Raw genomic sequence first — 52,895 nt, 5'->3', positions numbered from 1 at the left:
GAGAGCAAGCTATAAGATTGCAAAAGGCAATGCGACCCGAAGGGGAGCGAGCCGTAAGGTCACTTAAGGGAGTTTTGCGTCAGCAAAACAAACCGCGACACTGGAGAACTGATCGCGCCAGCGATCAGGATCGACACTAAGCACCGAAGGTGCACGTCACTCTCGCAGTTTGGAAAGTACAACAGGAAGTAACCGCTCCACAAAACCTGCATACGCCTTCTCCGAAGGATGCAGCTGATCATCCGCTACCAGCTCAGGGTCATTAAGGCCTTTCCTTGTGATATCCGTTATATCGACAAAGCTAACTCCGGATTCGGTTGCCACTTTTTTTGCATATGTATTATAACGATCGAGTTCTTCAGAAATATTCTCGGGCTCGGGCAGTGCCTGACCGAAAGGCGTATATGCGTAATCCGGAATAGAAACTACCACCACTCTATCTTTATCATTTCCGGCAAAGGCAATGGCTTTTTCAAACAAGGTAACGAATTCTTCTTCGTACTTACTGAAGTCTTTGTGTTGATATTGATTATTTACACCGATCAACAAGGTAACCAGATCACGAGCTCCTGCGGGAGCTTTTTCTTCGATTCCGTTCAGCAAGTCTTCGGTCGTCCACCCTGTAACAGCAATGATCTGCAGGTCAACCTCATCGAAATTATGGGTGAGTAATTGTCGTTTTAATTGTTCCGGAAAATTACAAGTGTCACAAACACTATGACCGATTGTATAACTATCTCCCAATGCGAGATAATTCACAGTTCTTTTATCCGGGTTTGGCATCGATTCATTCATTTCTTTATCCGCTCTTTTTTCACTGGCATTTTGAACGCCGCAGGCTGTAAATATAAAAGAAATCAAAATCAGACCAAGGAGATATGACGGATAAAAAATTGTGGTGATTTTAGTTAAAGTATACATCTTCATAGGCAAAGTATTAGTGATAATCAGCGATCTTCTGCGGACCTTCGAGTACGGTTCTTACGATTTGCAAATACCCTTCATCCGTAGTATCGATATACCATTTGATCAAGGATATTTCTCCATTCACGAATTCGATCCCTGTGATACTTCTCGGATGTACACAACAACCGTCATTGAATAGTGGAAGATCGCCGGGTTCGGGGAATCTTGGCCGGTGCGTATGTCCTACGATCGTGAACAGATTTTTCCTGAAGGTAATCCACCTTTTGGTTCTTTTTTCAATCTTAAAGGATTCCAGATTATTCCTCGCAGGACTTGTAGGATCCGAAATTCCAACGACTTGCAGGGGTCGCCAGAGCACCCGTACCATCAAACGGGCAAACCTCCAAAAGGTATAATTCCAGGTATCGGCCTGATGTCCGTGTACCAAAAAGATTTCCTGTCCGGTTTGGGTATGCTTAAGACGTATCGCCTCATGGATTAGTAATCCCGGCATGAAGGAGACCTCCTCACCGAGATTCGGATCATACCAGGTGTCATAATGCCTTTTTACATATCGGCTATCTTTATGTACCATATCATGATTACCATACAGCATATATAACCGTTTGTTATCATGAAAATCCTTTAATAAGGCATAAACATTCTTATGCGCCTCCAATATGGTATGAAACCGGTGATTCTCCCAGAGTTCATCCCCATCTCCGAGTTCTATATAGGTGAAGTTCTCCTGAAAATAATATTTCAGGGCATGGAAGTAAATATTGCGGTTATTGGCGAATTCATCTGCAAAACTGTTATCACCCCGGTGACAATCACTAAAAAATACGAATTTAGATCCATCATCAAAATTGATAATGGGCGCTTTGGCGAATGCCTTTTCGAAACGACGATGACTGGCAGAGAACATATTTTAATCAATAACCGGCATTCCCGTTGGTTTTCCATCCAGGCTTACCAGGTTCTTATCCTTCTGGTACTGATGAATTCCAGCAACACCTTTGTCTTCAGCCCAATCAGCGAGCTCGGTTCGTTCACTTTTAAAATCCATGAAAGGAACTGCCATGCCACAAGAGGTTTGTACCAGGTCGACATTCATTTCAAAGATCTGTCGGGTACCGGCAATCTTAGGAAATTCAGATACATAGCGTTCGAATTCCGGATCGCCTTCATGCCATGCCTTTGCATGTCCATATAAGCGCAGTATCATTGGCGGGCCATCGAAAGCACAGAACATCACGGTCATCCGATCGTTGAACTGAATATGGGTCGCGGTCTCATTACCGGAACCGGTAAGGTTCAGCCAGAGTACTTTATTGGAAGAAACCACACGAAAACTGTCCATCCCTTTTGGAGACACATTCACCCGTCCATCAGCCATCGCAGTACCTACGAAAAATATTTTCTGTTCAGCGATAAACCGCTCGATCCTCGATGTGATCTTATCATACTTTTTGCCCATGATTGCCTGTCTTTTACACAAAGTTAGCAAATTAATTTAGTGACATTGGTGATACCGGTGATACTGGTGACATTAACGACACTAGTGTTACTAGTGTGGCTAGTGTGGCTAGTGTTACTAATTATAAATTTCTTTTCTGCTGTTTATAAAAGGAATCTGCTTGTAGCTGCATGATATCTCTCGCCACCTTGCGTTTATAATTGTAGAGTTCCTCTTCTTCTGAGAGATCTTCGTAGACTCTGTCATTGATTGCCGCATCGGTTTTAAGCTGTTGCTTACGTTGATTGGCTTTTTGATCGGCCCAGGTTTTAATGGTCTGTTCTGCATCTTCCAGCTTTATATCATATTCTCCCTGTGGCGCCATAAGTTTTGAGATGATCGGTGCGGTCTCAATGGCAAGGAACAAAAGAAAAATAAAGAAGGATGGGAGCCACGGCAATTTATCAAGAGCATTTACCCGTGCCATGAGCCCGTCGAAACCCTCGATTACCGGCTGTGTTTCCACGATCTTATCGGCAAGTCCCTTTTCCAGGGTAGCGATCTGTTCCTCATTGGCGATGATCTTCGTATTATTTAACTCACGTAAGGCATGCAGTTCTGCCAAAGCAGTGTCATGTTTTGCTCTTTTTTCGGCGTAGACCGGCCCCTTGCCGATCTTCAGGGTACCTTCCCTACCTTCAGCCTCGGCAATAAACGTATCGTAGAGTGAATTTACCTCCGCTTCCTTATTGACAACTTCATTCTTTAAGCCATCGTTCTCGGTTTTAAGTGCAGTGATCTCCGGACTGAATTGCTGGGTTAATTGAGATTTATTATCCAGGGTCATCTGATTTTTCTCTTCCAGTAATACCCGGTCAATCTCCTTTTCGAAAATCTTTAGTTCAAGTGGTTTTGCGATCACTACGGCAATGATCACCGCCAGAATGATCCGCGGCACCGCTTGTAAAAGCTCAGCTGTAAAATCATTTCGTTTTTTGATCGTAGAAACAATGAACCGGTCCAGATTAAAGATCAAAAGTCCCCAGACAAACCCGAAGAAAACGGATGTATAGATATTATCAAATACGGTATATAACGCGTAGGAAGCTGCAATAAAAGCCATGAGAGCGGTGAAGAAAACGGTCCCTCCGATCCCGGCCTGTTTTATCTGTTCCGATCTTGAACAATCCTTAAGAAGTTCGTCATCGGCTCCGGAACACATCCAGAAAAACTCTTTGATCATAAGCTGCGATTTTGATTGATGTCATGTTATATAACGCAGTTTTCACCAAAATGTTACAAATAATGCGCTTAGAAATTGAATGTTGCAGACAGAAAAGGGAGAATAGCGATTTTTAGATGATCGTACGCTTCATCCAGAAAGCTCCATTACTTCCTGCCCCTTTAGAAAATAAAGGGGCACTGCAGACGTATGAAAAAATGTTTCGTTAAAAGTGATACTGGTGATTCAAGCAACACAATTGACACTAATGTTTCTTTTGTCACTGGTGTCAATTGCGTAGTATAACAATCTAATTCTTCACCTGGGGAGGCAAAGGAGGAAATGGTTTCGGCACCACTTTCTGCATGTCCACATCCAGCTTGATAAATTCTGATATCATTTTCTTCAATAAAACACCCACCTCACGATGCTCTTCTTCGGTTAGATTTTTAACTCCCTCAGGATACCCACCTTTAGAGCTCATATATTGCTCCACCGCATTTCTGGCATCCAGGTAAGGTTTGGTCTGCTCATTATAGGGAAAACCGACAACCTCCACTACCTCGATCACTTCCTGATCCTCCACTACTTCGATTACTTCCTGTTTCTTACCCTGATCCTCCACTACTTCGATGATCTGTGGTTTTATATTTTGAACCTCCAATAATGATTTATCGGCGTCAGTCAGATCTTCTTCACTTTTGTAATAAACATTATTGTCATCCACCAGCTTAAAATAACCTTCATTAGGCAATTCGGGTGCTACAATACCTTTCTCTCCTTTTTTAAGGAGATAGGAATACATCTGTTGCAGATCCGCATAAAGATTGATAAGCTCCTGCTGTTCCCCTCTGCTTCGATTGATAAAGGTTTTCCCATCTTTAAGAATTGTATTATAAGCGTTTAATTTCTTAAGATACTGATCCTTTACAGATTGGAGGGAATACTCAGAAGCCGATTCGACAATAACCCCTGAGGATTCCTGCTTTTGAAAGATCACGTTACGGTCGCTAAAACCATAAACAACAAAGGAAACCAATAAAACACATCCGATATACCGGATCTTCTTTCCAAATTTTGAAGTTTTAATGTTCATAACTTTAAATCGTTTTTGAATGAATGAATAATTGAATGAATGTACAAGATCAGAAGCATTTCCCGACCTCAGATAACTGAAGATCAATTGCTGATATTCGGCAAGAGGAATGCCTCTTTTTAATACTTCCTGATCTGCCAGAAACTCATGATTGAGTTTGATATATTTCGTGTATTGAAAGATCACCGGATTAAACCACAACAAGACCGTCATGATCTCAGAGAACATCAGATCCCAGGAATGTCCCTGACTAACATGGGCTGTTTCGTGTTCAATTACAGCATCCGGCAGGTTATGACCCTTGTAATCCTTTTTGTTGAGGAAGATAAAATTGAAGAAAGATTGCGGAGCATGCTCATCGTCCAGTAATATAAGGGTATAATGATCTTTTCTGACCTTCTCTCCCTGCCTTATATACTTTCTGATCTTCAGGATTCTCATCACAAACCGAGTCAGAAATAAGAACATACCCACCATATAGACCGAAAGGATCAGTATCTCCCAATTAAACGCTACCCCATAAGCCGCGGTATCCACAATAACCTCGGGCATCTTCCCGGTTTGCTGTGCTACATGTTCCGGGAGGTTACTATATACCGGGATAATTATAAAAGGGACCAGGATACTTAAAACTAATCCCATCAAAAGAAAAATTCTTTTGAATTTGTGCAATGAGGTCTTTTCAAGTAAAGCACGGTAGCTAACCAGCATCAACAGTGCAATTACGGTCGATTTCCAGATAATTGGCCACATCATTTTTTCGATTTTAATTGTTCATCGATCATTTTCTTTAACTCCTGCAACTCGGCCTCAGTCAAATCTGTACTCTCCGTAAAGAACGAGGCGAATTGCGTCGGAGAGTTATTGAAGAAATGCCTGATCATACCCTTAAGTTGTCCGGAGAAATACTGACTCTTTTTCACTAACGGATAGTATTCTCGATGCTTTCCATGTTCAGTATAATCAACATATCCCTTTTCACGCATCCGTTTCAACAGGGTAGCCAGTGTCGTAGTTGCCGGCTTTGGTTCATCATAGGCATCTAAAAGATCTCTCAGATATGCCTTCTTCAGCTCCCACAATTTTACCATTAAAGCTTCTTCTGTTCTTGATAATTTATTTTCCATATCTCATTTAGTGTTCTACAAATGTAGAAATAATTTTTAATTCTACAAACGTAGAGCACAAAACAATCACCTGTAAATAAGTCATTTATACAGAAACTCTCTCAAACCCCCTATAAATTCAGGCTCTGATGATGAAAAAAAGATTAAAAAAAAGCTGCCAAAAGGCAGCTTTCATATTATTCATCCAGTGAGAAATCCTTGGGTGGATCCTGACCTTTCAAATGTTTTACAAAATAATCCCATCGTTTGACGGTCATATAATTGGTCATATTTCCATAACCATGACGCTGGTTTGGAAAGATGATCATATCGAAATCCTTATTCGCTTTGATAAGGGCTTCTACTACCAACATCGTATTAGATGGAGGCACATTATCATCTAGTTGACCGTGAGTAATCAAAAGATGCCCTTTGAGATTCTCAGCCATCAGTTGGTTCGCCTGATCACTGTAATTATTGATTCCCTCAGCATTTTGCTTCAGCAGTCCCTGCCATTTTTCACCCCAATCATCTTCATAGTTACGGTTATCGTGATTACCTGAACCGGAAACCGCTACATCATAGAAATCAGGATATCGCAATATCGCATCCGTAGAAGCAAATCCTCCCCCTGAATGTCCCCAGATACCTACCCGGGTGGTATCTATCGCCGGATATCTCCCGGCAAGCTGTCTGATGGTAGCGATATTATCCGGCAATCCATTATCTCCCATATTCCCGTAATAGGCATCATGGAAAGATTTTGATCTGCCGGGTGTTCCCATCGCATCCACGCCAAACACTATAAACCCAAGTTCAGCAACCGCTTGAAAATCACGACGTGATTCTCTGAACGAATAATCTCCGATACTTCCCGATTGTGGACCCGGATATATATAGTTCAATATTGGATATGATTTGCTTTCGTCATAATTACTCGGAAGACACATGATCCCATAGAGATCGGTTTCTCCATCACGTGCTTTCACTGTAAACTCTATCGGCGCCAGCCATCCGGCTGCTTTCAGTTCAGAAATATCTGCCTTCTCGAGCTCCGCAACTACCTTTCCGTTCAGATCACTCAATACACTCACCGGTGGGTTCGCAGTTGTCGAATAGGTATCTACCAGAAATTGGTAATCGGGCGAGAAGGTAACATTATGGTCTCCTTTTTCAGGGGTGAGACAAACCAGATTCTCTCCATCAAAATCAACCTTATACATATATTGATAATATGGATTCCCTTCTTCTTTGCCTCCCGCAGTAAAATAGATCACCCTGGCATCTTCATCGATGTGAACCACTTGTTGTACTTGCCATTCACCTTTAGTGATCTGATGTTTCAAAGCTCCGGTATTCAAATCATACATATAGAGATGCCCCCAGTTATCTCTTTCCGAGTACCAGATCACCTCATCAGATTTATGCAAAACGAACCAGTTTTCAGATCTTACTCCAGATTCATAATAGGTAGGTGTGGTTTCTTTTAAAACCGATCTTACCGCTCCGGTTTGCGCATCAGCGATCTTTAGCTCAGCGGTCTTATGATCTCTGGAAGATGAAACAAATGCAAATTTGGATTCATCCGGACTCCATTCTGCATCCAGCAAGACCCCTCCTCTTCCGGCAATATGGTCGGTGGTGGTGGATCTTTGAAAATCAGGATCCATTTGAAGACGGATCAGTTTAGGAGTTGCGGGTTTCAGATCGACGATCAATCGTTCGATCATAAATACTGCACTGTCTCCCGGTAATGGATATTTCCATTGTTGCAGGTCCGGATGCCCCACTTTGGTATTCACCAGATACATTTCTCCTACACCGCGTCCATCCTGACGGAAAGTAGCAATCTTATCGGAATTCGGAGACCAAAGCAGTACCGGGCCGTCACTATGTGTCCAGCCAGCATTGTTGGTGGCATAACCATAATCCTCTTTTCCGTCAAAGGTAAGTTGTGTCAACTTTCCGGTTGACACCTCCTTGACCCAAAGGTTATGATCCTTTATAAAAGCAGCCTTCTTCCCATCAGGTGAGAGGATTTCATTTCTGTTGAATCTTCTACCATTATCTGTTACTTCAGATTCACTCAGCTCTCCGGTTTCCGGTGAAAAGCTATATTGCTTCCCAAAAGTGCTGAATTCGATATTTCCACTTTCACTTACAGTAAATGATCGGAATGGAAGGCTGTCAACCTTGACTTCATGTCCGGCTGACTTTGTGAGTGCCAGTGCGAGTTGTCTGTGATTAAAAGCGGGTGTTTTCTCCTGAGTTCTAGCGTTCACACTTATAAACTCCCTGCCTTCAGGTGTATTTTTCATGTAACTGAAGATGCTGTCATTGGTCCATTGTCCGTCTTCAACGGTATTTCTGACCAAGTTTGACATATTCGGATACATGTACCCTGCGGCTCGTTGGTAGTCATCCAGCGTAACCTGTTCTTCCGGAGCTTTCTCCGTACATCCCGTGATCAGCCATAGCATAACTAATCCTGAGAGCGTTTTGAATTTTGAATTCATAGTAATAGGTTGGTTGGTAATTGATTAATTTTTATGATTCACTATTTGATAATTCCGTAAAGTACCTATAAAAATATGGAATTGTTTCAATTCCTTTCAGATAATTCCAAAGTCCGAAATGCTCATTCGGGGAATGGATCGCATCACTGTCGAGTCCGAAGCCCATCAGAATCGTCTTACTTTTAAGTTCTTTTTCAAAAAGGGACACAATAGGAATACTTCCTCCACTTCGCTGAGGAATCGGTGTCTTTCCAAAAGTAGCCTCATAAGCCTTACTTGCAGCAGCATACCCAAGACTGTCCATAGGAGTAACATAGGGAAATCCTCCATGATGTGGTTTTACCGTGACACGGGTTCCTTTGGGAGCAATGGATTCAAAATGTGCTTTAAATAATTGTGTGATCTCCTTCCAGTCCTGATCCGGCACCAGACGCATCGAGATCTTTGCGTAAGCTTTACTTGCGATCACTGTTTTGGCGCCTTCACCTGTATAACCGCCCCAGATTCCATTCACATCAAGTGTCGGACGAATAGAGTTACGTTCATTGGTAGAATAGCCTTTCTCTCCATAAACATCCTCGATATCGAGCGCCTTTTTATAGTTTTCAAGGTTAAAAGGAGCTTTGGCCATTTCAGCTCTTTCCTCAACACTAAGCTCAATCACCTTATCATAGAATCCCGGAACGGTAATATGATTATTTTCATCATGTAGGGAGGCGATCAATTTCGTCATAATATTGATCGGATTCGCTACCGCCCCACCATAGAGTCCGCTATGCAGATCCCGGTTCGGGCCAACCACTTCCACTTCTACATAACTCAGCCCACGCAATCCCGTTGTGATCGACGGAATATCCTTTGCGATCATTCCCGTATCGGAAATCAGAATGACATCATTTGCGAGCTTTTCCCGGTTATGTTCCACGAACCAACCCAGACTTTCAGAACCTACTTCTTCCTCACCTTCGATCATGAATTTAACATTACACGGGAGTTCATTATTCTTTACCATAAATTCCAGAGCTTTCACATGCATATACATTTGCCCCTTGTCATCACAGGCACCACGTGCGAATATGGCTCCTTCCGGATGCAGATCGGTGGCTTTGATCACCGGTTCGAAAGGTGGAGAATTCCAAAGATCAACCGGATCCGGTGGTTGTACATCATAATGCCCGTACACCAATACCGTAGGTAGTTTTGGGTCGATGATCTTTTCTCCGTAAACGATCGGGTATCCCGGTGTTTCACAGATCTCCGTAACCTCACATCCGGCAGCGTCTAATGCGCTCTTTACAGCTTCAGCGGTATTGAGAACATCCTGAGCAAAAGCAGGGTCGGCACTGATGGATGGAATTTTTAAGAGTTCAACGAGTTCTTGTATGAATCGATCTTTGTGTGTCGTGATATACGACGCTATATTTTCCATGAAGTTTTAATTGAATTGCTCAAAAATACAAAAAATGAAATTTTTAAAGAATAGGCATTGTAATTTCATTTTTTCATTTATATTTGCACCCACAATTCGCGGGTGTGGTGGAATTGGTAGACACGCTAGACTTAGGATCTAGTGCCGCAAGGTGTGAAGGTTCGAGTCCTTTCACCCGCACAAAAGCTCTTCAAACGAAGGGCTTTTTTCATTTTATTACTTGCTCAATTAATTGTAAATTATAATCTACAATCTTAACATTTATCATTTAGAACCTACCCCTAACATCTTTCTCATTCATATCACTTTAACCTCAAATAAAATCAAGAAAAGTTTCCTGATGGCCAACTATCCTATTCCCGCCCTTTAGGGCCGGGGTCAGGGAATAGGAAGCGAATGAACGATCGTCCATTCGATGTTGCATTGAAGATTAAAACCTTCCCTGTGCAGTCCATAAAGATCCTCCTGCTATCGCTTGATCAGTTTTAAATTCTTAACCGTATTATCATATTGTAACCGGAGGATATAGAGACCGGAAGGTAAATTACTGATATCGATACGTTGCAGATCCGTATTTACGGGTTGACTGAATTCCGTTTGCCGAAATTGATCGATGATGGCGAACGATCGCACATTTTGCAGATCTGAGATTTCGATATATTCAGACGCAGGATTAGGATATACTTTGGCAAGTGAAGTCGATGAAACACCATCGATCACTGAAAAAGGTAAATTCGTATTTCCATAGAAACTGAATCCTCCACTACCATTAACCCCGGAAACGATACGCGCCGCAAGATTATAATTTCCGGGAACTAAAGGAAAGTTGTAATAATGACCCGGGGGAGCATCTCCTCCCAACGCATAGGGCGCAATATTTTCAGCCCTTACAAACGCTCCGTTCAATTCGAACAACACACTACCTCCATAGATAACCGGTATTGCCGGATTTGCCCGTATATTCAACTGACCGCCTGTTTCCGAAAGATCGATAGTTCCACCATAAGGAATAGGGTCATAACCCGGAACCGGAAGATTCGTCTCCGTGTTGATCAGGGTAAAGGACTCGATATTCGGATGCAGTATAAAAAAATCGATAGGCGCATTTGAAGATAGCCCATCACTGTTTGTAGCCGTGATCAATGCATCAAACCCGGTGGAACTACCATAGGTATTCACCAGATCCAACACCCCACTTATGAGTCCGCTAGAGGGATCTATCTCCAGGGAAGGCGGCAATCCTTCTGCACTAAAAGTTACAGATTTCCCTTGTGGGTCAGTTGCCAGCACCTGAATAGCGATCATCTCACCCCAAAAATTGAGATCCTCATGATCCGGAACCCCGATCACCGGAGCGGCATCACTCTTTATAAAGGTCAACTCCACACAGCGTTCCGTTCCCTGTACTCCGGAAGCATTGCTGCCTGAATAGGGTATTGCACACACAGTAAAAGTTCCGACGGAAGCCGGATAAGCCGCATAAGTACCAGGCGGAAAATCTCCTCCCAGAGCATAGGGAGCTATGTTCTCTGTTCTGTAACTCTTTCCATTGATCCTGAAAACCACGCTACCCACCAGATCCGGATCAGTAATTGCACGGATATTGATCTTTGGAATTTCCGTGAGGTCGATCACCGCTCCGCTTGTGAGTGTCCTGACCTCCGTATTATTATCTGCATTAATGAGCACCAGATCCGTCACACTAGTCTGTGCACTCAAGAGTGCTACTGATAAAACCTGTAGCACGATTACCATAAAACACAACCTTCTCATAACCGTAATTTATACTCTTAAATTTACAAAAAATGCATGTAAAACAGCACCTTAATTGCTGTTTTACAGTGAATTAACTTTAATTTTTTATGTCTTCACAACTTTAAAAACATTACCCTGTAGTCAACTCAGGAAAACATTATGCTTCAAGTCGCTATAAATGGCAACAGAAATGAAATCTTGATCGCGAAAACGACATCTGAGATTACGGATGCGGCATACAACGCAGTGAAGGCAGGCGCTAAATCAATTCATTTTCACACCAGGAATCAGAAAGGTCAGGAGACACTTACCTTGGCATATGTCAAAAACAGATACTTAGTATCTGAAAAAGATGTGGAAATATTCCTGTAGGAATTAGGACAAGTTCCTGGAAGGAACATGACTAGGAAGCCCTGCGAAGTCAAATGAAATACCGATCGATACTGTCATAAAGTACAGAAAATAACCTAAAAAACAGGCTTGCCTATTTTTTCATAAACTTAACTGTTATACGTTTTCAAATTCCTATTGTATTGTAGCTCTAAGGTCTTTTTAATTACTGTTATTCGATTTATTTTAAGAAATTTATTACTTTTAAAACACGTCGAAGGCCCGGGGATGCTTTGTATGATGCTTCAACCTTTATATATTTGATTATGAAACATAATATGATGATTGTAGTCGCACTACTATTCTTTATTATCCATGTAAATTCACAGAATAATGAATCGGAGCTAAAGTTTACTACAAAATATTATGAAGCCGTTGACAAGTGGGTCGCCCTGCCACCAGGTGATACCGATTCCACCTACCATTACGGATTCATTTATATTGATGACGAAGCGGGCTTTACCTATCATATTGGAAGTGAATTTTATATCGATGATTCGAATCACTATGTTTCTCAGGAAGCAGATACAACCTTCCATGCTAAATACAGGATCGATCCGAATTGGACTCTGGTCACTATCATACCTGATGACATACGATCTGAACTAAATCTTCCGGAAGAACCTGAATGGTTGAAATATTACAAAGAAGAAAGTGAAAGTACATCCTATTTAAAGAATATTGGATATCATTATAACCATGCCGGTGCCAGCGCATTAGCGCTTTCTCCTTTATTGAAGGCCTATGCACAGGAACCGCACTTTAAAGGTCTCGAATTTGAATTGTCGTATGCGTATAACGCGCTGGGAGATTATGAGAATGCCATTAAAGTTCTCGAAATGGCTATAGAAAATGACCCTGCCAACTTCTTTTTTTATCGTGAGTTAGGGTTCGCCTTTAAAAATATGAACCAGATCGATATGGCGGAAAGCACCTATAAAAAAGGAATAGAGCTTTCAGACAATGACTTTGAAAAAAGTGAAATGGCAGTCAATATGGCCCAATCCTATTATCAAGTAAGAAATAAAGAGAAATTTGATGAATGGGCAGCGCTTACGAGATTGTACGCGGAAGACGGTTCGAGATATGAACAATTTATCGATCTTTTTGAAGAGAAGTGGGATGAAAATTAATTTAACAACTGCAGCCGAAAATATCGGTTTGCTGAACCACCTTTTACGCGCTAGCGACCTCACTGAAATTCCGAGCAAAGTCGATGAATAAAAAAACCTGTTAAGCGAATCCATTGAGAATATGGAAGCGCTATAAAGAAATCAGTAAAGCACAAGAAAAATAAAATATCAATTCTAATACGTATGAAAATGCAAAAAATCCTAACCTCAATTTTAATCCTACTCACCACTATTGGTTATTCTCAAAAACTTTACAAAGCTGTTGAAGATGGAGATTTGAAAAAAGTAACCACCCTCATCAAAAAAGGGAATAATGTAAACGAATTTCATGAAAATGGACTGTTTCCCTTATGGAGATCAACGGCAGATAATAATTATGAAATATCAGAATTACTGATCAGGTCAGGCGCAGATGTCAATCAAATCAACAAAGTTCAACCTGTAGGTTCAACTGCTCTTGAATATCCTTGTCAGGAAGGTTACTATGATATTGTCAAACTATTAATTGATCATGGTGCCGATCCTAATCGCAAAGGATATCGGGATTTTACACCAATCCGGGTTGCGGCAAGAAACGGTCATATTGAAATTGTAAAATATTTAGCTCAAAATGGCGCTGAAGTTGACCCAAAGGCTTTAGATGGTGCTACACCTTTGGAACATGCTGCCTCAAAAGGTCACTTTGAAGTTGTCAAATTTTTAATCGAGAAAGGAGCAAATGTCAACAATAAGGATATAGAAGGTGATTTTGCGTTAGGAGAAGCTGCTAAAAGTGGCTATTTAGATGTTATTGAATTGTTGATGGCCAACGGCGCCGACCTGACACTCCAAAACAATGACAAGAAAAATGCATATGATCTGGCTAAAGAAAGAGGACAAAAAAAGGCGGCTCAGTTGCTTGAAAGTTATTTATCAAAATAACATCTTACCACTATGACCGCTAAAGAAATAAAATCTGAGATCATAAAAGATCTCAGATTAGGTGTCGCCTCCAAATCTGAATTGTACAACCGTTATAAGGACAAGATCGAGGACGTAACACTTAGAAAAATCCTTGCACACTTACCGTCCAGAGAATCAAAATTAAAATTTAATAACGTTCATATTGCGATATCGATCATATGGGGTCTCTTTTTGCTGTTCGAATTGACTACCCTATTAGATCTGATCGAAAGGTTTGATTTTCTGTCATTTGCCTTCCTTATCATTACGATCTATATCACGATTAATATTTGGCAATTTAACGGCCGTTTTCTCCTTCCAGGAATATTTTGGTTTTCCGTATCCATAGTCAATTTCGCCCTTGAATTCTTCAGACAAATAGAAAATGACGGTGATATTTTGATACTGATGGCACTGACTGTATTTTATCCCCTGATTCTTTCTTCAGGGATCTATCTTATGTTTTATTTGAGAAAAAATGCTTTTGGTTATCTTAAATGGTCACCCTTACAGTTAAATGAAAATGAGCATTTACAATTTGAGGATTAGGCTGTCTCAAAAACTTCCTTTACCAAGTCAAACGATTTATACTTGGCATCCATATCATAGATCGGACTCGTAATCATAAGTTCGTCGACCCCGGTAGCCTCGACAAACACTTCGAACTTTTCCTTCAGACTTTCCTTGTTTCCGGTGAAGGTATAGAGCGTCATATTTCTAACCATCTGCTGAATTTCCGGATGATAGAACATTTCCGGTAGCGGTGCAGGCGGACTCAGGGGACTGCGATTATTCGTAATGATCCCCATGAACATTCTATAGAGACTAGTCACCAAATGTTCAGCTTCCTCATCGGTATCGGCTCCAATGGCATTAACGCAGGCCATAACATAAGGCTTCTCGAGTTGTGCGGAAGGCTTAAAGTTGTTTCTGTAAATTTCGATGGCATCCATCAGTTTCGCCGGTGCAAAATGAGAGGCGAAGGCGTAAGGGAGTCCGTAATTCGCAGCGAGATAAGCACTATCGGTACTTGAACCGAGAATCCATAAAGGGATATCGAGTCCTTCTCCGGGAAAGGCTCTCACTTTTGCACCATGGTTGTCAGTACTCAGATATTGTTGTAATTCCTTAACGTCTTCCGGAAAACGATCTGCAGCAGTCATATTATTCCTTCGCAATGCATAGGCGGTGAGCTGATCAGTCCCAGGCGCTCTTCCCAATCCGAGATCGATACGCCCCGGATAGATCGATTCCAGCGTTCCGAATTGTTCGGCGATCACCAAAGGCGAATGATTGGGTAGCATAATTCCTCCGGAACCTATTCGCATATGTTTCGTTTGCCCCGCCACATGTCCGATCAATACCGAAGTTGCAGAACTGGCTACATGTTCCATATTATGGTGCTCGGCGAGCCAAAGTCGATTATAACCTAGATTTTCTACCTGCTGTGCCAGTGTAACTGTTCTGCGGATCGCATCTGCAGGATCGCCACCCTGAACCACGATCGCAAGGTCCAGTACGGATAAGGGTATATTTTTCATCGGGGGAAAATTTGCTTTTTATTGAACACAACTAAAAGACAAATTTAAGGACAAAATTCGAGGGATAATAATCTGATCAATTGACGATCTCGATTTCCTCCCCTTTCACCCATTGCTTTAGCTCATCGGCATAATAGACATAGACCGAACTTGCAGGGGCTCTGTAATTACCTCCGATCTCAGCTTTAAGATCAAGATTTACCTGTTTTACCTCACCAGGTCCAAATTCCTTCCAGTATAACACCAAATAATTATCCATGATCTCAATATAATCAGCAACACGCTTATCCAGCAATTCCTTTATTTGCCAGGTTTGTAAAGTGGTACCCGACGGAATCCCAATGACAGCAGTGGACATCGGTAAGGGGTTCTCTTTGACATTTCTTACATTAACATTCATTCTGACTGAATTCCCCACGGTATATATGGAATCAGCTAGGGTAGTAATCAGTTCCAATTCTGTACCTGTATCAGAATCCGGGATCTTACTATCCCAGAAGACATCCATTGAATAAGGAAAAGTGTTTTCCGGATTTGAAAACGCAATGTTTACGGACTGCCTCCCTGCTATTATATATTTTTCCAATCCAGGAATTTCGACCTTCCCTGTTTTATTTGATTTCAATTCACTTAAGACCTTTTGCCCATTGATCTCAATGGTCAGGAAATTACCGGAATCGATCAATTTCTGCTTCAGATCTCTATTATAAGTGATCAGAGCCTTTAAGGCCATAGAAGTAGCCTGTGTAGAACCAAACCGACCGTTCTTGCGGTTTGAAAGTATATATTCAACGCCCTTACTGATCAATTGTTCATCTGTTGTTTCCCCGGATCTCGATAGGGCCAGCACATTCATGGCAGCGTTTTCGATCTTCTCAGAATTGTTATAGGAACGGGTAATGGTACTTTTTACGGGTAATTCAGCAAACCCATATTCATTAATATTATTCCGCAAACGATCGAACAATATATCAGCCTCGTCAGAACGCCCTATATTTATACTTGCCATAGCCATCATAGCCATTTTATAAGAATCATTACTTTTCAACGCATCATCATAGGCATGTTGATATTCAGGATCCAATGAAACATTATGTCCCGACTCTGTAATCGCATATACGATATAAGCATTATTCACATCTTCCGGAGCACCGGAAAATCCATACTTTCCATTATGCTGCTTAAAACCTCCTTTGCCATCTCTGCGACTCATTAAAAAATTGATCGTTCTTTTCAACATCGCATCACTTACTCCCGCATAAACCTCCTTCATCTCCGAAAATTCCATCAACCCGTAGGCAGACAAGGCTTCATGAGGAGGACTATGACCATACCACTCAAAACCTGCTTCAGCGGTTTCATAGGCTGCTAATTTCTGATAGCCTTTTTTGATGTAATTCATGGCCTTATTCTCGATTTCAGTATTCAGTTTCCCGCTTTCTTTGAGATACTTAAGAATCATTACATTCGGATAAGTACTGGACGAAACCTGCTCAAAACAACCAGAAGGCATTCGCAAAATCGATTCTACTCCATCCATGACATCCCCAATCAGATCGATATAAACATTTAAATCAGCTCGAATACTTCCGGCTATTGCATTATTCACCTCAAATTCATAGTTGCCATTTCTAACTCCTGAAATCACAGCACTAGTGGGAAAATAAGGGCTAATGACATCGTACGTTCTAATGACCACATCATTATATCCTTCTCCACTCACTTTTACAATAAAGTCATCATCCACAACGGTTTCAACAGGCACTACGGTCAATTCCTCAACAACACTGGAATTCGCTGGGATTTTCAGCTTTGAACTTTCGAAACCTTTCACAAATTTCAAGGCAGCTGGCAACTCAGTATCGAGTCTGACTGAAAGCATTTTTTTGGTTTCATTATTAATGCGAACTGGAATTCTTAAGGTATCACCTAGAACCATGAATTCAGGGAATTTAAAATCCATATTCAGCGGTCTTCCGGTCGCGTATTCTGTTTCATTTCTACCAACGGCTCCATTATATCCAATCCCTTCCGTTGTTATCAAAAAGGAAGTGATCTCATCCGAATTGTAATATTCAAGATTCACTTCTCCATTCATATCTGTTTGTACCACCGGATTCCAATAGATCGTACTTCTGAAATCTGAGCGCTCTTCGGATATTATATCACTATCATAAACGGGAGCATAGAAGAGTTTACTCTCACTCATGGACATTCTCCCATATTGTCTAAATCGCTTAAAAGCATAATTAAAAAATCGGTCTCTTTTGAATTCCTTTGCCATGTATAATGTGTTATTGTAGCCATTTTTGGTTTTAACCACAATTACCCCATTACTTCCTCTGCTCCCATACAAGGCCGCAGCCATTGCACCTTTTATCACTCCTACTGATTCGATTTCCGAAGCTTCAAGAGAAGTCATTATCCGTGTATAATTAACTCCATCGACGGGCACGCCATCGATGATCAGTAAAGGCTGAGAATCACCATAAATTGTAGAACTCCCTCTAACACGTATATTACTGGTACTTCCCGGATTTCCGGATGATTCGATTATTTGGACACCCGATACCCTACCACCCAAAAGATCAGAGATATTCTGACCATTTTCGAACAATTCATTTTGATCAATGGTAACTACTGATCCTCCAATGGTTTTGCTCTTTAAAATCGCGCCATACCCAACGACCACCACCTCATCTAATGCAGCAGCATCTGAATCCATCATCATTCTTAAATAACCAGTATTTTCAACTTCCTGCTGAATACCTCTAATTTGTGGACTTCTAAAATAGCTTTCTTTAAATAAAGTATCTTTACCCATCAATTCGCTCTCTACGGAGCCTCCGGAACTTCCTTCTCCTTTATTTTGAGTAAGCCCCTCTGAAATAATCTGCAAATCTTTTCCGTCGTCAGTATATGCGATCAAAACCATTTCTGAGTTATTATCGACAGTGAATTTGAAATTTCCGTTACTATCGGTTTCAAAAGGGTAAGCTTTCTGCGAAAGAATCTCAAACAACACCAGGTGAGCCTGTACACGTTTACCCGTCTTATCAATAACATATCCGATCTGTCTAAGTAGGTTCTCAGGCAGATAAATCGCATCCTCCATTTTATCTTCATTACTGATAAACTTTCTCCATCCGTGTGTCAGCATTACCATATCGAGTGCCTTTCTAGCTTTTGGTTCTTCAGCATCAAAATAAAAGGATGGCTCATGGATTCTACCTTTTAATTCGGAACTCATCAACAGATATGTCAAGATATTATCCTGCCTATCATCAGCATAAGAAATAAGTTTATTATTTACCACCCCTACCGACAAATTCGCAGAAACCGGATTATTATTAGCATCTGTTGTTTTAATATGTACCTTAACCTTATCTCTGGTTTGATATAACTCCTTATCCAGATCCACAGCTATTTTGAGAAATCCTGAATTATCACAGAACAGAAGCCTCTCCGCAAGTCCAGTTCCTTGACTGCTTAACAAGGTTATTTTTTGTATGCCATGATGAAGCTGTTCCCTGGGTAAGACAAGTTTTGCACGACCATTCGAAAGACTCACCGGTATGGTTTTATAAATTCCGCTTGCATCCGATACTTTCAGGATCTTTTCATCCGTATCGGTTGAAAAGATATCAATATCATAGACCGAACCAGATTGCATCACCGAGAATTTTGTACCATAAGGCAAACTCTTCGGCAAGGCAATCAATGAATCCGAAATAAATGGAGTTAGAATCCTGGCATAATAATGTTGCGTATCGGGGGTCATTTCAAATTGCCCCATTCCATCATGGAAACTTTGAAAGGCGACAATTTTTTCACCGGTTTCATCCACAATTTCTCCCGAGACATCGGCGGGCTTACCAAATTCATTAACCGCCTTAAACGCAATACGGTTATTTACCCCTTGAATTGTACTTCCGCTTTCCGGAAAAAACTGAAGGTCTATCTTATCCAGTGAAACGGGAATACTTCTTGCGATAGATTCATTGAGTCCTTTATAAGGAACCATTACATTCAACACTACATCCGTTGTATTGAGATCGACGGGGAGATCAAAATCAACCTTAATTTTGCCATCATCCAAAGTTCTTAAACTTCCTGTCTTGTATAAGGCACCGGAGACCAAAATCTGAAAATCGATCACGAAATTACCCAGGGGACTATTTTTCAGATCTTTAATTTCTAAATTGGCTATAACATGTCCACCCTTGCCATAGGCCTTTTCGTTAAAATCAAGGGACATTAACAGATTTGGACTGACAATCTTTTGGATGATCAGTTCTTTTTCAAAGAATTCTCCTTCCTTCAGGTTTTTCATCCAGTTGGTATACATCCTTAATGTATATTTTCCACCGGCCCATTCTTCAGAAATATCAAAATCACCATAGGCATACCCATTTTTAATACGAAGGCTTCTAGTCGCTATAACACCTCCTCTGGGGGATATAAGTTCAGCATGCAACACTTCACTAATAATAGAGATCCGATTTTCTGCATTGGTAATATAACTTTTGAACCAGATGGTTTCTCCGGGCAAATACAAAGGCTTATCGGTTTGGGTGTATACTTTTTCAATAGAGGTATTCCTTTCCGGAAGGGCAAATCCAATGACGAGAAGCGCGATTAATGCCGATGATACTATATTTATAACTGTTCTCATGGATTAAATTTTTATATCGATTTTTATACCTGCCTCCTTTTGTAATGGTATATTAAATAAATCAAGCCCATTCCCGGAGGTAAATCCAAATAGAGAGTTGTAGGGAGATATGCCTTTAGATCGGGTTATACAATAAAGGTTGGTAGCATAAAGACTTATCCTGAATTCGCGGAATAAAGTACTTTTTTCAGAAGCAACTACATCATAACCCAGACTTACTGATTTGATATTAAAATAAGTAGCATCTACGATGGCATCTTCATCCACTCCGTCAAAACCATACCTAACCCATCGGTTTTCAGTCACATTCTGATCCGGATTGGCAAAATCTACCGGGATCATATTTGGCTGACCTGAACGGTCTACGCCTTGAAAAATATATCCGGTCGTGTTGCGTAGATCACCAGATTCTTTTGACCTGCCCAAATAATTCAAAATATTCTTCGTGCCATTCCATACATCTCCTCCACTTTGAAAATCCAATAAAAATTTTAGATTAAATCTCCACAGATCGATCTCATTCATCATACTCAGATTGAAATCGGGCGTCACATTCCCTATGACCATTTGATTTTCTGCTACGATCGGATACCCTGAATCATCAATAATTTTGTTACCCTGCTGATCCCTGAGATAACCAGAGCCGATCAGAGTTCCTGTTTGTTCTCCCTGGATAAGACTGTTTGATATATTCGCAAAACCTGCAATCGGCACCTTTTCAGTTTCACCGTTTAAATCCAGTACTTTCCCTTTAAAGGTTGAAAACTGAAAACTTGAACTCAAATCGAAGTTATGACCATAGCCCGGAAGATTAAAAACGAGAGAGGCATCGACCCCCCTATTCCTGATTTTCGCGATATTCTGAAGTTCAAAACCGTTATTCCGAAGAATAGGAAAAATTGAATTTTTGGACGTTGATTGGAAGTATGCGAATTCAATCCCGATCATGTAGTTAAATAAATCAATACTCATACCTAAATCTAGATTCTCAACACTCTCGAAGTCCAGAAAATCTGACACAAAAAGATCATTATTAGTCTTGAGTCCGGCAAGTTCTTCCGGCAGTATTCCCAAGCTGTTGTGACTTTGATTATTATAATACAGAGGCATCAATTTCACATCTTTACCCCATCCGACAGATAGGTTCAATCGATTTATCCAATCGATATAAAAAAGTTCTTGAAAACCGTAGTTAATCAATACGGTAGGAAGGAAAAGTTTCGTACCCTGATATTTGGATATCACACCATTATTGGTGAGACTGAGAAAGGCATCTGCAAAGTAAAGATCAAAATCAATTTTTCCGGAATATCTGAAAACATTATCGGTTAGTTTCAAATCCTTTTGAGAGATCTCAGAAGCCTCCTGAAAGTCAAAACCAGAAAACCCCGATTGCTCCAACAGTTTAAAATCCAAGGTAGTATTATCGTACTCCAATTTAACGAAACCTGCCAACGAAGTAATATTATCGATATAAGCATTGAAACCCAACTTGCTCAAAGCATGAAAAGCCCCTTGATCAATTTGTTTACGACTGGAATACCCGGATTCAAAACCAACCGAATTCATCGGAAGCCTAAAATTTTGATCATTGCCGGTCAAAACATAATCAGCCTCCAGATTCAACGTAACTTCTTCCCCCAACTCAACCTTCGAATTAACCGAAGAGGTTAAGGAGAATAATTCCACTTCATTACCACTCAATCCCAAAAGCCATTCAGGGTTATTAAAATTATCAGGACTAAAGCTGCGTTGTTGATCATTCCCCAAAAGAAACCCCTGTGAATTCTGAAAGGTTACCGGGGTGATCCATGCAGACATCAGGGCATGGTTCAGAATTCCATTGATGTTAGGCTGCTCATCTTTATAATCTTCCAGATGGATATTGAAATCCAATAATTGTTTATACTTATAATCAAAATTTAATTGAGAGGAACTTATTCTTTCCAGATTAAAAATATCCTTTTCAGATTCATAGCGCATTCCAAGCCTGAACAGATTAATTTCATTCGCAACCTTGACTGCCAGATTATACGAAGAAGTATACCTGGATCGCAACATTGAATTCTTATAAGGTAAAATAGTATTCCCTCCTGAACCGATAATAAGCCTGCCGTTGTCATCATACGCATAATCCGACCCATCAAACACCAAAGAATTGATATTAGGACCATAGGAGAAGATCTCCCCTGTTTCAGGCCCGAACCATTGCAGACTACCTTCCTGTGGCCTCCCCTGAGCGTACGCTCGTTGTAATCCAGGCAATCTGGATTTGTCGGCATACTTGAGCCCACTTCCAATATTAAGATCGATTTCATACCGATACACCGACTCAAACTGAGTTACCTTCAATACATTGGTTTCGAATTCTAATTTTTTGATCGACTCAGTGGGAAAAAAGTAACTTGACCCACTGAGCACATAGGGTAAGTGAAAATTGTTTTGCTGTTTGCTTATGGAATCAGGTATTTTGAAAGCTAGATTCTGATAATCCTGGCTCTCCTTTAACATCACCGGAGACTTCAAAACCGAATTTTCATCCATTACACCTCCCAACATTTGTGCAGTTACTACAACCTCCTTGGTACGCATTCCAATGTAGCTAAAAACCAACACATCACCCACGGAACAATGAATACTATAGTACCCATCAAAATCTGTCTGAGTGCCAAGATTCGTACCTTTAATCTTCACCATCACAGCTGGCATGGGTCCTGTTTCATCTTCCAGCACCCCTGAAACAATTCCCTCCTGGGCATAGATATTTGAAAACTGAAAAAAAAGTATAAAAATCAGTACAATGTAGTTTCGCATCTTACAGATTGAAATTCAAAAAATCGTCGTAATCAGGCAATCCCCTCTAACTCATTTTCAGATTCCATCTTTAACAATAAAACTGAATACGCAATACAATTACACAAAAAGACAATTTCATTTAGGTTAAAAAACTTTAGAAATCATCCTCAAAATAGAAAGAACTTTTCTCACAAACAAGAAAGTGCGTAAGAAAATCTAATCAAAAATAATAACCCCCTCAACGAAACATACATATAACTGTTAATAGTATGAAAATTCGTCAGGTATTGACAGTCTACGGTGGTATAAAATTATTCTTATTCCCCCTTCATCATTCTCAATGTAAAACCTCCGATTGTTAGTACGATCAATCCCATCACCAACCACAACCAGTATTTATGTTCGATAAGTGGTGAAATTACTTCAGGATCATCTTTTTTTATAATCTCCTCAAGACCCGGTATCACCACAGGCATGTTGTCAGGAATATTATCTTCGTAGAACCTAATATCATACTCAGGGCGCTGAACATGCTTTCCTCCATACACCAGATAATAATCAGCTGGTTCAGCAAATCTTGCCTCCAAAGCATATGGGTTACCTTCCACTTCCAGGGAACGTATGACCAGGGGTGCATTATCATTGTTCTGTATAGTGATCTTTAATTTCTTTACCACTTTATCATCAAACTCAAGATCATTCTTCCCCATTGAGCTCAGGGTACCGGAAGCGAGTTCCTTATACGTATACACCCAGCCGTTCTGCGTTCTGATACTATCGCTCAGTCCGCGCACGACCACCTGTCGGTAGTAATCGTTGGTATCTGCCACTGTGATCCGTACTCTGCTTACAGGTACCGGCTCTTTCAACGTTACATCGATATCTGTATGTTTCGACTTGCGATTCTCCCTGGTGACGGTATTCAACTTTTTATAGGTTTTAAACTCTCCGTTTACAACCTCTTTTCTGAACAGGGAAGCATGTAACAATCCGGGGTTCTTATCACTTTGAAAACTCAGTCGATAATACTTGTATCCGCAGTCAGGAAAGTTAAGAGTCGTGTAACGGTAATCGGCCTTGCTGTTTTTGATCGACAGCATTCGTTGGTCTTCCAAAATGGTATACCACTCCTTTTGATCATTACTTCCTTCCAGATCTGCGCTCCAGTCAAAGTTTCGGTTACTGAAGTTTAAATCCATGAAGTTTACCGCTTGATCCTCAGAAATTTCGAAGGTGAAATAATATTCATTCCCCTTACGAGACCGGTTCAGGATCTTGTATCCTATGGTATCCTCCGATATTCGTTCCTTTTTATTGACGATCCGGTAAGGCACTTCAAGGGTATCATTCCCTGAAAGACCATAGATCCTCAGGTCCGTCAAGTCCTCTGACAGCCTTCCATAGATCGCATCCGGCAACGCGATCTTCTGCCAAGATCCCGCCTTAACCTGCACTGATCTTTTATAACCAAATGCATCGAACTGGCCGTACGTGAACAGTCCTGTAAGCAAGAATAAAAACAGATATAGTTTACTCCCCTGTGTCATCGGAAACAATATTTTTATACTTCTGATACAGAAAGGAAATGATCAATAGCAATACTCCTAAAGAAACAAAGACCACAGTTTTTGCGATAGTATGTAAATGTGCGATGTCATAAAAGAACAATTTCACCAGTGTCAAACCGAATAAAATTATTGCCGCAATTCTCAGATGTTTCTTGTTTCTCCACAAACCAATTACAATAAGTACCAGCGAATATATCCCCCAGAAAATACTCAGTCCGAGTTTATACAAGGCAGAGGATCCTGCAATATCCATCCAGTGAATAAGTTCACTGCTTAGCAACCATAACACCCCACCTGCAAGCAGGAGTTCATAAGGTATTTTCAAGCCCGCACCCATAAATTCTGCTTTGGAATATTTTCGACAGATCAGATAAGCGAATGCCACAAAAATAAATGACACATACCGAATCAATATATGGAAGACCGAATATGAATAATATTCCGGATGCATCGGGTCGAGATAACTTTCGCGTAACTCACTGAGCACATACAGCCCTTCTCCCATAAAAACTAAAAGCGTAAATATCAGTAAAACCCCATTCAAAACCCCCCATTTTCGATTTTTGAGATATTTAAGATTTGCCACCCCTAACAAGGAAACGAACATCAATGAATAATTAATAATCCATATGATACGATAACCATTCAGATCATTATTCCAGAACGTGCTCCCAAAAGATTCTGAAGCATCTGTTGCTAGTTTTGATGATTGATATAATTGAGAGAAATAATAACTGATCTCATTTCGGCCGGCAAAATAGGCCACGATCAGCAGCAAATAAGGGATTGTCTTGGAGATCCATTTATAAATTCCTTTTTGAATCACCGCTGAATTATGCCCTTCCCGATAATTGAGATACATAATATAACCAAATCCCACGATAAAACATAAGGACGTAAAGAACATAAAGTTCAGGATCGGTAACATTGATGACCCCTCTCCTTCAAAATAATACGCGTCATAACCTATTGCCCAATCCTGTAACAAGCTGAAAAATGCCAGTATCATAATCGGGTAGGAAAGCTTTTCATAGATCGGTGCATCCTTTTTAATCCCTATGTAATATAACAATACGGCTTCTCCAATCCAGAACAGGGTAACCCAGTTTCCATCGAGTTGAACCGGAAATGTCAGTGTCACAAAAAGTAAGACCAGACCAGCAACAAGCTGGAATAATTTTCTGTCTGCAAGTTTATCGTTGTATATTTTCACACATACCACAAAATGCAGGATTGCATTGAACAAAGTAAACACCCCCTGTAATTGCTCACCGGTTTCATTTCTTCCCAGAATGGCATATCCAAGGCTGTAATAGATCACTGAATTCAATAAAAGGAAAACTACATCCTCCTTTGCATAAGATTCTTTACGAATAAATTTATAGGCCAGAAAGGTTCCGTAAAAAATCGCAAAGAATATAAACGCGAAGACAGAACCCAGGATCAAATGTTCACCCTGCCTGAAATCTGTAAAATACCAGAAAGAAAATATCATCCAGGTAAGTACAAAGGCCACCTTGAACAACGCATTCCAGTACTTCCGGAATCCGATGAACAAGATCCCTATATTGATGATCGCCATATAAGAAAAGAGGAATCCAACCTTTCCGGAGCCATCGCTTAAAAGAAATGGCAAGGCATAAGCACCTACGAGTCCGATATGAGCAATGACCTGCCTGTTATATCGTATGGCTGCAAAAACCGTAAATCCTGTAAACAGCAACATCAGTATAAAAGCCATGAATTGCGGAATCAAAGCGTACATACTATAGGCCAGATAGGAAACAAAATAGAGGATTGCCATCGCTCCGCTCAATAGTACGGCGCTGAAATTCTCATATTTACTTTTAAGCTTGTAGGCAGTACCCAACAATCCCAGACCAAAAACATACGCCAGTACGATTCTTGTGAGCGGACTTATCAATTGGTGATCGACGGCATATTTAGCTCCTATGGCCACACCGATAACGGTGATAACTATTCCGATCTTATTGATGAGATTCTCCCCGATGAACTTTTCAATATCCGTTTTGGGTTTAGCAACCGGTCTGGCACCATAAACAGTCTTTGCACCAACCTGAGCCTGTTCTTTGGATATATAAGAAACCTGTTGAACCTCCTTTTCTACCGCAGGAACTTCAGGTTTTTCATGCACCTGCTCAACATTCGGTTCGGTGACAATCACAGTCTCAGCTTCAGCCTTTTGAACTGATTCAGATGCCGCTGCTTTAATGCGATAAATCTCTGATTTCAATGCACTGATCTCAAGGGAAAATTCTTCCTGTCGCTTTTGCAGATTTTCCAACCGGATTAATAAGGCATTTAAATTCTGGTCTTCACTCATACAATTTAATTACATAGTTTAGGAAGCGGGACAAGATAATAACGAAAACTCTATGACTATATTTTACAGTTTTTCGGGTACAAACATATGAAAATAACTGATTTTCCTACGAATATTTGACTTTATACCGCAATGGAAAATCAGTTATTTTGTTTTTATACAGGCCCTTATTATTCTTCAAATCAGGTTCCTTGGATTAAAGACGCCCGACAATCAAATGCTCAAGGAAGCCCCTAACTTTTACTGATGCCCGAGATGACAACTACAACCTCCTCGCATAAAACTATTGGAAGATTCATGCCACTCAAAGGCATTGTTGTAGCCATTGACTTCAAAATATAAAGGTGGTCTCGGATTATCATAGTTCCCGATCTCATTCATGGTCTCTGTATCATAAAGTCTTCCGTTCACCATCACTTTTTCTATCGATTCCGTATTATGAATGTCATCCAGTGGATTCTCAGATAATACGATAAGGTCTGCAAGTTTACCTGCCTTTAGTGAACCGATATCATTTCCTGCACCGATGTAATTCGCACCATTGATGGTAGCTGCCTTCAATGCATTGTGATTACTCATTCCCCCTTGTACCAGCATCCAGGTTTCCCAGTGGGCCCCAATACCCTGTATCTGACCATGGGCTCCCATATTCACTTTTACACCTGCTTCGGCCAGTTTATTCACTTGTTCAGAAACCAGGATATGCCCATTCTTGTATTCTTCTTCAGGTACCATGATACGATGACGTGCGCGGCTATCGATAATTCCCCTTGGGGTAAATCTCAAAAGTTTTTCATTTTCCCAAACATTGTAATGCTGGTAGAAAAAATATTCACCACTCATTCCAGCGTAATTCACGATTAGCGTAGGGGTATAACCTGAACCACTGGCACTCCAAAGTTCGATTACATCCTTATACAGGGGAGCCACCGGTATATTATGTTCAATCCCGGAATGACCATCGATAACCTGAGTCATATTATGGAAAAAGGTTGAACCTCCTTCAGGGACTACATTGATTTGCATTTCCCGTGCTGCCTGGATCACCTGCTGCCGCTGATCTCTACGTGGCTGGTTATAGCTCTTTACACTTTTAGCTCCAAAGGCTTTGGTTCTGCGAATACTGCTTTCTGCATCTTCCAATCCATTGATCACTGCTTTAAAGTCTCCGTCTGCTCCATAAAGTATGAAACCGGTCGAATATAATCTCGGACCAACAAGCGCCCCACTTTTTTGCATTTCACTCAAGGTAAATACAGTCTCCGTATTTGCGGAAGGGTCATGAGCCGTAGTCACCCCAAAAGCAAGATTTGTAATGAAGGGCCAATACTCCGTGGTTGTAAGACCATAACGGAATGCTCCTATATGAGCATGAGCATCTACCATGCCGGGCATGATGGTTTTACCGGTAGCATCATAAACCTTAGCATTCGATGGAACCTTAACCTCAGCGGCCGGACCTACAGAAATGATCTCATCTCCGTTAACCACGATAGTACCATTCTCAATGACCTCATCTCCTTCCATAGTAATTATACGTGCATTGGTAAAAGCAACCACTCCTTCAGGCTTATCAACATCGGCCTCGAGTCTGATTGAAGTCTCTTTTGCTGGAAAATCTTCAACATCCTTTCCTCCGTTCAGATATTTAAACGTTTCAGACAGAGTTTGCGAATAATAAGTCGCCCCGAGGGTCCACATCACAGTCTTGCTGTCCGGTGACCAGTGCAGGTTGATTCCTGCATCTTTAGCGATCTGACGAACAGGAACAAAATCTGATTTATTATCCAGATCGATCGTATGACCATTCAACACCAACGGAGCCACATAGGCCTTATGCAATACCGAGTACGCGATAAACTTATTGTCGGGACTAGGCACCAGTCGGTTAGCGTATTTAGATTTAACATGGGTACGCTCATCCTCACCCTGAAGATTTACACTGATGAGTTCTTTGGTAAGTGCACCGAAATAAGTACCTCCGGTTTGCAAAAAGATACGATTACCTTCGGTATTGAATATGGGATACTCGCCTTTACCTGTTAACTTAATTTCTCCAGAACCGTCACTGTTCATTAGATAGACACCGGGATCTTTGGTAAAAGTTGTACCCTGATCTGTATTTCCGGATTCCTTTCTAAAGACGATCTTTTTGCCGTCTGGCGAATATGACGGGGTTCGGTAGATCGCCTTTCCTTGGCTAAGTGTTACAGGATCTGCCTTACTATTCAATGCTGTTTGTTTGATACTACCCTTTTCGATATCGTTCCAGGTAACAAATACCAATGATCTTCCATCCGGTGAAAACGATGGTTCAAATTCAAAATCATTTTCCGAGGTAATACGTTCCGGTTTTCCATTCGGTAATTTCTTTTTCCAGATATATCCAAGCGCATGGAAAACAAGATATTTTCCATCGGGAGAGGTCACTGCCTGACGGATCGTTTTGGGTTCAAAGGTATCTCTTGTTACCGGAGAACTAAAATGAAGTGTTTCTGCGATATCGATAGCTACATCTACTGTAAAGGGTATATCCGTGATCGCTAGGGTTTCTGTATTCAGGCTATGAATCTTTCCGTCACTCCAGAACACCAACGATCTTCCATCGGGCATCCAGTCATAATTAGGGTAAACACCAAAGATCGCCCAGGCTTCCTGCTGATCTTTACTTAACCCATCATATACCGGATATTCCTGACCCGTCTCGAGATCCTGAATGAACAATACTGTTTTGGTACGTACACGCTTCACAAAGGCGAGCTTTTTACCATCCGGTGATACTGCCGGCCTGGCAGCACCTCCGGGTCCGCCGGTTACCGTTGTGGTTTCACCCGTTTTAAAATCATACCTTTTGATTACATAGATCTGTTTATTCGGATCCTTATTATATTCGAAAGCACCTCCGGGGTAAACGTCTTCACTATAATAAAGATAACGTCCGTCCGGTGATACGTTCGGCTCATTTACATCCTGCTGGTCATTCTTTCTTTTGGTGAGCTGAAGACCGCTGCCACCCGTGATATGATACTGCCACATCTCACCAGCACCAAGACTACGCCCTGAAGTAAAGTGCTTACGTGCGATCAGAAAATTGCCATCCGGTGTCCAGTCTGCATTGTTCAGGAGCCGAAAACTCTCCTTGGTCAATTGCCGGGCCTCCGAACCATCACTGTTCATCACCCATACGTTATCGCCTCCTCCTGCATCGCTGGTAAAGGAAATGTGTTTTCCATCCGGACTGAATCGGGGTTGCACTTCATAGGGAATCCCCGTTCTAAGCGCTTTGGCTTTTCCTCCTGTAACAGGAATCGTATAGATATCTCCCAAAAGATCAAAAACGATCGTCTTCCCATCCGGACTAACATCCAAATTCATCCAGGTTCCTTCTTCTGTGGTGAATTTATGGGTTTGATAATTGAAATCTTTCCCGGGAGCTGATACATCCCATTCTTTCTTGTCCTCTTTTTTATCCTGGGCAGACAATGGTAGCGCGGCCAGACATAATAGTAGTAAATTGAATCGCTTCATCGTGCAGTTTTAATTCTTAAATATAACCATAGTTTATGAATCGATGATGCCCGGTGAAATTATTCTGGCTCATAACCCACCCGAACACATACCAATACACCGAACTAATGTTTCGCTATTCCTTTTAACCAAGCCTGATTGAGTTCCTTTTTAGAGGAATCTGTGAATTGAAATCCGGGGCCTTCTGCAAAATTTGGAACCGCTTTCCCTTTGAGTTCAACAATCTCACCTTGCCTTTTAACCTTGATGCTTATAGGATCCCCTTCTTCGATACCATAACCCAATAACAGGATCTGATTCAGATCGCTCCCATCCACTTTACCGCCATTGATCTCGAGGAATTCATCTTGATCCTGTACTCCCAAAGCTTTATAGAATCTATTTCTGTCATCAGGTAATTCGGCGATCGCCTTAATCTTTTCATCCATATCGATCCTGAGATATGGAGTCTGACCTATTACAAAGATGATCGGCTGTTTTACGGAAACCACTGCAGGCGTAACCCCCATTTTACTCAAGTAGTAATCATAGTCGATCTTTCCGCCCTGTTCCACATAGCGATTCAAAAAAACTCCGACTTCCGGAAAGGAGAGATCGGTAAACACTGAAATGATCTCCTCATCCTGAAAGGGTTTTTCAGGTCCGTACATCCGTGATAATTCTCCCATTACATCAAGAATTCCCTGATTCCCTTCAGACTTCTCCCGAATAATAATATCGATACACATCGCCATCAGGGCTCCTTTTTGATAGACATTAGGATATTCGGCCTTCATTTTACCTTCAAGTACGTGCTTACTCATTTCTGTAAAGGATAAATTATCATCGTAGGTCTCTGAAAACTGGATTTTCTCCATAATGCGGGCATAGAACTCCGCTTCTGAGATCAATCCTTCACTTACCAAGAAATGGTTTGCGAAATATTCGGTCACTCCCTCATATAGCCAGAGACTGGCAGACATTTTCGGATCGTTAAAATCAAAGTATTGTATCTCCTCTGAATGAATATTCAGCGGTGTCAGCGTATGAAAAAACTCATGCGAGATCACATCGGTTAATTCGGATACATTCATATTAGGGCGAAAGACTGCGGTCGTTGAATAGTTATGCTCGAGTGCACCAAGTCCTTTGGCATCCTCTTGTTGCATTGTACTCACGTAAGCAAGAATAGCATACCGATCTGTTTTATTTATCGAACCCAGGTAATTTTTCTGAGCGATCATCATGGTTTTTAGTGCCGATGAAAAACGTTCCGCATTTATGCCTTCTATATCCTGTCCGTAGATCGAAAATAGGACGTCCATATCCTCAATCCTGAAGTGCGCAGTATCGGGTTTTGAATAAAGCACAGGAGCATCGATTAGATCCGGATAACGTCGTGTCATGAAGATATCCCGTGTCACCGATTCGTCGACATCGACCATAGATGTTGCACCGTAAAGAGCTGCTGGCTTCTGGATAGTGACTTCATACGGATGATCCTTCAATGCCTCGAAATAACCAACGAAGCCTGACATATTCATAAAGAAATTCTCCCCCGCCATAATATTGGTTCCTGCCGGTGAAAAGATAGTCTCAGAGCCTTCTGCGAATGTACTTTCATCAGGCTCTTCATCGAAGGTATCATTCACCAGGTAGGTGATCTTACCGAGCCTGCGCCCTTCCGTTATATACCATCGATTATCATTAAGACGGTTCACACGCATGAGTTTGCCCTGCCTGTCAAAAGCTTTGATATCGGTGATCATTCTGCCATAACTCGCATCGGAATATGTTCCGGGGATGATCTTCGGCATATAAAATACCAGAGAATCGGTAGTAATACCTTTCGGAACAATGGACACCCTCACTTTATCCTCCACTACATTGACAAGATCGATCTCTACTCTGGTAATTTCCGCCTCCGATCTATTTCCAAACGATCGACTGGTGTTACAACGAATTAATACACTTAAAAGACAAAGGAGAAAAATAAAAATCCGGATTCGTTTCATCACCGCTGGTTTTACACCACAAGCAAGCATTTTGAGGAACGATTCGGAGTAGTTAAAGATACCTCTGGATAAACTGTTTAAAGATAAACTAATATACCCTAAAAAGAAAGCCTCTAAGGCTATGCAACTAAAGCTGTTCGAGAATCACCATCAAATATCACTAATAGCAATCCGAAAGTATCTGTCCTTTATTGAGATAATGCAACAGGGGGTGAGAATTATGTGTACCACATAAGGATTCGATCACTTCATAAACGCCATTTTGCATGGTTACTGAACCACAGATCATGATCACCCCGCCAGCTTCAAGATGAGCTACTACGGTATTACCTGTTGATTTCAGCAGATCCTGAACATAATGATAATGTACATCTTGCTCTTTTGAAAAAGCCAGATTCACCTCGGTCAGACGACCTTCCCGTATAGCTTCATCAATCCCGGGACGATACAGATCAAACGATTCTGAGGTACGACCGCCCCAATACAACTGAACAGGTGCCATATTCTTTCCTCTACGCTCATTAACCATCCCCATGAAAGGTGCGATACCGGTTCCGTTAGCTATACAGATCACCGGAATTTTGGATCCGGGCAGATGAAAGCTGCTATTACGATGTACTGAACCCTTTAATTGATCCCCTCCCTTATGCTCATAAAGATAATTTGAACACAGGCCACGCTCATGTAACTTTATACTCAGCAACACATGACCTAACGCATCAAACCCGACTGAATACATGCGTTCTGTATCTTCACCGGGCGGACAAACTCCTATCAGATCACCGGAACGAATTTTCAGTTTCCTGACTGGTTTCAGCTTCAGCATAAACGTTGTATCAAAGCGATCCTGAACCACCTTCTTTTCAACGACATCGAATGCGTGCTCAGGCGTATGCTCAATATCAATAGTTGCCGGAAGATCCAGATGGGTACCCAGATTTTGTTCAAGACTTCTGACCCATTTCTTAAAGGAGGCATAGTTTCTGTTATGGATCAGATAGGGTTCTACCATATTCCTCGCTCCTAATTTTTTCATTTGGAGATCTACATCAACTGCATACTTACAAAAATTCGCATAGGATCTGGAACCGAATCCTACCACCGATGTCTTTACCTTTTCAGGTAGTCGGTGATCAGAAAGCAGGTCAAAAAAATGAACGGCATTTGCCGGCGGATCGCCTTCCCCATATGTACTCGTTAGAATTATCAGTTTCTTCAGGGACAGAAATTTGCGATAATCATTCAATTCTGCAGCATACACTTTTGACCCGCTTTTTATCATAGCCTTCTGTAGTACCTTCACGAATTGCAATGTGGAACCATTCTCAGATCCGTATAAGATCACCGTATCTGCAAGATCAGGATGAAATTTGTTCCCGATACGATTTCGCAACCTTTTCCAGGAAATCTGGGCTCCGGAATACATGAAATATAAAATATTCAAAGCGGAAAAGGCAAGTATTAATGACCACAGAAGACTTCCATTTCCTGTATGAAGGTCGAAACTGGCGGAGTGCACCAATGCTGTAAATGGAAACATCGCTGATTGCTGTATGTAGCCATCGGATTGACGTATCTCGAGCTTCCTGTCATTTAAATACACCACAAAAACATCTTCCGGCTCATCGGTAAATGGAAATTCGACTGATCGAATATCTCCCAGTCCTACCTTATTTAAAAAATCAGCAGTATCATTATCTCCTACAGTGAGCGCCACAGTCTTTCCGGATGACCGATCCTTTGCCGAACCAAAAATCTCAAACCGGTCCAGAGAAAGAAACACCCCTGACAAGGTGATCACCAGCAAGGGAATAAGCATCAGTCTTCCAAGAATTATATGCGAATACTGATAAAAGTTCTCCTTTACGATTCTCTTGAAAAACTTGATCCACCCTTTTTGTCGTTTAATGATGAGAATACTTCCGGAGAATGCGATAAGAAAGAGAAGAAAAGCGGTGATTCCCATAAAAATCCTTCCGGCTGTCTCCAGAAACAAGGATCGGTGCAGTGAGGTCACGAATTCAAAAAAAGCCGATTGCTTTGGCACTTCCCCAAGTACGTTGCCGGTACGTGGATCGATCAGAAAATCACCATTTAGGTCTTGCGCTCCATCGAATAAGGAAGCCTTGATAAATCCATTCGGATCGACTTCCAGAGTCAGTACTTCCTCGTAATGCGACTGTAGTGAATCGATGGTAGCTTTAAGTGGAACGGAGTCCCAACCAGACACCCTATTCTCATTCAGCTGTTTGCCTACGGGTTCAAAAGCAAGTATGAAACCTGTGACCGCAGCCAGAAAAACAAAAACAGATGAAGAAATTGCAAGCGCAAAATGACTATATCTCCAAAGCGTCCGATTCATCAAAAAGCGACTTATTTTGCGGGAATGAATCTCACATAACGAATGTACTCAGAACCTTCTATCTTATCGGATAAACTTCCAGATGTCAAGGGAACCAGAATTTCATCTTCTACATATTTCTGATTCTCAACCGCAGATTCCAAACGAAGAAAGTTTCCAGCATCGATAAGTTCATCTTCGATCTCCACCATAAACATGATCCTTTCTCCTCCAGCACGGGTTTCACCGGAAATCGCATCGATATCCGGATGCTCATTTTTTGAAAAGAAACCAAACCAGGAAGTCAGATCTTCCTGCCATTCGGGATCATCTCCCATCACATGCAATGTTTTAAGGTAATTATGATCTTTATCCAATACCGAAACTGCCACATATGCACCTTCTCCGGGATAGTTGGTCATTTGGATCATACATTTGTAGACATGCCCGTCTGCTTCAGGGAAGGTATTGAAGGCCGTTAGAAACAAAAAGAATAAACTCAATAGGAAGTAACTGCTAAACTTTTGCATGGTACTAATTAATTTTTAAAATGGATAAATCATTCCGAAATTCGGTCAACATTTCATTTTCCATAGCCAGATCATAGGCTGACTCTTCGAAATCTGTACGAATCTCTTTATCACCGCCTTCATTTAACACCAGGCTAATCAATTCAGGATTACCAGCCTTCATTGCTGCCAGGTGCAATGCGGTCAGACCTTCATTATTCTTTTCGTTAGGAGAGATGCCAATTCTTGCTGCCTTGGTGATCAGATATGGATCCTGTTTCAACACTGCAAGATGGAACAGATTATTTCCATTTTCCTGCACATCCTTAAAATCTGCACCATTCACCTTCAGAACTCCGAGTATGTGTTCAAAAGTCTCTGCATTTCGTTTATTAAAAGAATTGAATGCAATACCGGCAAGGCTATTCCCTTTGGCATCCCTTAAATTCGGTTGTGCCCCCTTTCTGATCAGCATATCGAACAATTCTCCATTATTTCTCATTACACTATAGGCCAACGGTGTAACACCATCCTTATTTGCCTGATCGATATCTCCTGCAAGCGGAAGTAACATTTTTACCACTTCCAAATTTCCTGCACGTGCTGCCGCAAGTAACGCCGTGTTTCCTTCATCATCCTTTTGTTTCGGGTCAACACCTGCATCAAGAAAATATTGGACGATCGCCGGTGAACTACCATTTCCCGCAACATAATGTAGCGGAGTTCTTCCTGAAGTTGTTACTACATTGGTTTGAAGTCCAAGCTTCGCCAGATAATCATATACTTCGATCGGATTTGAATATCCTCTGCCTCCCATCGCCGCAAAAAGAACTGCATTGCCATTCTCCTTATTCAACGTTTTATAATTAACCCCTTTTGAGATCAACAAGTCCATTAGTTTAGTATTTCCTTTTCGGGCAGCATAATTGAAAATGTTATTCCCGTTTTCGTCTGTTGAATTGAGCGAAATTCCCTTAGAAGTGAAATAGCTGATCAGTTTATCATCCTCCAGAGAAGGAGCTACCAGTAATAACGCGTTTGCTCCTGATCTGTTCACACTTTTCACATCGATACCACTTTTGATCAAAACATCATAAAGTCGGGTATCCTGTTGCCCTGCATTCGCTGCGAAGGTAAGTGCGTTATAACCGTGATCGTCTTCAATAGTAACGTCAGATCCTTTTTCAATAAGGTATTCTACCAATGGCAGGTTACCAGCGTAAGCAGCCCAGATAAGATAACTTCTCCCATCATGGGTAATCTTATTCACTGAATTACCTTCCAGAGAGAGCAGATACTTTATGGATTCCAGAGGAGCCCCTTCCAGGGAGGCATAAACAATGGCATCAAAGGCATTCGGATTTAAAGCAACAGGGTCATTCCCTGCTTTGATTTCTTTCTTTATGCGCTCTACTCCCGGATTCTTTTTCCAAAAATCACGGTTATAGAAAATATTTGAATTTTGTGCAGCTAGTAATGTGCAAAACAATAGTAAAAGCAGGCTGATTGAATTTTTCATCGATATGACTTAAATTAGAATTAATCTAAATAAGTGCAAATATAAAGAAATCATTCACCTGTAAAACAGTCGCTCTGAATTTTTTGGTGATTTATGAATTAATCGGTGTTTTCCTGTTTATTTTGAAATTTATCCAGGCAATACAGAAGTTTATCCAATAAGAGAAACTGATTTTCCTCCTTCAACAGATCCGTATCAAGATGCTGTATTTCACAGAAAGTAAAGAACAGATATTGCTGGTCAGCTGGAATTTTCAGATCCCGCTCCAGCATCTGCTTTGAAAAAAACGCACTTTCCTCAAATAATGCATCAAGATCATCTGCAGAAACGTATACGGTTTTTGGACTTGGAGGTTTAGCAGGGGCGATCAGTTTTACAACCGTCCCCAAAAGGGCGAAGATATTGACACCTGTCTGCATTTTTGCGTATTTATAAGGATGCTTTTTAATATCTTCCTTTATATCCTGAAGCAGGTCTCTGTTATATGTGACCACGTCCAGTTCAATTGGAGTATACTCCGCTTCCAGCACTACTTCTTCCAGTTTAACAGCCGATTTTACCATTGTTATAACCGTATTATGCCTTAACATTTCCCGGGTGAGTACTACCGTCTTTGTTTCCAGATTATGCCGATCGAACTGAATACTATCTCCAGCCCTGGCTGAAATTGTAAATATTCCTCCGGTCTCAGAATAGATGTGCTGGCCATTTTTCAGGTTTGTCACCTTGATTCCGGGTACGGGAAGGCCTTCCAAGCGTATGCTCCCTTTGAATGACTGTGCAAAATTAGGGGTCACATATAAGAATATAGTGACACATAAAATTATTCGGATCATTTTACAAGTAGTTGGTTATTACCTGCTAATATCCCATAACTGTATGTTAAATACTGAAAAACAAAACCTAATTAATCGTTAACTACCGACATATTGAAAGATTTTACAGACGAAATCCAGCTTATTTCAAGATAAGACGCAGATCAGGAAACAATTTCCTTTTCTTTCCTATAGTATTTATCCCTAAGTCTAAAGGCAACTCTAACCAGCAAGATTAGGGCAGGCACTTCGATAAGCGGACCAATGACACCCACAAAAGCCTGCCCGGAGTTCAATCCGAAAACGGCGATTCCAACAGCGATGGCAAGCTCAAAATTATTCCCTGCAGCAGTGAACGCGATAGCCACATTTTGATCATAGGCAGCACCTCTTGCCTTGCTCACGAAGAATCCGATCAGGAACATGATCACGAAATAGATCATAAGGGGTATAGCGATCAAAAGTACATCTCCCGGAATCTGGATAATCATTTCCCCTTTAAGCGAAAACATCAGAATGATCGTAAATAATAAAGCGATAAGAGTGATCGGTGAAATGGCCGGTAAAAATATATCAGCATACCATTGCTCTCCTTTTAATTTTACCAATAGCACCCGGGAAAGAAGCCCGAGAAGAAATGGTACTCCCAGGTAAAGCGCAACACTTTCCGCTACGGTCCAAACAGAGATCTCAACGATAGCTCCGGAATATCCGAACAAGGGCGGCAACACGGTGATGAAAAGCCATGCATAGAAACTATAAGCAAAGACCTGAAACAAACTATTCAGTGCTACTAATCCTGCACCATACTCACGACTCCCTTCGGCCAGATCGTTCCAGACGAGGACCATGGCGATGCATCTTGCCAGACCGATAAGAATTAATCCGGACATATATTCCGGGTAATCCTTGAGGAAGATCAAAGCGAGTACAAACATCAGGATCGGACCGACAACCCAGTTCAGCAACAGTGAAATTGACAAAACGCGAACATTCCTGAATACCTTTGGTAATAATTTATAATCCACCTTTGCCAAAGGAGGATACATCATCAGGATAAGTCCGGCTGCAAGCAGCCAGTTTGTAGACCCGGAACTGAACCCCTGAATATATTCAGGCAATGCAGGTATCAGATATCCGGAGAGTACTCCAACCGCCATCGCTATAAAGATCCATAAGGTCAGGTAACGATCGGTGAAATTAAGTTTACGGGGCGTTCGGATCATTTTAAATCGATTTTTGAGAATACATAGAATATTTCATTGGCGATGTCAAAACAACGTTCACCATATACGCGATCTTGAGCAGCAGTATTGTCGGAGATTTTGGGATCATCAAAAGTAAACGGAAAGCGAAATTGAGCACCCGGAATGAAGGGACAACCTTCATCTGCTTCCGCACAGGTCATGATCGCTGCAAATTCGCTGTCTGGGTTATAAGGATGATCGAACTTCTTTGAAAAGGAAGTGACGGGTAAACTACCACCCCCACATCGAATCCCGTAAACAGGATTGTCGCCTGCACTCAGAGCGATGACCTTAAATCCAATCTGCTCAAGAGTTTTGAGAACCTGAGGATAAACGGCAGTCGCCTCAGTACCTCCGGAATAACATTCCACTCCCTTCAACCCAAAATAAACGGCAGCCGTATGCGCCCAGATATGGGAAAAATGACTCCGCCTCGAATTATGGGTACAAATAAAGTTCAGTCGCACCACCCCTTTACTCAGTAACTGTTCCTGTATATAGGAAGAAAATCCATTTAATTTGGACCGACGATCGTCGGAGATCAGAGCAGGATCAAGATCTTCCAAATAAGTTTTAATATGTTCAAATACCATTGTGAAATTGATAACTGTTTCAAAATTTAAAACGATAAAAACTATAGTTCATCGCATTATTGCAATATTACAATTAATTATTTTGAATTCGATTAAATGAAAAAAAAATAATCATTAAGAAATTTATAGCCTTCTGATTTACAAATATTTACACTAATTTTAAAATACTGAAACACAATAGATTATCCATGATGAAAAATATACTCAGTACCGCTTTCTTCCTGTTTTCCCTTTTTATATCTACCACCGCCTTTGGTCAGGAACTCAGAATCATCGACAGTGTAAACTTCAATATTCACCTACAGGCCTATACCGCATATTTCGATGATCACTTCGAATTGCAGGAAAACGTACCACGAACGGGAATTTGGCTAAACAGAGCGGTCGGTAATGAAATTGAGATCTTTGGCCGACTGGAATTTGGCGTAAATCTGGCTAAAGGAAATTCATTTAACAACAACAACAATAGTGCGTCCGATTTCTTCGACGACCCTTTTGATGTACCTACCGCCTTCACTTCACGTTTAGGGTATCTGGGAATTTACCACCCGGTATATGGGTCGATCAGCATGGGAAAACAATGGGGAACCTACTACGATATCGGGGGTTATACCGATGCATTTACAGTTTTTGGAGGTAATGCTGTAGATGTCTATTCCGGAAATACCGATGGTGGCTGGAAAGGTACCGGTAGAGCAGACCGCGACCTGGTATACCGCAACAAATTCGGGAATTTGAGAATCGGACTCCAGACACAGCTTTTTTCCACTCATTCAAATTATGGTGCTTCTGCCACCTATGGGATCACTCAAGAACTCGAGGTCGGCGCCGCTTTTAATCGGGCTACCTTTCCCGATGAATACCAGGCGATAATTCCGGGTCTCAACTATCACTCAGATAATTATCTGTTCGGCGCCAAATATAGTGGTGATCGATTATATACAGCCTTAACTTACGCTCATATAGAAGACCACTTTTACAGAATAGATGAAGATGCTACGGTTACTTTTCCTGTCTGGGGAATGGAATATATTCTTCAATACAGATTCACCGACCGCTTCAGAGCCGAAACCGGGTTCAACATTCAAAAGGAAACCGATCATAATGAGGCTCTGGATGAAAAATATAAGCTACTGCAATATTATATGGGCATCAATTATTTTTTCGGCGAACAATTCTCCGTTTACCTCTCAGCCCGAATCGATGATTCCAGACTTGTACCCGAAGAAGATCAGGCCAATGTCATCCTGATCGGTTTTAGTTACGATCTTGTATATGGAAAAAAGTTCGGGCAGTAGTGGGAAAATAATAGGCAGAAGGCTGTGGGCTGCAGGCAGTATAAGGTGCATTATAAAGCATAACTCATAACTCTCAATTCTCAATTCTGAATTCTTAATTGACAGTATAATAACCTTCACATATACTATTTGTAGTATTTTTCTTCATTTCATGTAGTGCAAATCTTAATTGCATTAAAATAAATCGTAACTTAGACATACCCAACATCTTAACACACCAACCATGAAAAAATCTATTCTAATTTTCTTTGGGCTACTTACATCTTGTGCGGAGATAACTCAGGATAAAATTGCCGACAATACATCCGTGAAGAATACGGTTATTGAGAAACCGATATCGCAAAAAGTTGATCTTGCCGAACAGGAAAAGTCGGATGAGATACTTGCCGAAGAAGATTGCGGTTTCTATTGGAACCTTTATTTTCCTGCGGATTCCGTAAAGGTTTCTTACATCGAAGAAGCAATCAAACGTTATGGAAATTCGCTTACCTCAAATAACCTTGAATTTCTTCGGGAACTCAAAGAGGAAATCAATAATGCAGGTAATTCACCTGAACAGTATCCCGCTTTTGAAAAATGCCTCATACCCGCATTTTCTTTAGGGGAATTTGGCGGACTATACTCCTTTCCTTATTATGCAAAGAATGGAAAGGATTTTATTGACATCAGTATAGAGTCAGAACTCATAACCGGATTTCTGGAACAGGATAGTATGATAACTGAAGAGCATGATCAAATAATTTCCTATCCAGGTTTGATCGAAGCCTATTACCACCCGGAAGAGCCCCCCGTCATAAATCTATATTCTGATATTGATTCGGGAGTGGTTACTATCGAAAAACTATCACGCCATAATGATGAATGTATTGAATTCTTCCGTTATGATTTTACGGCAACCGATATTGTAGGCGAATACCAGTTCGGATGCAAACTGCCCCTGGATATAGAATACCGGAATATGCCGGCCGTTGACAACCTGTTACAATCCCAGCTCAGATCAGACTGTTCCGATTGTCCGAACAGTATGGGAAAACTAAAGACCTTCGCCAAATTAAAAGGAGGGGACCATCTGTTCTTTATTTCTACGGATGTCGATTTTCAGTCCGGAATTACAGTTCCTGCCAGAGGAATGGTCTACCTCAATGCAGAAAAACAACTTATCTATTTATGGTATAAGGAACTGGACCTTATTGGATGTGGTTGTATTTAAGTGCAAATTCTTATTTTAGTCATTCATAAATACCTGCCATGACTAAAACCACTACCCGCTACCTGTCACTGGATGTGTTCAGAGGACTCGACGTAGCCCTTATGATCATCGTTAATTCCCCCGGCAGTTGGTCTACTTCTTATAGTCCTTTACTACATGCTCCCTGGCATGGGTTCAGGCTAACCGATATCGTATTTCCGACCTTCCTTTTCGTAGTTGGAAACTCTATGAGTTTTAGCCTCGATAAATATAAAGCAGCGGGCACATCGGTCTTCCTCCGTAAGGTACTCAAAAGATCGCTACTGATCTTTTTGATCGGTTTTCTTCTGAATTGGTTTCCTTTTTTTGATAAAAATGGATTCATTCCCCCCGGAGAGATCCGAATCTTTGGTGTCCTGCAACGGATCGCCTTATGTTATGGTATCGCCTCTCTGATCATTTTCTATCTTAAGGAGCGTTACGCTATGATTCTGGGAGCTGCTCTACTGCTCATATATCCAATTATTTTGCATCTTTTCGGAGATCTGACTCTGGAGGGGAATGCCGCAGGAAAACTAGATCTTTTATTCATAAATCCAGATCAGTTATATGGTGGGGAAGGAATACCCTTTGATCCCGAAGGAATTCTGAGCACGCTACCCGCCATCGTAAACGTACTCGCCGGATATTTCTGCGGAAAGTTTCTCCGAAAGAGCGGACAAAATTATCAGACCCTTGCCATCGTATTGATCGCTGGCGCCTTACTGACCTTCGCCGGATTGACCTGGGATCTTTTCTTACCGATCAATAAAAAATTATGGACCAGCTCCTTTGTTCTTTATACGGTAGGCATCGACCTTACTTTTCTGGCAATTCTCATTTATTTCATCGATATAAAAGGCTGGAAAAAATGGACCTATTTCTTTGAGGTCTTTGGGAAGAATACACTTTTCACCTACCTGCTTTCGATCGTGATGGTGATCTTACTGTTAACCTTTAGAATTGAAGACAGCAGTGCCTATGGCTGGATATACCGACATATATTTTCGAATACTTTCGGACCCTACGCAGGCTCTCTGGGATTCGCGCTTTGGGTGATGCTCACTTGTTGGACCGTCGGATACCTACTGGATAAAAAAGGTATCTATATAAAGATCTAAACACCGAAGCGAAGGACTGTACGTTCAGGATCAGGCTCCAATATTTCCGGACGATTTGAGTCGATCTTTGTGCTAAAGACGTCCTTGCTGACCGTATAGGCTTCAATCACCTTCTCATCGTAGGAGGTTGCTGTAATTTCAATTATGTCTTGTCGTTTGAGGCCCGGGCTTAGCCAGGATGTTTCCAGAGCAGCAGGGATCATAACCGGTTGTCGTTTTCTTAAATTATGAATCTCACCAAACATAGGTGATGCGGCCTTTGTCAGGATTGCCATCGTAACATAACCATCTCGGCTTACATTATAAATACCTGCAAGTGCCAAAAAGTCTTTGTCTTTTCTGTGGACATAAACGGGATATTTTTTTTTCTCCAGTTCATGTGGCTCGAAAAAACCATCGACAGGTATGAGGCACCTTCGTTCCATTACGGCATGTCTGTATATAAAGTGATCAAAGAGTTTCTCCGACCGTGCATTCAATCCAGAGCCAAAGCGTATACTTTCTTTGTAATATTCCTTATGAGTGATCCCCAGGATATTCTGAGGCATAATCCCCCACATGCCCGGTGTGAGTATCTGTGGCTGAGCTTGCGGTATCATCAACAAATTCTGATGTGCAAATCCATTTGAATGAAAGAAAGTGAAATCGAGTTCACCAATATTATGATCAGGATCTCTTTTAACCTTGAACCTTTGCTCCAGTTTTGAGGTTGTTTTAGTCTGACTGGTGTGATAGCACATACTCCCTGTTTTATAGGCGATTAAAAGTAGTAAAATAAAGGGACATTACTGGCAGTGGTATTCTTGCCAGATGGAGACTGAATATAAATTAATGACGTAATAGTATTAGGACCACAAAACTCTATAAAAAACAAAAGCCCTGAAAGATCAGGGCCCTGTAAATAATTGGTTGGTTAATTTTTCAGAAGATTACTCAGCTTTCAGGCTGTCGATCTCTTCTTGTACTTCTTCTACTCCTTCTTCCACAGCTTCTTTGGTTTCTTCAGCTGCTTCTTCGATTTTGTCACCGGCTTCTTCTGCTGCATCTTTTACATCATCAGCGGCGCTTTCAATTGCATCTTGAGCTTTTTCTTTTGTGGTTTCACGACAAGACACTAATGTAGTTCCTAAAGCGAATACCACGGCGAGGATCAATAATACTTTTTTCATGGTTAGTGATTTTTGATTTACTTAAATATGCACGACGAAAAAACAACTATTTTTCGTACATTACAAATAAAATTTTAAGCTTTTTTTAATATTTTAAGGATTGTTAAATTTTACTTAACTATTTTACGAATAAAACAAGCTATTTGGATCATTGCGCCTTTCTTTTTTTCTATGTAACTAGTATTCAGCGCCCCCACTTTTTCAGTAAAATTCTTATCTGTCAAGAATTGTCGTAATATTTCCTCAAATTCAGATTTACTCTTAACAGAATGCACACCACCGAGTCTGACAAGCTCTTCTGCTTCAAGAAACCCTTCATAATTCTTACCGATGATCACCGGCACGCCAAAAACGCTTGGCTCAAGTGTATTATGTAATCCGGTAGTCCCCATTCCTCCACCTACATAGGCGATATCCGCATAGCTATAGACACGGGTGAGCACTCCGATAGTATCAAGAATCAGTACCTGAGCTTCCTTAAGTCCTGCATCACTCATTCCGCTATATAGCACAAAAGGAACCTTGATCTTTTCTCGCAGTTTCGAGATACCTGCAGTTTTTATATTATGTGGTGCCAGAACGAATTTGAGTTTTTGGGAAGCGTTCTGATTGACGAAATCCATCATGATTTCCTCATCTTCCGGCCAGGTACTCCCGGCTACCACACAGGTTGCATCACCTTTAAAGGCATCCATGAATTCCAGACGATTCTCCCTTTCTAATATAGCTGCAACACGATCAAAACGCGTATCACCACTAACCTCAGCATTTGTAATAGCAATCGACTTTAACAATTCCACGGAACGTTCATCCTGCACAAATAAATGACGGAAACGCTTCAATGCCTTTCTCATAAAGCTGCCCCAAGGTTTAAAGTAGATCTGACGCTCTCTGAAGATTCCTGAAATCAGTATCGCCGGAATCTGGCGGTTCTCAAGTTCCCTCAGGTAATTGGGCCAAATCTCATATTTTACAAAAATGGCAAGTTCCGGACGAGACAACTCGAGAAAACGGTTTACCTTTCTTTTATTATCCATTGGAAGGTAACAGGTCACGTCGGCTACCTGTGAATTCTTCTTCACTTCATATCCCGAAGGCGAGAAGAAAGTCACCAGTATTTTATGATCAGGATAATCCTCCTTTACCTTTTCCATAACGGGGAGTCCCTGTTCAAACTCTCCGAGCGATGCGGTATGAAACCAGATCACACGGTCTAACGTAGTAATCGAATTCTGAAGGATCTGTTCGGTTTCCTGCCTTCCGCTTACGAAGAATTTCATTTTTCGATTGAAAAGGGCAAGGACATGAATGACCGCTGAAGTGCAATATAATAGGAAGTCGTAAAGAAAATACACTTTATTCTACTTTGTGGCTAAAATACGGCACTTTCTCTTAATACATTGCGACATCTTCCGTAATTTTGTATACGATCAATTTCACAAAGAACCGATTTCATGAGGAAAATACAGATGGTTGACCTGCAGGGTCAATATGAACAAATCAAAACACAAGTAAACAAATCCATAAACGAAGTACTCGAATCAGCAGCATTTATCAACGGTCCCCATGTTCAGAACTTTCAAAAAGAACTTGAAACCTATCTGGGTGTCAAACATGTAATTCCATGTGCCAATGGTACTGATGCATTACAAATCGCCATGATGGGTCTCGGACTGAAACCAGGAGATGAAGTGATCACGGCCGACTTCACGTTTGCCGCTACTGTAGAAGTCATCGCTTTACTTCAATTGACTCCTGTTCTGGTTGATGTAGAACCTGACACTTTCAATATCGATCCGGAAGCAATCCGTAAAGCGATCACTCCAAAAACAAAAGCGATCGTTCCGGTTCACCTATTCGGTCAATGCGCTAATATGGACGCCATAATGGAGATCGCCAAAGAACATGACCTATATGTAATTGAAGATGATGCTCAGGCCATCGGTGCTTCCTATACTGGAAAAGATGGGGTGAAATGCAAATCAGGAACTATGGGACATGTGGCTGCCACATCTTTCTTCCCGTCAAAGAACCTTGGCTGCTATGGAGATGGAGGTGCCATCTTCACGAATGACGATGAACTAGCACATACTTTAAGAGGTATTGTCAACCACGGTATGTATGAACGCTACCATCATGATGTGGTTGGGGTAAATTCAAGACTTGATTCCATCCAGGCTGCAGTACTCAGAGCCAAATTACCATTATTGGATGCGTATAATAAAAAACGCAGAATGGCAGCTAGAGCATATAATGAAGCATTACACGGTATCGACGATATCATCGTCCCTCAATTATCAGGTGACTGTCCGAATATCACCGATGATTCCGATTGTCATGTTTTCCACCAGTATACCCTGCGGATCTTAAACGGTAAACGTGATGCTGTTGCCAAAAAACTGGGAGAGAACGGTATTCCTTTCGGAATTTATTATCCGATTCCACTCCATAAACAAAAGGCATATACCGACCCGCGATACAATGATGCAGATTTTACAGTGACTAACAAACTGGCAGAAGAAGTACTTTCGCTTCCGATGCATACGGAACTCGATACTGAACAGATCGAATTCATAACTACAATTATTAAAGAAACCATTATATAAATCTCAAAAGCACCAAACGCATATGAAAGTACTCGTTACGGGTGGTTTAGGGTTTATCGGATCCCATACCGTTGTTGAACTTCAATTGAAGGGTTTCGATGTTGTCGTGATCGACAATTTATCGAATGCTTCTACTGACGTTCTGGACGGTATTGCCGAAATAACCGGAAAACGCCCTGAATTCGAAAAAATCGACCTGCGAGACAAAGCCAGTGTCAGTGAATTTTTCAAAAAATATCCCGATGTTGAAGGAGTAATCCATTTTGCTGCTTCCAAGGCGGTAGGAGAAAGTGTTGAAAACCCATTACTCTATTATGAAAACAACCTCAACACGCTGATCTATATGTTACAGGAATTGTCTGCGAAAGATAATGCAAACTTCATCTTCAGTTCTTCCTGTACGGTTTATGGTCAGGCCGACAAACTTCCTATTACCGAGGATGCCCCGGTAAAACCGGCTGAATCTCCCTATGGGAACACAAAGCAGATCGGAGAAGAGATCATTAAAGACACCTGTAAGGTTAAAAAAGGTCTGAATGCGATTTCATTACGATATTTTAATCCGATAGGAGCTCATGAATCTGCCGCTATCGGAGAATTACCTTTAGGAGTGCCTCAGAACCTGGTACCTTTCATCACCCAGACCGCTGCCGGATTACGCAATGAACTGGCTGTATTTGGGAACGATTACCCAACACCGGATGGCACCTGTGTTCGTGATTACATTCACGTTGTTGATCTTGCTAAAGCACACGTAGTCGCCTTAGAAAGATTGCTCAATGAAAAGAATGAATCGAATTATGAAGTCTTTAATTTAGGAACCGGGACCGGAAGTTCTGTATTGGAAGTTATCGAAAGTTTCGAACGGGTTTCCGAGGAAAAGCTCAACTACCGTATCGCCCCAAGAAGAGAGGGTGATGTAACCGCAGCTTATGCAGACACGCATAAGGCAAATGATGTTCTGGGATGGAAAGCAGGTTCTTCGCTAGATGAAGCGATGCTCTCTGCCTGGAAATGGGAAAAAAAGATCAGAAATTTATAGTATATTAGTCTGAAGTCTGAAAATCAGACCGCAACAAACTAATAACATAACAGATTCGCAGACCAGGCTGTATATTTCTATATACGGCCTTTCTGCAGATCTTTACCGACCAACCACCTCTATGAAAACGTTCTTTTTATTACTCTCATTACTGCTCAGCGGCAGTATCTTCGCTCAGGATTACTATTTACAATGCGGTAAGATCCTGGATACAGAATCAGGCAAATACCTTTCGGAACAGACGATTATCGTTACCGGTAATAAGATCACAGCGATCCAAAAAGGTTACCCGGTTCCCACAAATGAAAACACCAAGGTAATCGACCTGAAATCGTATACCGTATTACCGGGGCTCATAGACTTCCATGTTCATTTGGAATCTGAAACCAACCCTAACCACTATCTCGAAGCCTTTACTTTAGACAAGGAAGATATCGCATTCCGTGCTCAGGAATATGCAAAACGCACCCTCTTCGCCGGATTTACAACCGTCAGAGACCTCGGAGGCTCAGGCGTCAATATCGCCTTGAGAAATGCTATAGATGGCGGATGGACCATCGGACCAAGGATTTTCACCGCCGGTAAAGCTATCGGAACTACTGGTGGCCATGCTGATCCCACCAATGGCAACAGCAGTGAACTTATGGGGAATCCAGGACCTAAGGAGGGTGTTATAAATGGAGTAGATGACGCGAGAAAAGCAGTCAGACAACGTTATAAGAACGGAGCCGATGTGATCAAGATCACCGCAACTGGAGGTGTACTCAGCGTAGCTAAGAGCGGACAAAACCCTCAGTTCACACTGGAAGAGATAAAAGCGATCTGTGAAACCGCTAAGGATTACGGATTCCATGTTGCTGCACATGCTCATGGAGATGAAGGTATGCAACGCGCCATTCTAGGGGGTGTCAAGACCATTGAACACGGAACACTCATGAGTGATGAGACCATGGAATTGATGAAGGAGCATGATGCCTATCTGGTACCGACGATCACCGCCGGAAAGGAAGTGAGCATCAATGCTGAAATAGAAGGATACTTTCCACCGGTCGTTGAGGTCAAAGCACGAGAAATTGGCCCCAAAATACAGGCTACCTTCGGAAAAGCTTATAAAAAAGGGGTAGGCATTGCCTTTGGTACTGACGCCGGAGTATTTAAACATGGTGAAAATGCACGGGAATTCGTCTACATGGTTGAAGCAGGAATGCCAGAGATCAAAGCGATTCAGGCCGCTACCCTCACCAACGCAATGATCCTTAAAATGGAAAATGAGCTCGGGCAGATCAACATCGGATTCCTGGCAGATATTATCGCTGTGCAGGGAGATCCGCTAAAAGATATTTCCATATTGAGAAAGGTTGATTTTGTCATGAAGGACGGAGTGCCTGTTAAATCTGAATTCTAAAGACACCGGAGTTTCGAATAATACCTTCAGGCTTATTATCTTTGCCAAAAAATTAGCTGTTGAGTATATCTAAGATCTCAGAAATTTTTAAAAGTTCCCCACAATCGGGAGAACTTTGGAAGGCTATTGCCGATGGTGAACGACGCATCAGACTTACCGGACTGACCGGATCATCCCTCTCCTTCGAAATCGCTAATGCCTTTGAGGAAACTGAAAAACCCTTCCTCCTGTTATTCAATGACAAGGAAGAGGCAGCGTATTACCTCAACGACCTGGAATCGTTACTGGGTGAAAAGAACGTTATGTTCTATCCGGGGAGCTACCGCCGCCCTTATCAGATCGAGGAAATCGACAATGCTAATGTACTACTCAGAGCAGAAGTGCTTAACCGGATAAATTCACGTAAGAAACCCTGCCTGATCGTCAGCTATCCGGATGCCCTTTTCGAAAAGGTGGTCACCAAAAAAGAACTAGAGAAGAATACACAGAAGATCCGAACAGGCGATCGAATCTCCCTTGATTTCCTCAATGAAGTACTTTTCGAATATCAGTTCAAAAGAGTGGACTTCGTTACCGAACCCGGAGAGTTTTCGGTTCGCGGAGGTATTGTGGATGTTTTTTCATTTTCAAATGATGAGCCCTATCGCATTGAATTCTTTGGAGATGAAGTAGATAGTATTCGTTCTTTTGATGTCGAAACACAGCTTTCATCAAAAAAACATACAAAGATCACCATCATTCCGAATGTAGAGCATAAAAAAATGGAGGAAAACCGCGAGAGTTTCCTCCGCTATATCGCTTCCAACACCATCATATTTATCCGAAATTCAGAAATGCTGTTGGCAAGGATTAAAGATCTTTACGCCAAAGCAGAAGAAGCATTTACTGGATTAACCGGAGAGGTAAGTCAATTAAAACCTGAGGAATTGTTCTGTAATCCCGAAGCCGTTACTCGTGACTGCATCGAATTTCAGGTGATCGAGGGACAAAGCGGTAACATTTTCGGCGCAGGAAGGGCTACTAAAGACATCAGTTACAACACCAAACCTCAGCCCTCCTTTAACAAACAGTTCGATCTGCTGATCGAGGATCTCAATACAAACCGGGATGCCGGTTTTACCAATTACATCATTTGTTCAAGTGAACAACAGGCAAAGCGATTCCACGATATCTTTAATGATGTCGGTCAGGAGGTCCATTATCAGACCCTGGTTTTTTCGATGTACCAGGGATTCCGTGATACCGACAAAAAGATAGTTTGTTATACAGACCATCAGATATTCGATCGTTATCATAAATTCCACCTGAAGAATGGTTATGCCAAGAAGCAGGCGATCACATTGAAAGAGCTAACCAACCTGGAGATCGGAGACTATGTAACACATATCGATCACGGAATCGGAAAGTTTGGGGGACTCCAGAAGATACAGGTAGAAGGTAAAACCCAGGAGGCCATCAAACTGATCTATGGGGAACGGGACATTCTATATGTCAGTATACACTCCCTGCACAAGATTTCCAAGTATAACGGCAAGGACGGTCGTCCTCCAAAGATCTATAAATTGGGATCAGCCGCCTGGAAGAATCTTAAAAAGAAGACTAAAACCCGGGTAAAGGAAATTGCCTTCAACCTGATCAAACTATACGCCAAACGAAAGACCGAAAAAGGATTTCAATACGGCCCTGACAGTTATTTACAAAATGAACTGGAAGCATCGTTCATCTACGAAGACACTCCTGACCAAAGCAAAGCGACCGAGGATGTGAAGAATGATATGGAAAGTGAACAGCCGATGGATCGACTAGTCTGTGGCGACGTTGGTTTCGGAAAAACAGAGGTGGCTATCAGAGCCGCCTTCAAGGCTGTGGATAACGGAAAGCAAGTAGCGATACTGGTACCGACGACCATCCTGGCATTTCAGCACTTCAAAACCTTCCGCGAACGACTAAGCGATATGCCGGTTACGGTCGATTATCTGAATCGATTCCGGAATGCAGCTGAGAAAAGAGAGACCCTTAAGAATTTGGAAGCTGGAAAAGTCGACATCATTATCGGAACTCATCAGTTGGTGAACAAAAATGTCAACTTTAAGGATCTCGGTCTCCTGATCGTGGATGAAGAACAGAAGTTCGGTGTAGCCGTAAAAGACAAACTCAAGACCCTTAGGGAGAATGTGGATGTACTAACCCTAACTGCTACCCCAATTCCGCGGACGCTTCAGTTCAGTTTAATGGCAGCGCGTGACCTTTCGGTAATCACCACTCCCCCTCCAAACCGATACCCTATCGAAAGTCATGTGATTCGATTTTCTGAAGAAACCATAAGGGATGCAGTTTCCTATGAAATTCAACGAGGCGGACAAGTATTCTTTATCCATAACCGCATCGAAAACATCAAGGAAGTTGCCGGCATGATACAGCGGGTGGTCCCTGACGCCAAAATCGGAGTAGGACACGGACAAATGGACGGGAAAAAACTCGAACAGTTGATGCTTGCCTTTATGAATGGAGAATTCGATGTTCTGGTATCGACTACTATTATTGAAAGCGGACTCGATGTTCCGAATGCGAATACCATTTTCATCAATAATGCCAATAATTTTGGCCTCTCTGATCTTCATCAGATGCGAGGTCGAGTAGGGCGAAGTAATAAAAAAGCATTTTGTTATTTCATCACACCCCCTTATTCGGCAATGACCGAAGAGGCCAGAAAGAGAATACAGGCTCTGGAACAATTCTCAGATCTGGGAAGCGGATTCAACATCGCTATGAAAGACCTTGAGATCAGGGGAGCAGGAGATTTACTGGGTGGTGAACAAAGTGGATTCATCAACGAGATCGGTTTTGAAACGTATCAGAAGATCCTGGAGGAAGCCATCGACGAATTAAAGGAACATGAGTTTGCCGGGCTCTACCATAAGGAAGGAGAACAAAAAACCTATATCAGGGAAACTCAGCTCGATTCAGATTTCGAACTGCTATTCCCGGATGATTACATCAATTCCGTAACCGAGCGACTCAGCCTGTATAATGAACTGAGCAACCTGAAAACAGAAGAAGAACTCAAAGAATACGAAAACCGACTATCAGACCGATTCGGTGAACTACCCGAGGAAGCCACTGACCTCCTGAACAGTGTACGCATCAAATGGATCGCAGCCAGACTCGGACTCGAAAGGATTGTTTTGAAACAAGGCAAAATGACAGGTTATTTCATCGCCGACCAGCAAAGCAGCTTTTATCAGTCACCAGTATTCGGGAACATCATAAGGTACGCACAACACCATCCTCAGGCATGCAAACTCAAAGAAAAAGAAACCCGCAACGGTCTTAGACTGCTGTTAACCTTTGACAAAATTAAAACCGTAGAAAAAGGTCTTCAGGCAATTAAAGTACTGGAACCACAAGCAGAAACCGTATGATGGAAGACGGCCTTATGAAAGGGTAAAGTGACCCAAAGAGCAATGCGACCCGAAGGGAAGCGAGCCTAAAAAGCAATGCGACCCAAAGGGAAGCGAGCCCAAAAGCAATGCGACCCGAAGGGAAGCGAGCCCAAAAGCAATGCGACCCGAAGGAAAGCGAGCCCAAAAGCAATGCGACCC

The 52,895-nt window shown here is 41.6% G+C and carries 36 protein-coding genes and 1 tRNA gene; 12 read left to right on the top strand and 25 right to left on the bottom strand.

All coding sequences use genetic code 11. The features are described 5' to 3' along the window. Positions 1-156: 156 nt before the first annotated feature. The 8 genes from DMZ48_RS18020 to DMZ48_RS17985 all read right to left on the bottom strand — a co-directional run bounded on the left by DMZ48_RS18020 (position 157) and on the right by DMZ48_RS17985 (position 9,734). Positions 157-927, bottom strand: a complete 771-nt coding sequence (locus DMZ48_RS18020; protein WP_242009250.1) for an SGNH/GDSL hydrolase family protein — start codon at positions 925-927, stop codon at positions 157-159. A gap of 10 nt (positions 928-937) precedes the next feature. Beyond that, positions 938-1,834 (bottom strand): metallophosphoesterase, encoded by an 897-nt coding sequence (locus tag DMZ48_RS18015; protein WP_143956571.1) that lies wholly within the window; start codon positions 1,832-1,834, stop codon positions 938-940. A 3-nt stretch (positions 1,835-1,837) separates the two neighbouring features. After that, positions 1,838-2,386, bottom strand: a complete 549-nt coding sequence (locus tag DMZ48_RS18010) for a pyridoxamine 5'-phosphate oxidase family protein (RefSeq protein WP_143956570.1) — start codon at positions 2,384-2,386, stop codon at positions 1,838-1,840. A gap of 121 nt (positions 2,387-2,507) precedes the next feature. Beyond that, a complete protein-coding gene (locus tag DMZ48_RS18005) occupies positions 2,508-3,608 on the bottom strand; it encodes a DUF4407 domain-containing protein (RefSeq protein ID WP_143956569.1) in 1,101 nt (366 codons plus the stop codon). Positions 3,609-3,897: 289 nt separating this feature from the next. Then, positions 3,898-5,439, bottom strand: a complete 1,542-nt coding sequence (locus DMZ48_RS18000; RefSeq protein WP_143956568.1) for a M56 family metallopeptidase — start codon at positions 5,437-5,439, stop codon at positions 3,898-3,900. Continuing rightward, a complete protein-coding gene (locus DMZ48_RS17995) occupies positions 5,436-5,810 on the bottom strand; it encodes a BlaI/MecI/CopY family transcriptional regulator (RefSeq protein WP_143956567.1) in 375 nt (124 codons plus the stop codon). The genes DMZ48_RS18000 and DMZ48_RS17995 overlap by 4 nt, the downstream gene beginning before the upstream one ends. Positions 5,811-5,986: 176 nt before the next feature. Then, complete coding sequence (locus tag DMZ48_RS17990; protein WP_143956566.1) at positions 5,987-8,305, bottom strand: S9 family peptidase; 2,319 nt, start codon at positions 8,303-8,305, stop codon at positions 5,987-5,989. Between the two features lie 31 nt (positions 8,306-8,336). Next, a complete protein-coding gene (locus DMZ48_RS17985; RefSeq protein WP_143956565.1) occupies positions 8,337-9,734 on the bottom strand; it encodes a dipeptidase in 1,398 nt (465 codons plus the stop codon). 98 nt (positions 9,735-9,832) lie between these two features. On the opposite strand from DMZ48_RS17985, the gene DMZ48_RS17980 reads away from it, so the two are divergent. Further along, positions 9,833-9,914: transfer RNA gene (locus tag DMZ48_RS17980), tRNA-Leu, on the top strand. 288 nt (positions 9,915-10,202) lie between these two features. Here the strand turns inward: DMZ48_RS17980 and DMZ48_RS17975 are convergent. Further along, entirely contained in the window at positions 10,203-11,507 is a 1,305-nt protein-coding gene (locus DMZ48_RS17975) for a T9SS type A sorting domain-containing protein (RefSeq protein WP_143956564.1), read from the bottom strand. Positions 11,508-11,648: 141 nt separating this feature from the next. On the opposite strand from DMZ48_RS17975, the gene DMZ48_RS18950 reads away from it, so the two are divergent. The 4 genes from DMZ48_RS18950 to DMZ48_RS17955 all read left to right on the top strand — a co-directional run bounded on the left by DMZ48_RS18950 (position 11,649) and on the right by DMZ48_RS17955 (position 14,503). Further along, positions 11,649-11,861 (top strand): 3-keto-5-aminohexanoate cleavage protein, encoded by a 213-nt coding sequence (locus DMZ48_RS18950; RefSeq protein ID WP_143956563.1) that lies wholly within the window; start codon positions 11,649-11,651, stop codon positions 11,859-11,861. A 284-nt stretch (positions 11,862-12,145) separates the two neighbouring features. Further along, positions 12,146-13,012 (top strand): tetratricopeptide repeat protein, encoded by an 867-nt coding sequence (locus tag DMZ48_RS17965; RefSeq protein WP_143956562.1) that lies wholly within the window; start codon positions 12,146-12,148, stop codon positions 13,010-13,012. 189 nt (positions 13,013-13,201) lie between these two features. Beyond that, positions 13,202-13,933 (top strand): ankyrin repeat domain-containing protein, encoded by a 732-nt coding sequence (locus DMZ48_RS17960; protein WP_162558759.1) that lies wholly within the window; start codon positions 13,202-13,204, stop codon positions 13,931-13,933. Positions 13,934-13,945: 12 nt separating this feature from the next. Continuing rightward, positions 13,946-14,503 carry a hypothetical protein gene (locus DMZ48_RS17955; RefSeq protein ID WP_143956560.1) on the top strand — a complete coding sequence of 186 codons (558 nt, stop codon included), beginning with the start codon at positions 13,946-13,948 and terminating at the stop codon, positions 14,501-14,503. On the opposite strand, the gene DMZ48_RS17950 is transcribed toward DMZ48_RS17955, so the two are convergent. The 13 genes from DMZ48_RS17950 to DMZ48_RS17890 all read right to left on the bottom strand — a co-directional run bounded on the left by DMZ48_RS17950 (position 14,500) and on the right by DMZ48_RS17890 (position 39,424). Next, entirely contained in the window at positions 14,500-15,495 is a 996-nt protein-coding gene (locus DMZ48_RS17950; RefSeq protein ID WP_143956559.1) for an LLM class flavin-dependent oxidoreductase, read from the bottom strand. The genes DMZ48_RS17955 and DMZ48_RS17950 overlap by 4 nt on opposite strands. Positions 15,496-15,571: 76 nt before the next feature. Then, on the bottom strand, positions 15,572-20,170 hold the full coding sequence (locus tag DMZ48_RS17945) for a TonB-dependent receptor plug domain-containing protein (RefSeq protein WP_143956558.1): 4,599 nt from the start codon (positions 20,168-20,170) through the stop codon (positions 15,572-15,574). 3 nt (positions 20,171-20,173) lie between these two features. Further along, a complete protein-coding gene (locus tag DMZ48_RS17940; protein ID WP_143956557.1) occupies positions 20,174-22,984 on the bottom strand; it encodes a carboxypeptidase-like regulatory domain-containing protein in 2,811 nt (936 codons plus the stop codon). 299 nt (positions 22,985-23,283) lie between these two features. After that, the gene (locus tag DMZ48_RS17935; RefSeq protein ID WP_143956556.1) at positions 23,284-24,513 is read right to left on the bottom strand and encodes a DUF3999 family protein; all 1,230 of its coding nucleotides are present in this window, start codon (positions 24,511-24,513) and stop codon (positions 23,284-23,286) included. Continuing rightward, the gene (locus DMZ48_RS17930) at positions 24,497-26,878 is read right to left on the bottom strand and encodes a DUF2339 domain-containing protein (protein ID WP_143956555.1); all 2,382 of its coding nucleotides are present in this window, start codon (positions 26,876-26,878) and stop codon (positions 24,497-24,499) included. The genes DMZ48_RS17935 and DMZ48_RS17930 overlap by 17 nt, the downstream gene beginning before the upstream one ends. A gap of 240 nt (positions 26,879-27,118) precedes the next feature. Further along, the gene (locus tag DMZ48_RS17925; protein ID WP_143956554.1) at positions 27,119-30,406 is read right to left on the bottom strand and encodes an amidohydrolase family protein; all 3,288 of its coding nucleotides are present in this window, start codon (positions 30,404-30,406) and stop codon (positions 27,119-27,121) included. A gap of 104 nt (positions 30,407-30,510) precedes the next feature. Continuing rightward, positions 30,511-32,400 (bottom strand): M61 family metallopeptidase, encoded by a 1,890-nt coding sequence (locus tag DMZ48_RS17920; RefSeq protein ID WP_162558758.1) that lies wholly within the window; start codon positions 32,398-32,400, stop codon positions 30,511-30,513. Between the two features lie 160 nt (positions 32,401-32,560). After that, complete coding sequence (locus DMZ48_RS17915) at positions 32,561-34,762, bottom strand: PepSY domain-containing protein (protein WP_143956552.1); 2,202 nt, start codon at positions 34,760-34,762, stop codon at positions 32,561-32,563. 11 nt (positions 34,763-34,773) lie between these two features. Further along, positions 34,774-35,271: a DUF2271 domain-containing protein gene (locus DMZ48_RS17910; RefSeq protein ID WP_143956551.1), complete on the bottom strand. Its 498-nt coding sequence runs from the start codon at positions 35,269-35,271 to the stop codon at positions 34,774-34,776. 4 nt (positions 35,272-35,275) lie between these two features. Next, on the bottom strand, positions 35,276-36,769 hold the full coding sequence (locus tag DMZ48_RS17905; protein ID WP_143956550.1) for an ankyrin repeat domain-containing protein: 1,494 nt from the start codon (positions 36,767-36,769) through the stop codon (positions 35,276-35,278). 98 nt (positions 36,770-36,867) lie between these two features. After that, positions 36,868-37,605 carry a hypothetical protein gene (locus DMZ48_RS17900; RefSeq protein WP_143956549.1) on the bottom strand — a complete coding sequence of 246 codons (738 nt, stop codon included), beginning with the start codon at positions 37,603-37,605 and terminating at the stop codon, positions 36,868-36,870. Between the two features lie 143 nt (positions 37,606-37,748). After that, positions 37,749-38,810 carry an ACR3 family arsenite efflux transporter gene (gene arsB, locus DMZ48_RS17895; RefSeq protein WP_143956548.1) on the bottom strand — a complete coding sequence of 354 codons (1,062 nt, stop codon included), beginning with the start codon at positions 38,808-38,810 and terminating at the stop codon, positions 37,749-37,751. Beyond that, a complete protein-coding gene (locus DMZ48_RS17890) occupies positions 38,807-39,424 on the bottom strand; it encodes an arsenate-mycothiol transferase ArsC (RefSeq protein ID WP_143956547.1) in 618 nt (205 codons plus the stop codon). Before DMZ48_RS17890 ends, arsB begins: the two co-directional genes overlap by 4 nt. Positions 39,425-39,612: 188 nt before the next feature. On the opposite strand from DMZ48_RS17890, the gene DMZ48_RS17885 reads away from it, so the two are divergent. The 3 genes from DMZ48_RS17885 (at position 39,613) to DMZ48_RS17875 (ending at position 43,071) form a co-directional block, all read left to right on the top strand. Further along, positions 39,613-40,722 (top strand): porin, encoded by a 1,110-nt coding sequence (locus tag DMZ48_RS17885; RefSeq protein WP_143956546.1) that lies wholly within the window; start codon positions 39,613-39,615, stop codon positions 40,720-40,722. A gap of 223 nt (positions 40,723-40,945) precedes the next feature. Then, complete coding sequence (locus tag DMZ48_RS17880) at positions 40,946-41,932, top strand: hypothetical protein (RefSeq protein ID WP_143956545.1); 987 nt, start codon at positions 40,946-40,948, stop codon at positions 41,930-41,932. A 38-nt stretch (positions 41,933-41,970) separates the two neighbouring features. Then, positions 41,971-43,071 (top strand): acyltransferase family protein, encoded by a 1,101-nt coding sequence (locus tag DMZ48_RS17875; protein ID WP_143956544.1) that lies wholly within the window; start codon positions 41,971-41,973, stop codon positions 43,069-43,071. On the opposite strand, the gene DMZ48_RS17870 is transcribed toward DMZ48_RS17875, so the two are convergent. The 3 genes from DMZ48_RS17870 to DMZ48_RS17860 form a co-directional block, all read right to left on the bottom strand. Beyond that, positions 43,068-43,811, bottom strand: a complete 744-nt coding sequence (locus DMZ48_RS17870) for an SOS response-associated peptidase (protein ID WP_143956543.1) — start codon at positions 43,809-43,811, stop codon at positions 43,068-43,070. The genes DMZ48_RS17875 and DMZ48_RS17870 overlap by 4 nt on opposite strands. A gap of 189 nt (positions 43,812-44,000) precedes the next feature. Then, positions 44,001-44,240, bottom strand: a complete 240-nt coding sequence (locus DMZ48_RS17865) for a hypothetical protein (RefSeq protein WP_143956542.1) — start codon at positions 44,238-44,240, stop codon at positions 44,001-44,003. A 110-nt stretch (positions 44,241-44,350) separates the two neighbouring features. Next, positions 44,351-45,520 (bottom strand): 3-deoxy-D-manno-octulosonic acid transferase, encoded by a 1,170-nt coding sequence (locus DMZ48_RS17860; RefSeq protein ID WP_338420318.1) that lies wholly within the window; start codon positions 45,518-45,520, stop codon positions 44,351-44,353. A gap of 174 nt (positions 45,521-45,694) precedes the next feature. On the opposite strand from DMZ48_RS17860, the gene DMZ48_RS17855 reads away from it, so the two are divergent. From DMZ48_RS17855 to mfd, 4 genes are all read left to right on the top strand, one after another. Then, positions 45,695-46,846: a DegT/DnrJ/EryC1/StrS family aminotransferase gene (locus tag DMZ48_RS17855; RefSeq protein WP_143956540.1), complete on the top strand. Its 1,152-nt coding sequence runs from the start codon at positions 45,695-45,697 to the stop codon at positions 46,844-46,846. A gap of 22 nt (positions 46,847-46,868) precedes the next feature. Further along, positions 46,869-47,888 (top strand): UDP-glucose 4-epimerase GalE, encoded by a 1,020-nt coding sequence (gene galE, locus DMZ48_RS17850; RefSeq protein ID WP_143956539.1) that lies wholly within the window; start codon positions 46,869-46,871, stop codon positions 47,886-47,888. Between the two features lie 121 nt (positions 47,889-48,009). Continuing rightward, on the top strand, positions 48,010-49,293 hold the full coding sequence (locus tag DMZ48_RS17845) for a metal-dependent hydrolase family protein (RefSeq protein WP_143956538.1): 1,284 nt from the start codon (positions 48,010-48,012) through the stop codon (positions 49,291-49,293). A gap of 59 nt (positions 49,294-49,352) precedes the next feature. Beyond that, positions 49,353-52,715: a transcription-repair coupling factor gene (mfd, locus tag DMZ48_RS17840; RefSeq protein ID WP_143956537.1), complete on the top strand. Its 3,363-nt coding sequence runs from the start codon at positions 49,353-49,355 to the stop codon at positions 52,713-52,715. Positions 52,716-52,895 lie beyond the last annotated feature (180 nt).

Origin of the sequence: Robertkochia solimangrovi (genome assembly GCF_007279655.1) — a bacterium.
GTDB lineage: Bacteria > Bacteroidota > Bacteroidia > Flavobacteriales > Flavobacteriaceae > Robertkochia > Robertkochia solimangrovi.
The sequence above is the reverse complement of the archived record's forward strand: the minus strand, read 5'-3'. Positions and strand labels throughout refer to the sequence as shown.

What these genes read in the sequence shown, in the direction of transcription:
- DMZ48_RS18020 (WP_242009250.1), bottom strand. Translation starts at nt 927, where the DNA reads ATGAAGATGTATACTTTAACTAAAATCACCACAATTTTTTATCCGTCA.
- DMZ48_RS18015 (WP_143956571.1), bottom strand. Translation starts at nt 1,834, where the DNA reads ATGTTCTCTGCCAGTCATCGTCGTTTCGAAAAGGCATTCGCCAAAGCG.
- DMZ48_RS18010 (WP_143956570.1), bottom strand. Translation starts at nt 2,386, where the DNA reads ATGGGCAAAAAGTATGATAAGATCACATCGAGGATCGAGCGGTTTATC.
- DMZ48_RS18005 (WP_143956569.1), bottom strand. Translation starts at nt 3,608, where the DNA reads ATGATCAAAGAGTTTTTCTGGATGTGTTCCGGAGCCGATGACGAACTT.
- DMZ48_RS18000 (WP_143956568.1), bottom strand. Translation starts at nt 5,439, where the DNA reads ATGATGTGGCCAATTATCTGGAAATCGACCGTAATTGCACTGTTGATG.
- DMZ48_RS17995 (WP_143956567.1), bottom strand. Translation starts at nt 5,810, where the DNA reads ATGGAAAATAAATTATCAAGAACAGAAGAAGCTTTAATGGTAAAATTG.
- DMZ48_RS17990 (WP_143956566.1), bottom strand. Translation starts at nt 8,305, where the DNA reads ATGAATTCAAAATTCAAAACGCTCTCAGGATTAGTTATGCTATGGCTG.
- DMZ48_RS17985 (WP_143956565.1), bottom strand. Translation starts at nt 9,734, where the DNA reads ATGGAAAATATAGCGTCGTATATCACGACACACAAAGATCGATTCATA.
- DMZ48_RS17975 (WP_143956564.1), bottom strand. Translation starts at nt 11,507, where the DNA reads ATGAGAAGGTTGTGTTTTATGGTAATCGTGCTACAGGTTTTATCAGTA.
- DMZ48_RS18950 (WP_143956563.1), top strand. Translation starts at nt 11,649, where the DNA reads ATGCTTCAAGTCGCTATAAATGGCAACAGAAATGAAATCTTGATCGCG.
- DMZ48_RS17965 (WP_143956562.1), top strand. Translation starts at nt 12,146, where the DNA reads ATGAAACATAATATGATGATTGTAGTCGCACTACTATTCTTTATTATC.
- DMZ48_RS17960 (WP_162558759.1), top strand. Translation starts at nt 13,202, where the DNA reads ATGCAAAAAATCCTAACCTCAATTTTAATCCTACTCACCACTATTGGT.
- DMZ48_RS17955 (WP_143956560.1), top strand. Translation starts at nt 13,946, where the DNA reads ATGACCGCTAAAGAAATAAAATCTGAGATCATAAAAGATCTCAGATTA.
- DMZ48_RS17950 (WP_143956559.1), bottom strand. Translation starts at nt 15,495, where the DNA reads ATGAAAAATATACCCTTATCCGTACTGGACCTTGCGATCGTGGTTCAG.
- DMZ48_RS17945 (WP_143956558.1), bottom strand. Translation starts at nt 20,170, where the DNA reads ATGAGAACAGTTATAAATATAGTATCATCGGCATTAATCGCGCTTCTC.
- DMZ48_RS17940 (WP_143956557.1), bottom strand. Translation starts at nt 22,984, where the DNA reads ATGCGAAACTACATTGTACTGATTTTTATACTTTTTTTTCAGTTTTCA.
- DMZ48_RS17935 (WP_143956556.1), bottom strand. Translation starts at nt 24,513, where the DNA reads ATGACACAGGGGAGTAAACTATATCTGTTTTTATTCTTGCTTACAGGA.
- DMZ48_RS17930 (WP_143956555.1), bottom strand. Translation starts at nt 26,878, where the DNA reads ATGAGTGAAGACCAGAATTTAAATGCCTTATTAATCCGGTTGGAAAAT.
- DMZ48_RS17925 (WP_143956554.1), bottom strand. Translation starts at nt 30,406, where the DNA reads ATGAAGCGATTCAATTTACTACTATTATGTCTGGCCGCGCTACCATTG.
- DMZ48_RS17920 (WP_162558758.1), bottom strand. Translation starts at nt 32,400, where the DNA reads ATGAAACGAATCCGGATTTTTATTTTTCTCCTTTGTCTTTTAAGTGTA.
- DMZ48_RS17915 (WP_143956552.1), bottom strand. Translation starts at nt 34,762, where the DNA reads ATGAATCGGACGCTTTGGAGATATAGTCATTTTGCGCTTGCAATTTCT.
- DMZ48_RS17910 (WP_143956551.1), bottom strand. Translation starts at nt 35,271, where the DNA reads ATGCAAAAGTTTAGCAGTTACTTCCTATTGAGTTTATTCTTTTTGTTT.
- DMZ48_RS17905 (WP_143956550.1), bottom strand. Translation starts at nt 36,769, where the DNA reads ATGAAAAATTCAATCAGCCTGCTTTTACTATTGTTTTGCACATTACTA.
- DMZ48_RS17900 (WP_143956549.1), bottom strand. Translation starts at nt 37,605, where the DNA reads ATGATCCGAATAATTTTATGTGTCACTATATTCTTATATGTGACCCCT.
- arsB (WP_143956548.1), bottom strand. Translation starts at nt 38,810, where the DNA reads ATGATCCGAACGCCCCGTAAACTTAATTTCACCGATCGTTACCTGACC.
- DMZ48_RS17890 (WP_143956547.1), bottom strand. Translation starts at nt 39,424, where the DNA reads ATGGTATTTGAACATATTAAAACTTATTTGGAAGATCTTGATCCTGCT.
- DMZ48_RS17885 (WP_143956546.1), top strand. Translation starts at nt 39,613, where the DNA reads ATGATGAAAAATATACTCAGTACCGCTTTCTTCCTGTTTTCCCTTTTT.
- DMZ48_RS17880 (WP_143956545.1), top strand. Translation starts at nt 40,946, where the DNA reads ATGAAAAAATCTATTCTAATTTTCTTTGGGCTACTTACATCTTGTGCG.
- DMZ48_RS17875 (WP_143956544.1), top strand. Translation starts at nt 41,971, where the DNA reads ATGACTAAAACCACTACCCGCTACCTGTCACTGGATGTGTTCAGAGGA.
- DMZ48_RS17870 (WP_143956543.1), bottom strand. Translation starts at nt 43,811, where the DNA reads ATGTGCTATCACACCAGTCAGACTAAAACAACCTCAAAACTGGAGCAA.
- DMZ48_RS17865 (WP_143956542.1), bottom strand. Translation starts at nt 44,240, where the DNA reads ATGAAAAAAGTATTATTGATCCTCGCCGTGGTATTCGCTTTAGGAACT.
- DMZ48_RS17860 (WP_338420318.1), bottom strand. Translation starts at nt 45,520, where the DNA reads ATGAAATTCTTCGTAAGCGGAAGGCAGGAAACCGAACAGATCCTTCAG.
- DMZ48_RS17855 (WP_143956540.1), top strand. Translation starts at nt 45,695, where the DNA reads ATGAGGAAAATACAGATGGTTGACCTGCAGGGTCAATATGAACAAATC.
- galE (WP_143956539.1), top strand. Translation starts at nt 46,869, where the DNA reads ATGAAAGTACTCGTTACGGGTGGTTTAGGGTTTATCGGATCCCATACC.
- DMZ48_RS17845 (WP_143956538.1), top strand. Translation starts at nt 48,010, where the DNA reads ATGAAAACGTTCTTTTTATTACTCTCATTACTGCTCAGCGGCAGTATC.